General features: G+C 63.6%; 53 protein-coding genes and 2 tRNA genes (1 of these 55 only partly in view). 33 read left to right on the forward strand and 22 right to left on the reverse strand.

Annotated elements, in window-relative coordinates; translation table 11 throughout:
- Window positions 1-110: 110 nt before the first annotated feature.
- Both queG and AC0L3X_RS11370 read right to left on the reverse strand, forming a co-directional pair.
- On the reverse strand, window positions 111-1286 hold the full coding sequence (queG, locus tag AC0L3X_RS11365) for a tRNA epoxyqueuosine(34) reductase QueG (protein WP_063980221.1): 1176 nt from the start codon (window positions 1284-1286) through the stop codon (window positions 111-113).
- Entirely contained in the window at window positions 1235-1927 is a 693-nt protein-coding gene (locus AC0L3X_RS11370) for a glutathione S-transferase family protein (protein WP_063980220.1), read from the reverse strand. Before AC0L3X_RS11370 ends, queG begins: the two co-directional genes overlap by 52 nt.
- 169 nt (window positions 1928-2096) lie before the next feature.
- Between AC0L3X_RS11370 and AC0L3X_RS11375 the strand changes: the two genes are divergently transcribed.
- The 3 genes from AC0L3X_RS11375 (at window position 2097) to AC0L3X_RS11385 (ending at window position 5072) form a co-directional block, all read left to right on the forward strand.
- Window positions 2097-2903, forward strand: a complete 807-nt coding sequence (locus tag AC0L3X_RS11375; protein WP_063980219.1) for an undecaprenyl-diphosphate phosphatase — start codon at window positions 2097-2099, stop codon at window positions 2901-2903.
- A gap of 99 nt (window positions 2904-3002) precedes the next feature.
- On the forward strand, window positions 3003-4328 hold the full coding sequence (locus tag AC0L3X_RS11380; RefSeq protein ID WP_063980218.1) for an FAD-binding oxidoreductase: 1326 nt from the start codon (window positions 3003-3005) through the stop codon (window positions 4326-4328).
- A gap of 3 nt (window positions 4329-4331) precedes the next feature.
- A complete protein-coding gene (locus AC0L3X_RS11385; RefSeq protein WP_063980217.1) occupies window positions 4332-5072 on the forward strand; it encodes an SDR family oxidoreductase in 741 nt (246 codons plus the stop codon).
- A 126-nt stretch (window positions 5073-5198) separates the two neighbouring features.
- On the opposite strand, the gene AC0L3X_RS11390 is transcribed toward AC0L3X_RS11385, so the two are convergent.
- On the reverse strand, window positions 5199-6164 hold the full coding sequence (locus AC0L3X_RS11390; RefSeq protein WP_063985966.1) for a complex I NDUFA9 subunit family protein: 966 nt from the start codon (window positions 6162-6164) through the stop codon (window positions 5199-5201).
- A gap of 163 nt (window positions 6165-6327) precedes the next feature.
- Between AC0L3X_RS11390 and AC0L3X_RS11395 the strand changes: the two genes are divergently transcribed.
- Window positions 6328-6414 (forward strand) — tRNA-Leu (locus tag AC0L3X_RS11395).
- A gap of 130 nt (window positions 6415-6544) precedes the next feature.
- On the opposite strand, the gene AC0L3X_RS11400 is transcribed toward AC0L3X_RS11395, so the two are convergent.
- Complete coding sequence (locus tag AC0L3X_RS11400; RefSeq protein WP_473316404.1) at window positions 6545-7414, reverse strand: PepSY-associated TM helix domain-containing protein; 870 nt, start codon at window positions 7412-7414, stop codon at window positions 6545-6547.
- Window positions 7300-7674 (reverse strand): PepSY domain-containing protein, encoded by a 375-nt coding sequence (locus AC0L3X_RS11405; RefSeq protein ID WP_473316418.1) that lies wholly within the window; start codon window positions 7672-7674, stop codon window positions 7300-7302. The genes AC0L3X_RS11400 and AC0L3X_RS11405 overlap by 115 nt, the downstream gene beginning before the upstream one ends.
- Before the next feature lie 631 nt (window positions 7675-8305).
- On the opposite strand from AC0L3X_RS11405, the gene AC0L3X_RS11410 reads away from it, so the two are divergent.
- The 4 genes from AC0L3X_RS11410 (at window position 8306) to AC0L3X_RS11425 (ending at window position 15764) form a co-directional block, all read left to right on the forward strand.
- Window positions 8306-10345, forward strand: a complete 2040-nt coding sequence (locus AC0L3X_RS11410; RefSeq protein ID WP_199877119.1) for a TonB-dependent receptor — start codon at window positions 8306-8308, stop codon at window positions 10343-10345.
- Between the two features lie 800 nt (window positions 10346-11145).
- Window positions 11146-14100 carry a formate dehydrogenase subunit alpha gene (locus tag AC0L3X_RS11415; RefSeq protein ID WP_354131697.1) on the forward strand — a complete coding sequence of 985 codons (2955 nt, stop codon included), beginning with the start codon at window positions 11146-11148 and terminating at the stop codon, window positions 14098-14100.
- Window positions 14101-14112: 12 nt separating this feature from the next.
- A complete protein-coding gene (gene fdh3B, locus AC0L3X_RS11420) occupies window positions 14113-14715 on the forward strand; it encodes a formate dehydrogenase FDH3 subunit beta (RefSeq protein ID WP_063980201.1) in 603 nt (200 codons plus the stop codon).
- Window positions 14716-14765: 50 nt separating this feature from the next.
- Window positions 14766-15764: a formate dehydrogenase subunit gamma gene (locus tag AC0L3X_RS11425; protein ID WP_063980200.1), complete on the forward strand. Its 999-nt coding sequence runs from the start codon at window positions 14766-14768 to the stop codon at window positions 15762-15764.
- Between the two features lie 35 nt (window positions 15765-15799).
- Here AC0L3X_RS11425 and AC0L3X_RS11430 read toward each other — a convergent pair whose 3' ends face one another.
- A complete protein-coding gene (locus AC0L3X_RS11430; RefSeq protein WP_063980199.1) occupies window positions 15800-17785 on the reverse strand; it encodes a 4Fe-4S binding protein in 1986 nt (661 codons plus the stop codon).
- Between the two features lie 247 nt (window positions 17786-18032).
- Here AC0L3X_RS11430 and AC0L3X_RS11435 point away from each other — a divergent pair, with 247 nt between their 5' ends.
- The 5 genes from AC0L3X_RS11435 (at window position 18033) to AC0L3X_RS11455 (ending at window position 20264) form a co-directional block, all read left to right on the forward strand.
- Entirely contained in the window at window positions 18033-18494 is a 462-nt protein-coding gene (locus tag AC0L3X_RS11435; RefSeq protein ID WP_063980198.1) for a DUF3305 domain-containing protein, read from the forward strand.
- Between the two features lie 20 nt (window positions 18495-18514).
- A complete protein-coding gene (locus tag AC0L3X_RS11440) occupies window positions 18515-19150 on the forward strand; it encodes a DUF3306 domain-containing protein (protein ID WP_063980197.1) in 636 nt (211 codons plus the stop codon).
- 36 nt (window positions 19151-19186) lie between these two features.
- Entirely contained in the window at window positions 19187-19798 is a 612-nt protein-coding gene (locus AC0L3X_RS11445; RefSeq protein ID WP_245328513.1) for a TorD/DmsD family molecular chaperone, read from the forward strand.
- A 74-nt stretch (window positions 19799-19872) separates the two neighbouring features.
- Window positions 19873-19998, forward strand: a complete 126-nt coding sequence (locus tag AC0L3X_RS11450; RefSeq protein WP_256376444.1) for a hypothetical protein — start codon at window positions 19873-19875, stop codon at window positions 19996-19998.
- A gap of 56 nt (window positions 19999-20054) precedes the next feature.
- On the forward strand, window positions 20055-20264 hold the full coding sequence (locus AC0L3X_RS11455) for a hypothetical protein (protein WP_063980195.1): 210 nt from the start codon (window positions 20055-20057) through the stop codon (window positions 20262-20264).
- A gap of 32 nt (window positions 20265-20296) precedes the next feature.
- Here the strand turns inward: AC0L3X_RS11455 and AC0L3X_RS11460 are convergent, their stop codons facing one another.
- Complete coding sequence (locus AC0L3X_RS11460; protein ID WP_063980194.1) at window positions 20297-21466, reverse strand: GAF domain-containing sensor histidine kinase; 1170 nt, start codon at window positions 21464-21466, stop codon at window positions 20297-20299.
- 130 nt (window positions 21467-21596) lie between these two features.
- Between AC0L3X_RS11460 and AC0L3X_RS11465 the strand changes: the two genes are divergently transcribed.
- Window positions 21597-21953, forward strand: a complete 357-nt coding sequence (locus AC0L3X_RS11465; RefSeq protein ID WP_231143738.1) for a response regulator — start codon at window positions 21597-21599, stop codon at window positions 21951-21953.
- A gap of 22 nt (window positions 21954-21975) precedes the next feature.
- On the opposite strand, the gene AC0L3X_RS11470 is transcribed toward AC0L3X_RS11465, so the two are convergent.
- A complete protein-coding gene (locus AC0L3X_RS11470) occupies window positions 21976-23247 on the reverse strand; it encodes an MFS transporter (protein ID WP_283017896.1) in 1272 nt (423 codons plus the stop codon).
- A gap of 300 nt (window positions 23248-23547) precedes the next feature.
- Here AC0L3X_RS11470 and AC0L3X_RS11475 point away from each other — a divergent pair, with 300 nt between their 5' ends.
- From AC0L3X_RS11475 to AC0L3X_RS11520, 10 genes are all read left to right on the forward strand, one after another.
- A complete protein-coding gene (locus AC0L3X_RS11475) occupies window positions 23548-24873 on the forward strand; it encodes a UbiA family prenyltransferase (RefSeq protein WP_084794909.1) in 1326 nt (441 codons plus the stop codon).
- A gap of 117 nt (window positions 24874-24990) precedes the next feature.
- Window positions 24991-25605, forward strand: a complete 615-nt coding sequence (locus AC0L3X_RS11480) for a ribonuclease D (RefSeq protein WP_018323452.1) — start codon at window positions 24991-24993, stop codon at window positions 25603-25605.
- A 146-nt stretch (window positions 25606-25751) separates the two neighbouring features.
- Window positions 25752-26483, forward strand: coding sequence for an LPS export ABC transporter periplasmic protein LptC (gene lptC / locus AC0L3X_RS11485; RefSeq protein ID WP_063985962.1), 732 nt, complete (start codon window positions 25752-25754; stop codon window positions 26481-26483).
- A 5-nt stretch (window positions 26484-26488) separates the two neighbouring features.
- Window positions 26489-27199: an LptA/OstA family protein gene (locus AC0L3X_RS11490; protein ID WP_063980192.1), complete on the forward strand. Its 711-nt coding sequence runs from the start codon at window positions 26489-26491 to the stop codon at window positions 27197-27199.
- A 246-nt stretch (window positions 27200-27445) separates the two neighbouring features.
- Window positions 27446-28453, forward strand: coding sequence for an LPS export ABC transporter ATP-binding protein (gene lptB / locus AC0L3X_RS11495; RefSeq protein WP_063980191.1), 1008 nt, complete (start codon window positions 27446-27448; stop codon window positions 28451-28453).
- Window positions 28454-28543: 90 nt separating this feature from the next.
- Window positions 28544-30157: an RNA polymerase factor sigma-54 gene (rpoN, locus tag AC0L3X_RS11500; RefSeq protein ID WP_063980190.1), complete on the forward strand. Its 1614-nt coding sequence runs from the start codon at window positions 28544-28546 to the stop codon at window positions 30155-30157.
- 84 nt (window positions 30158-30241) lie between these two features.
- Complete coding sequence (gene hpf, locus AC0L3X_RS11505) at window positions 30242-30841, forward strand: ribosome hibernation-promoting factor, HPF/YfiA family (RefSeq protein ID WP_063980189.1); 600 nt, start codon at window positions 30242-30244, stop codon at window positions 30839-30841.
- 221 nt (window positions 30842-31062) lie between these two features.
- Window positions 31063-31524 (forward strand): PTS IIA-like nitrogen regulatory protein PtsN, encoded by a 462-nt coding sequence (ptsN, locus tag AC0L3X_RS11510; RefSeq protein WP_008141251.1) that lies wholly within the window; start codon window positions 31063-31065, stop codon window positions 31522-31524.
- A gap of 214 nt (window positions 31525-31738) precedes the next feature.
- A complete protein-coding gene (locus AC0L3X_RS11515) occupies window positions 31739-35080 on the forward strand; it encodes an autotransporter outer membrane beta-barrel domain-containing protein (RefSeq protein WP_063980188.1) in 3342 nt (1113 codons plus the stop codon).
- A 150-nt stretch (window positions 35081-35230) separates the two neighbouring features.
- The gene (locus AC0L3X_RS11520; RefSeq protein WP_063980187.1) at window positions 35231-36343 is read left to right on the forward strand and encodes a tetratricopeptide repeat protein; all 1113 of its coding nucleotides are present in this window, start codon (window positions 35231-35233) and stop codon (window positions 36341-36343) included.
- Window positions 36344-36468: 125 nt separating this feature from the next.
- Here the strand turns inward: AC0L3X_RS11520 and AC0L3X_RS11525 are convergent, their stop codons facing one another.
- A complete protein-coding gene (locus AC0L3X_RS11525) occupies window positions 36469-37107 on the reverse strand; it encodes a TetR/AcrR family transcriptional regulator (protein ID WP_063980186.1) in 639 nt (212 codons plus the stop codon).
- Window positions 37108-37385: 278 nt separating this feature from the next.
- Between AC0L3X_RS11525 and AC0L3X_RS11530 the strand changes: the two genes are divergently transcribed.
- The 4 genes from AC0L3X_RS11530 to AC0L3X_RS11545 all read left to right on the forward strand — a co-directional run bounded on the left by AC0L3X_RS11530 (window position 37386) and on the right by AC0L3X_RS11545 (window position 41977).
- Window positions 37386-38189: an SDR family NAD(P)-dependent oxidoreductase gene (locus tag AC0L3X_RS11530; RefSeq protein WP_354131698.1), complete on the forward strand. Its 804-nt coding sequence runs from the start codon at window positions 37386-37388 to the stop codon at window positions 38187-38189.
- Window positions 38190-38225: 36 nt separating this feature from the next.
- On the forward strand, window positions 38226-39356 hold the full coding sequence (locus AC0L3X_RS11535; protein ID WP_063980184.1) for a DUF5938 domain-containing protein: 1131 nt from the start codon (window positions 38226-38228) through the stop codon (window positions 39354-39356).
- 57 nt (window positions 39357-39413) lie between these two features.
- Window positions 39414-40952: an AMP-binding protein gene (locus AC0L3X_RS11540; protein WP_063985961.1), complete on the forward strand. Its 1539-nt coding sequence runs from the start codon at window positions 39414-39416 to the stop codon at window positions 40950-40952.
- A 173-nt stretch (window positions 40953-41125) separates the two neighbouring features.
- Window positions 41126-41977 (forward strand): DUF1194 domain-containing protein, encoded by an 852-nt coding sequence (locus AC0L3X_RS11545; RefSeq protein WP_063980183.1) that lies wholly within the window; start codon window positions 41126-41128, stop codon window positions 41975-41977.
- On the opposite strand, the gene AC0L3X_RS11550 is transcribed toward AC0L3X_RS11545, so the two are convergent.
- From AC0L3X_RS11550 to AC0L3X_RS11595, 10 genes are all read right to left on the reverse strand, one after another.
- Window positions 41974-42222, reverse strand: a complete 249-nt coding sequence (locus tag AC0L3X_RS11550) for a hypothetical protein (protein WP_473316407.1) — start codon at window positions 42220-42222, stop codon at window positions 41974-41976. The two genes, AC0L3X_RS11545 and AC0L3X_RS11550, sit on opposite strands and share 4 nt — an antisense overlap.
- On the reverse strand, window positions 42171-43337 hold the full coding sequence (locus AC0L3X_RS11555; protein ID WP_473316408.1) for a tetratricopeptide repeat protein: 1167 nt from the start codon (window positions 43335-43337) through the stop codon (window positions 42171-42173). The genes AC0L3X_RS11550 and AC0L3X_RS11555 overlap by 52 nt, the downstream gene beginning before the upstream one ends.
- A gap of 153 nt (window positions 43338-43490) precedes the next feature.
- Window positions 43491-43763, reverse strand: a complete 273-nt coding sequence (locus AC0L3X_RS11560; RefSeq protein WP_011083553.1) for a BQ00720 family protein — start codon at window positions 43761-43763, stop codon at window positions 43491-43493.
- A gap of 51 nt (window positions 43764-43814) precedes the next feature.
- Complete coding sequence (locus AC0L3X_RS11565) at window positions 43815-44240, reverse strand: Hsp20 family protein (RefSeq protein WP_018645065.1); 426 nt, start codon at window positions 44238-44240, stop codon at window positions 43815-43817.
- A gap of 308 nt (window positions 44241-44548) precedes the next feature.
- Entirely contained in the window at window positions 44549-45634 is a 1086-nt protein-coding gene (locus AC0L3X_RS11570; RefSeq protein WP_063980181.1) for a sn-glycerol-3-phosphate import ATP-binding protein UgpC, read from the reverse strand.
- Window positions 45635-45654: 20 nt separating this feature from the next.
- Window positions 45655-46503, reverse strand: a complete 849-nt coding sequence (ugpE, locus tag AC0L3X_RS11575) for a sn-glycerol-3-phosphate ABC transporter permease UgpE (RefSeq protein WP_063980180.1) — start codon at window positions 46501-46503, stop codon at window positions 45655-45657.
- On the reverse strand, window positions 46503-47387 hold the full coding sequence (gene ugpA / locus AC0L3X_RS11580; RefSeq protein WP_473316419.1) for a sn-glycerol-3-phosphate ABC transporter permease UgpA: 885 nt from the start codon (window positions 47385-47387) through the stop codon (window positions 46503-46505). The genes ugpE and ugpA overlap by 1 nt, the downstream gene beginning before the upstream one ends.
- A gap of 44 nt (window positions 47388-47431) precedes the next feature.
- A complete protein-coding gene (ugpB, locus tag AC0L3X_RS11585; protein ID WP_063980178.1) occupies window positions 47432-48748 on the reverse strand; it encodes a sn-glycerol-3-phosphate ABC transporter substrate-binding protein UgpB in 1317 nt (438 codons plus the stop codon).
- A gap of 220 nt (window positions 48749-48968) precedes the next feature.
- Window positions 48969-50171, reverse strand: a complete 1203-nt coding sequence (locus AC0L3X_RS11590; protein ID WP_063980177.1) for a CaiB/BaiF CoA transferase family protein — start codon at window positions 50169-50171, stop codon at window positions 48969-48971.
- Between the two features lie 176 nt (window positions 50172-50347).
- The gene (locus AC0L3X_RS11595; RefSeq protein ID WP_045004850.1) at window positions 50348-50773 is read right to left on the reverse strand and encodes an organic hydroperoxide resistance protein; all 426 of its coding nucleotides are present in this window, start codon (window positions 50771-50773) and stop codon (window positions 50348-50350) included.
- A 154-nt stretch (window positions 50774-50927) separates the two neighbouring features.
- Here AC0L3X_RS11595 and AC0L3X_RS11600 point away from each other — a divergent pair, with 154 nt between their 5' ends.
- A complete protein-coding gene (locus AC0L3X_RS11600) occupies window positions 50928-51386 on the forward strand; it encodes a MarR family winged helix-turn-helix transcriptional regulator (RefSeq protein ID WP_028149792.1) in 459 nt (152 codons plus the stop codon).
- A gap of 49 nt (window positions 51387-51435) precedes the next feature.
- On the opposite strand, the gene AC0L3X_RS11605 is transcribed toward AC0L3X_RS11600, so the two are convergent.
- The 3 genes from AC0L3X_RS11605 to AC0L3X_RS11615 all read right to left on the reverse strand — a co-directional run bounded on the left by AC0L3X_RS11605 (window position 51436) and on the right by AC0L3X_RS11615 (window position 52397).
- Window positions 51436-51672, reverse strand: coding sequence for a GIY-YIG nuclease family protein (locus AC0L3X_RS11605; protein WP_063980176.1), 237 nt, complete (start codon window positions 51670-51672; stop codon window positions 51436-51438).
- Between the two features lie 145 nt (window positions 51673-51817).
- Window positions 51818-51893: transfer RNA gene (locus tag AC0L3X_RS11610), tRNA-Ala, on the reverse strand.
- A gap of 96 nt (window positions 51894-51989) precedes the next feature.
- Window positions 51990-52397, reverse strand: a complete 408-nt coding sequence (locus AC0L3X_RS11615; RefSeq protein WP_063980175.1) for a TIGR02300 family protein — start codon at window positions 52395-52397, stop codon at window positions 51990-51992.
- 170 nt (window positions 52398-52567) lie between these two features.
- Here AC0L3X_RS11615 and aroA point away from each other — a divergent pair, with 170 nt between their 5' ends.
- From aroA to sppA, 4 genes are all read left to right on the forward strand, one after another.
- Complete coding sequence (gene aroA / locus AC0L3X_RS11620) at window positions 52568-53905, forward strand: 3-phosphoshikimate 1-carboxyvinyltransferase (protein WP_063980174.1); 1338 nt, start codon at window positions 52568-52570, stop codon at window positions 53903-53905.
- Window positions 53902-54540 carry a (d)CMP kinase gene (gene cmk, locus AC0L3X_RS11625; RefSeq protein ID WP_063980173.1) on the forward strand — a complete coding sequence of 213 codons (639 nt, stop codon included), beginning with the start codon at window positions 53902-53904 and terminating at the stop codon, window positions 54538-54540. Before aroA ends, cmk begins: the two co-directional genes overlap by 4 nt.
- Before the next feature lie 266 nt (window positions 54541-54806).
- Window positions 54807-56510 (forward strand): 30S ribosomal protein S1, encoded by a 1704-nt coding sequence (gene rpsA / locus AC0L3X_RS11630; protein ID WP_063980172.1) that lies wholly within the window; start codon window positions 54807-54809, stop codon window positions 56508-56510.
- 372 nt (window positions 56511-56882) lie between these two features.
- Window positions 56883-57162 carry the 5' end (the start) of a signal peptide peptidase SppA gene (sppA, locus tag AC0L3X_RS11635; protein WP_063980171.1) on the forward strand. Its footprint extends 701 nt past the window's final position, so 280 of the gene's 981 nt are visible here — the first part of the coding sequence; it begins with the start codon at window positions 56883-56885; its stop codon lies beyond the right edge, outside the window.

The raw sequence follows: 57162 nt of genomic DNA on the forward strand, positions 1-57162 counted from the left end.
GTGTTGCGACGACCGTTTGAATCCGCCCAGTACTCCGAGACGATTGTGGTTCAATCGAGAGGCCGCGGCGTACTGGATGCCCCGGTCAAGCCGGGGCATGACACCGAGAATTAGGAAGCGGCCTGCCACTCTTCACGCACGCTGTCGTCGTGCTCGTTGCTCGCCGTGGCAAACCTCATCGCCTCAAACTCTCCGCGCGACACCAGCTGCTCCAGCGCCCACACCGCAGCGCCACGCACCAAAGCGCTCTCATCGCCGAGCAATCGCCGCGCCTCCTCCGCCAGCATCGCCTCACCGGAGTTACCAATCGCGATCAGCACGTTCCGCAAAAACCGGTCGCGGCCGATGCGCTTCACCGGCGACTTCGTGAACAGCGCGCGAAACGATGCATCGTCGAGCCGTGCGAGTTCGGCGAGCGACGGCGCGCGCAATTCGTCGCGCGCGGCGAGCTTTGCCTCGCGTCCCTCCTGCGCGAACTTGTTCCAGGGACACGCTGCAAGGCAATCGTCGCAGCCATAGATGCGGTTGCCGATGGCCTTGCGAAACTCGCGCGGGATCGGTCCCTTGTTCTCGATGGTCAGATACGAGATGCAGCGCCGCGCATCGAGCTTGTAGGGCGCCGGAAACGCCGACGTCGGGCAGATGTCGAGGCACGCCTGGCATGAGCCGCAATGATCGATCTCGGCGTCGTCGCGCGGCAGCTCGAGCGTCGTGTAGATCGCGCCGAGGAATAGCCAGGAGCCGAACTCGCGCGAGACGAGATTGGTGTGCTTGCCCTGCCAGCCCAGATGCGCGGCTTGCGCCAACGGCTTCTCCATCACCGCCGCGGTGTCGACGAACACCTTTACGTCCGATGGCGCGGTCGCGACCAGCCAGCGCGCCAGCGCCTTCAGGCGCTTCTTGATGAGATCGTGGTAGTCGTCGCCCTGCGCATAGACCGAGATCGCCGCGCGCGTGCGCTGCTGCAGGATCGCGAGCGGATCCTGGTCGGGCCCGTAATTGACGCCGAGCATGATGACGCTGCGCACGTCCTGCCATAGCCCGCGTGGATCGACGCGGCGCTCGGGGTGTGCTGCAAGCCAGTCCATGTCGCCATGGCCGCCCGAGGCGATGAATTCGAGAAAATGCTTTCCGGCGTTTTCGATCGTGCCGGATGCGGTGATGCCGATGCAGTCGAAGCCGAGCGCGCGTGCCTCGTTTGCAAGCGCCGCCTTCAATTCGGTCGGATCCGAGTTCAGAAGTCGAGGTCCACGTAGGTCCGCGATGCCGGCACGCCCGCCAGCCATTCGCTCAGCAGCGGACGGAACGACGGGCGGGATTTCACCCGCGCGTACCACGCCTTTGCTGCGTCGTCCTCGCTCCATGGCACGTCGCCCAGATAGTCGATCGCCGAGAGATGCGCCGCGGCGGCGAGGTCCGCGTAGGTGAGCCGGTCGCCGGCGAGGAAGTTCCGCGTCTGCGCCAGCCAGCCGATATAGGCCAGATGATAGCGCACGTTGGCCTTGGCGGCTCGCATCACGTCGGCCGAGGGTGCGCCGCCGCCGTTCTCCTCGCTCATGAAGCGCTTGTAGATGCGCTCGGTGACCAGAGGATGCGAGACCTCCTCGAAGAATTTTTCGTTGAACCAGGCCATCAGCCGGCGCACCTCGACGCGCTCGGCGACCGTTTCCGGCATCAGGCGCTTCGGTCCCATGTCGGCGCCGTAGGCCTCATCGACATATTCGGCGATGATCGCGGCGCCCGGTATGGGCGATTGTTCCTTGTCCACCAGGACGGGCGTGGTGCCGGCCGCATTGAGCAGCAGAAATGCCTCGCGCCGCTCCCAGCTGCGTTCTTCGACCAGCCGCAATTCGAGCCCGTATTCTCCCGCGATCAGGCGGATGAAACGCGAATGCGGGCAGAACGGATGATGAAACAGCGTAAACATGAAGCCTTTGACTATTTGATGGTGATTAAGAATCCATCAATGTTTGTGCGGCGCCACACTAGTCCTTCAAAACCGCGAGGCAAGGGCGTGACGTCGCATTTTGCGATTGCGAGAGCAGGACGAATAGGCGAGAAGAGCCCCGCTTTTCCAGCGGAAATGGACCGTAAATATGTCAGACGCAATACGGGCAGTGATCCTCGGCATCATCGAGGGTGTGACCGAGTTCCTTCCCGTGTCCTCGACCGGCCACCTTCTGCTCGCGGAGCGCTTCTTCCATCTCGGCGAAGGCGCCTTCTGGGATTCGTTTACCGTTCTGATCCAGCTTGGTGCGATCCTCGCGATCGTCGTGCTGTACTTCAAGAAATTGTGGGACGTCGCGATCGGTATGTTCACCGGCGACGCCTATGCGCGCCGCTTCGTGATCGGCGTGCTGGTGGCGTTCCTGCCCGCGGTCATCGTCGGTCTCGTCGCCGGCAAATACATCAAGAGCCTGCTGTTCAATCCGTGGGTCGTGTGCTTCTCGCTGATCGTCGGCGGCGCCATCCTGCTGTGGGTCGATCGGCTCGATCTCAAGGCGCGCGAGCATGACGCCACCCGCTTTCCGCTGCTGATGTATCTCTATATCGGCATCGCGCAGTGCATCGCGATGATCCCGGGCGTGTCGCGCTCCGGCGCCAGCATCGTCGCCGCGATGTTTCTGGGCGCCGACAAGCGCGCGGCGGCGGAGTTCTCGTTCTTCCTCGCCATCCCCACCATGATCGGCGCGTTCGCCTACGATTTCTACAAGAACCGCTCCGAGATGACGATGGACCACATGGGCATCGTCGCGATCGGTTTCGTGGTGTCGTTCATCACCGCGATCATCGTCGTGAAGACTTTCTTGAGCTACGTCACCCGCCACGGCTTCGCGGTGTTTGCCTGGTGGCGCGTGATCGTCGGCACGCTCGGCCTGATCGCGCTGGCGCTCGGCCGTTAACCCCTCGAAAACTCACTGACGCGCCTCAACGCAATATAAGCTTTTGATCGGTAGGCAGTTTCCAGAGCAGGGCGGCGCGCCCGGCACAGGAGCTGAACTATGACCCTCGTCAGCGGCTGGGGGCGTTTCCCGGTCGTCGATAGCGAGCTGCTGCGGCCGCGGTCGTTCGAGGCCGTGGGCGAAGCCGTGGTGACGGGCTCCGTGGCCAGGGGCAACGGCCGCGCCTATGGCGATGCCGCGATCGGCGCCGCAAGGACCATCGCGATGACGGGGTTCGACCGGGTCCGGTCGTTCGATCCCGTGACCGGACGCATCCGGCTCGAAGCCGGCGTGCTGCTGTCGGACCTGATCGACACTTTTGGCCCGCGCGGCTTCCTGCCCTTCGTCGTGCCGGGTACGCGCTTCGTCTCGGTTGGCGGCGCCATTGCCGCCGATGTCCACGGCAAGAACCATCATTGTGAGGGTGGTTTCGGCCGCTATGTCGACAGCATCCTGCTGCGCACCGGGCAGGGCGAGACCATCGAGGCCTCGCGCGAACAGAATTCCGATGCCTTCTTCGCGACCGTCGGCGGAATGGGCCTCACCGGGGTGATCCTCGAGGCGACGATGCGGCTACGACCGGTCGAAACGGGGTGGATCCGCGAGCGGGTGATCTCCGCATCCGATCTCGATGCCGCGATGCGCGCGCTCGATGCGGGCGATTCCGCGACCTATTCGGTGGCCTGGATCGATTGTGCCGCACGCGGCAGCGATCTCGGCCGCTCGCTGATCTATCTCGGCGAGCACGCAAGGACGGGCGAGATTGCCGACGGCGCCGGTGCATTTCCCGCCGGCAAAAATCCCGGCCTCGCGGTGCCCGTCGACCTGCCGTCGATGACGCTGAACCGCTACAGCATCCGCGCCTTCAACGAGCTCTACTACCGCATGGGCGCGCGGCGCGCCGGCGCCAGCCATGTGGTCTCGCTCTATCCGTATTTCTTCCCGCTCGACAGCATCAGTGACTGGAACCGCATCTACGGCCGGCGCGGTTTTCTCCAGCATCAATGCGTGATCCCGGAGCTGGGCGCCCGCGCCGTGCTCGGCGAGATCCTCGATCGCGTCGCCCGGCGCGGCGATGCCTCCTTCCTCGCGGTGCTCAAGAAACTCGGCCAGGGCGACGGCATCCTGTCGTTCCCACTGCCCGGCTACACGCTGGCGCTGGATTTCCCGGTGAAGGGCGACATCCTGAATTTCCTCGACGAGATCGACCGCCTGGTCGTCGCCGCCGGCGGCCGGCTTTATCTGGCCAAGGATGCACGCCAGTCGCGCGCCACGTTCGAAGCTGGCTATCCGGCCTTGCGGCGCTTCAACGCAATCCGCAAATCGCTCGATCCCGCCGGGACCATCCGCTCAAAACTTTCACAACGCCTGTTCGATGAGGTTTAAGCCGTGACGTCACGCAAGTCCGCAATTGTGCTCGGTGGCTCCTCCGATATCGGCCGCGCCGCCGCGCGCGCCTTTGCCAAGGCCGGATACGATGTCGCCCTCGCGGGCCGTGACGTCGCCGCACTCGAGCCTGACGCCGCCGATCTGCGCGCGCGCTACAATGTCGAGGTTGGCCTCCACACATTCGATGTGCTCGATACCGCTTCGTTCGAGGGTTTTGTGAGCGGCCTTCCTGCGTTGCCTGATGTCGTTGTCTCGATCGTCGGCCTACTGGGCGTGCAGCAAAATGCCGAGAGCGATCTCGCGCACGCCACCACGATCATGCGCTCGAACTACGAGGGCCCGTCGCTGATCCTCGGCCTGTTCGCAGAGAAATTTTTGGCGCGCGGCAGTGGTACGCTCGTCGGCGTCTCGTCCGTCGCCGGCGATCGCGGCCGTGCCTCCAATTATGTCTACGGATCGGCCAAGGCAGGCTTCTCCGCCTTCCTGTCGGGCCTGCGCGCCCGCGCCAGCCGCGACGGCGTCCATGTCGTCACCGTAAAACCCGGCTTCGTCCGCACGAAAATGACGGAAGGCATGAAGCTGATCGGCCCGCTCACCGTCGAGGCGCCGGTCGTCGGCGATGCGATCCTCAACGCCGTCGAGAAGAAGACCGACGTCGTCTATGTCAGCGGCAAATGGCGTCTCGTGATGCTGATCATCAAGACGCTGCCGGAAGCGGTGTTCAAGAAGCTGAAGTTTTGAGGCGGTTGCGACCCACACCACAGTCTCGTCACGCCCGGCCTTGTGCCGGGCATCCACGTTCTTGGTGGCCGCGGTGAGAAAGACGTGGATGGCCGGGTCAAGCCCGGCCATGACGCTGCGGAAACCTCAAACGCTCATTCGCTGGAACTGCCCGGCCGCGCGAAAACGCCAGAGATATTGCGGGGCGATGGCCTCCAGCGAATCCGCGGCAATGCCGAGGCCTTCCAGCGTCAGCCCCGCCGCCTTGGCCGCCTCCGACACGACATTGTCGTGCTCGAGCAGCGTAACCTGGTCCGGCGTAAGCTTCAGCGCACCCGGCGCGAATTGCAGGAAGTTGGCCTGGAAGCGAGCAAGGCCGAACGACAGCGGGACCAGCGCCCGCTTGCGGTCGGTGATGGCCAAAATGGCCTCGATGATCTCGCGCATGGTCAGCACTTCCGGCCCGCCGAGCTCGTAGGTCGCGCCCGCCTTGGCCTTGCCGTCGACGGCATCCGCGATCGCGGTGGCGACGTCGCCGACATAGACCGGCTGCATCCTGGTCTCGGCGCCGATCAGCGGCAGCACCGGCGACATCCGCGCCAGCGCGGCAAAACGGTTGGTGAACTGGTCCTCGGGGCCGAACATCACGGAGGGACGGAAGATGGTGGCCGAGGGCACCGCGGCCAGCACAGCCGCTTCGCCGGCCGCCTTGGCCTTGGCATAGCGCGAGGGCGATTCCGCATCGGCGCCGATCGCGGAGACATGCACCAGGCGTGCCCCGGCGGCGGCCGCCGCCTTGGCGACGGTCTCGGCGCCCCTGGCCTGGACGGCGTCGAAGCTCTGCGCGCCGCCCTCGGTGAGGATGCCGACCAGATTGATCACGACATGCGAATCACGCAGCGCCGCCTCGACCGAGGCCGGATAGCGCAGATTCGCCTGCACGGTGTGGACCTGCCCGACCTTGCCGGACGGCTGGAGGTACCCGGCCAGTTCCGGCCGCCGCACCGCGACGCGGACCCGGTAGTCCCGCCGGCACAGCGCGCGGACGACATTCCGGCCCAAAAACCCCGATCCGCCGAAAACCGTGACGAGAGTTTCCAGATTCGATGCCATGGGATCCATTCCTGGGGTCCATTCCTGCGGAAAGAGTGCGTGTTATCAGGCTTGTATCGGGCCGGTTTGCGATGCGCAATCCGCATCCCCGCGCAGGTGCCAAGCAGCATTTGACAACCGCGTCACCGAACCGTAGTAACCGCCTCCGTGCCCCAAACGGCATGCCCAGGTGGTGGAATTGGTAGACGCGCTGGCTTCAGGTGCCAGTGGCTTAACGGCCGTGAAGGTTCGAGTCCTTTCCTGGGCACCATACAATTCTGGAAAATGAGCAATTCCAGTTAGTTGAGCCCCATCTGCGTGCTTGGACGGCTCCCTTGGCCACGGGTGGTTTGGCTCCTTGGCTTGCAAGAATGCGCTCGCCGTGTCGGCACCGGCGCTTCCTATTTCGCAGAGCGTTTGCGCTGGATGCGACCGCCCGGTTTGCTGGCCCACAAATACAAACCGCTCACCAGCACCATGATCGTCACGATGTCGAAAAACGCCCAGACGAGCTTGGGCGCCAGGCCGGGAAACGTCGTCGGAAAATGCAACGGCTCGGCGATCAGCAGCGCCTTCGTGACACCCGTCGGCTCGAATACATCAGACACGCCACCGGTATGGGCGTCGATGAGCACCGCGTAGAAGAGCTCCTGTGTCATCATTTGTCCGTCCTTCATCAGAACCACGTAGTGGTTGGACGGACTGATCTCAGCGTTCGGGAACAACAACGACATCACTCGCGCTGCTGGCACCTTGCCGCGGGCAGCAGCGATCGCAGCTTCGATTGACCCAGGCCGATCGACTTCTTCCATACGCCCTGCCTGTGTCATGACGACCCGCCGCCGAATCTCGTCGGACATGGCTGTCCTTACCGAAGTGGAAACGGGGCCATGCAGGGTGTTGATTGCTCCGGTCGTGGCAACGAGGAGCAGCCATGCCATCGTAATGATGCCCGTCAGATTGTGCAGGTCGAGCCACAATAGTTTTCGGCTCTTGTTCGTGCGAACCGTGCCAAATCCAAATCGGCGGACGAATGGCGGATAGAGTATCAAGCCCGAGACGACAGAGGCGATGACGACGAGTGCCGTGCCGGCAAGGAACAAGCCGCCGGGCAGCCCCAGATACAAATCCGCGTGCAGCGTGTGCAGGAATTGCATCACGGGACTACGCCGTTGCGGCATCGTTGTGAGCTGACCGGTGCGAAGGTCGATCGCCTCGCGGTGTATCCGAGTGGGTCCGGCATCCGGGGTTGGCGCCGAGCGCGTATCCACGATCGGCCACGCTTTGCAAATTCGAGTGAGATCATCGTATCGCCGGGGTGTCGCGCCAGCGCTGCCGAGACGATGGAATCAAGCGTTGGCGCGCCCTTGCTTTCCGGGACTTCGGCCAACATTCCCGATGAACCAAACGCCTCGTCGATCTCCTTTTGGAATATCAGCGGCAAGCCCGTCAGGGAGAGGATCAGCAGGAACAGCGTCGAGATGATGCTCGTCCAGCGGTGGATGCCGGCCCACGTCCGCAGCGATCGCATGTTGGGTCGCTTCCGCGCGGCGGTACGCGACGCATTTACCAGTAGCGATGTCATGTCGGGTCTTGAGTCCCCAGCAATTGCGCGTCTGTGACAATTGACCGCGGTGGTTTCGCGCGGTCTGCCTCATGGCTCGTCGCGATCACATCCGGCGCGTTGCGGTCTTACGAATTTTTTCGAATCGTGCGTTCGGGCGGCAGCAAAAGGCTTTCGCGCTTACCAACAATCGATGCGATGTGAAATCGAAACGTAGAGCGGCGCGCCAGGATCACCTGGAAGCTTAGACGCCTTCTAGTTGGCATGGATTTTCCCGAATGCTTAGTCGCTCTCGTCCCAAGCGATTCGTGTCTGGGACGGGGCATCAAGAAGAAAAGACTCCGGGGACTGCATGCTTAACGACGTGACCTTCTCGCGCGCATTCGGGCTTGCGTGCGTGTCAGTGTTTTTGACCACGACCTCATCCGTCGCACAGCAATCGGGCCGCCAACAATCGGCGACGTCCGGACAGTCACTCCCTCCCGTGACCGTCGTCGCGCCTGAGCAGCGAGCCTCTCCCGCGCGGCGACAGCGGTCATCCAATACATCGCGCGCTGCGACGACGCGGCGGGCAGAGCGACGTGAGAACGCGCCAGTGATGAGCGCGCCTGCCACGCTTGGAGCAAAACAGGCAGCGTTGCCGGTGCCGTATGTTGGAGGGCAAGTCGCAAGGGGCGGACAGGTCGGCCTCCTCGGCAACAGGGATTATATGGAAACGCCATATAGCCTCACGAGCTACACTGAAAAGACCATCCGCGATCAGCAGGCGACCAGTGTCGCCGAGGTCCTGACCAATTCCGATTCGTCGGTACGGGCGGCGATCGGTAGCAGCAATCGCTATGACGCGCTGACCATTCGCGGCTTCCGGGTCGAGAACAGCGAGATCGCGCTGAATGGGCTGTACGGCCTCGTGCCGGCTTACCGGATCAACCCTGCGCCGATCGAGCGCATCGAGCTGCTCAAGGGACCCGGGGCGTTCCTCAATGGCATGGCTCCGTCCGGCAGCATCGGCGGCAGCGTCAATGTCGTGACCAAACGGGCAAACGAGGACCTGACGCGTCTGACTGCCGGCTACATCTCGAATGCGCGGTTTGGCACGGAGATCGACGTGGCGCGCCGTTACGGCGAGCAGCGGGAATGGGGCGTTCGTTTCAACGGCGGGATCGATGGCGGCAATACGACGATCGACCGTCAGTCGGTACGCGACGGAGTCGGTTCGCTTGGCGTTGACTATCGGGGCGAGCGCTTCAGGTGGTCCGCCGATGTCATCTATCAGGACGACTGGATGAAAGCGGCAGCTCGCGGCTACACGCCCGTCACTGGCATCGCGGTGCCGAACGCTCCGGACCCCCGCATCAACCTCGCCCAGCCGTTCGACTATGCCCGCGCGAAGAGCCTCACCGGGCTTACGCGCGCCGAATATGATGTGTCGAATAATGTCACCGTGTTCGGCGCAATCGGCGCCAACCAATTCACCTTCGACAAGCAGGAAGCCCCCGGCGCCACCATTCTAAACACGGCAGGCGATGCCCTCTCGACCTCTCGCTTCCAGACCGGCAAAAACGACGGCGTATCGGGCGAAGCCGGCGTGCGGGCGCGTTTCGACACAGGTCCGGTCGGTCATGAGGTCGTTGTCAGCGGCAGTGCCTTGAACCGCACTGACTGGCTCGGTCAGACCAATTACGGAAACTATCTTACCAACATCTACACGCCGAACCTGCTGGCGAGTCCGGGCACCCCGCTGTCTTCATTCCCTGAGGGGAAGTCGGCCTTCCTTGGTCTGAGAAGTGTCGGCGTCGCCGATACGCTCTCGATGATGAACGGGATGCTTCAGGTGATCGTCGGAGCGCGACAGCAGCAGGTTATCGCGAACAGCTATGCCCCCGTGAGCGGCCTGGAAGCGACCCACTACGATCAGAGCGCCACGTCGCCTTCCGTGGCGCTGGTGGTTCGGCCGATCAAGGAGCTGTCCTTCTACGCCAACTACATCGAAGGCCTCACGCCTGGACCAACGCCGCCGTCCGGCGCCGCCAACACCAATGCGGTGTTCGCGCCCTTCAAGACAAAGCAGTATGAAGTCGGAACCAAGCTTGATCTCGGAGGCTTCGGCGCGAGCCTCGCGGCATTCCAGATCAGCCTGCCGAGCGGCGCGACCGATCCGGTTACCAGGATCTTCAGTCTCGATGGTGAGCAAAGGAACCGGGGCATCGAGTTCAATACGTTCGGTGAAGTCGGGCCCGGGATCCGCGTCCTGGGAGGGGTGACTTACCTCGACGCGCGGCTGACAAAGACTGAAGGGCACCTCCATGATGGCAACCGTGCCATCGGCGCTCCGGAATGGCAGAGCAATCTCGGTGTCGAGTGGGACACTCCGTTCCTGCCCGGGCTGACTACGACGGCGCGTACCATCTACACCAGCCAGGCCTATGTCAGTGCTGACAACATCCAAAGTGTTCCGGCCTGGATGACGTTCGACATTGGTGCACGTTACGCAACCCAACTGGCGGGACGACCCACCACGTTCCGTGCTTCTCTCACCAACCTCTTCGACAAACGCTATTGGATCGGCAATCCGACCGGTTATGTGATCAGCGGCATGCCGCGTACGTTGTGGTTATCAATGACGGTTGACTTCTGACGCTGCCAGAGAGGCGCATCGTCCTGCGCCAAGCGCGTCACCGAACCATGGTAACCGCCTCCGTGCCCCAAACGGCGCGCAGGTGGGTGGAATTGGTAGACGCTCTGGCTTCAGGTGCCTTCGCGGCCGTGAAGGTTCGAGTCCTTTCCGGGGCGCCAGCTTTTTCTGGATACCCAGCATTTCCAGATAGATAAATCGCATCCTTGTGTTGCGTGATCTCAAACGCGCAACGAAGGGGCGCGGCCCCGCCGACCCGACGCGGATTTCCGCGATCGCTCACGATGTCGACGTATCATTCGTATCGATCGCGAGTCCGTCACTCGCGACGCGTGTGACGTCACCCGTCCGGCAATCATCTGCTCGATGTTTCGGCGTTTCCAATTCGCACGACAATCTGCGGAGCCGAACGGCTGATAACAATGATGTTGACGGCGATTGACCGCTTGTTGCGGTAACACGAGCAGCAAAGCTGCGTGCACGGCTGCTCCTGCAGATTATGCAACGCAGGTCTGTGATTGATGTCCGGCGCAAAACTCGGATAGCCTTCGGGAAGGCCTGACCCCGACAGGGAGTGTGCTTCGTTGAAGAATGATCAAGCGCCAAAGCTTCTTCGACGTGACTTGCTTCGGCTGACGATTGTCGGTGCCGGTGCGTTGGGTGCCGGCCAATTGTTGCCGGCAGCGGCTTCCGCAAAGCCCGTTGATCTCGATCAGAAGCGGAAGGCTCGCTATCGACCTGACTCCCGGGAAGTCAGGAATTTCTACCGCGTCAACAGCTATCCCGCTCGATAGGAGACTTCCGTGCTGATCAGGAAGTCCGAACGTCGTCCGGAGCGTGCCAGGCTTTTCGATGCGGCGGCCGACGAAGCATCGGCGAAACTGGACCGGCGGACGTTCCTGAAGCGCTCGGGAGTCACGGCTGGCGCGTTGGCCGCGGTGGGTGAGATCGCGCTGCACAGCGTGCGCAAGGCCGAAGCCGGTCCGCCGCCACCCGTCGGCGCAACGGTCACGACCCGCAAGAACGTCTGCACGCACTGCTCGGTCGGTTGCTCGGTGATCGCCAAGGTCGCCAACGGCGTATGGATCGGGCAGGAGCCCGACTACGACAGTCCGATTAATCGCGGCTCGCATTGCTGCAAGGGTGCGGCAGTTCGCGACGACGTGTTGAACGAACGACGCCTGCGTTACCCCGTAAAGCTCGTCAACGGACAGTGGACGCGCATCTCCTGGGAGACGGCGATCGACGAGATCGGCGACAAGCTGCTGGATATCCGCCAGAAGGCGGGGCCCGACTCGGTCTATTGGCTTGGCTCCGCCAAGTTCACCAACGAGGCCGCTTATCTCAATCGCAAGCTTGCGGCGTTTTGGGGCACCAATAATTCCGATCATCAGGCGCGGATCTGCCACTCCACGACGGTCACCGGTGTAGCCAATACCTGGGGCTACGGCGCGATGACCAACAGCTACAACGACATCCGCAACGCCAAGACCATCCTGCTGATGGGTGGCAATCCGGCCGAGGCCCATCCGGTTTCGCTGCAGCACATTCTTGAAGGCAAGGAGCTCAACCGCGCCAACATGATCGTGGTCGATCCCCGGATGACGCGGACCGCTGCGCACGCGACCGAATATGTCCGGGTTCGCCCCGGCACGCATATCGCCACGATCTACGGCATGCTGTGGCACATTTTCGAGAATGGCTGGGAGGACAAGGAATTCCTCGCTCAGCGCGTCTATGGCCTGGATGAGGTCCGGAAGCAGGTTGCGAAGTGGCCGCCCAAGGAGGTCGAGCGCGTGACCGGCCTGCCGGAGGCGCAGGTCAAGCACGTCGCCGAACTGTTCGCCAAACAGAAGCCGTCCACCCTGATCTGGGCGATGGGGCAGACCCAGTTCACCACCGGCACCGCCAATGTCCGCGCCAGCTGCCTGTTGCTGCTCGCCACCGGCAACATGGGGCTGCCCGGCGCAGGCGCCAACATTTTCCGCGGCCACACCAACGTGCAGGGTGCAACCGATCTCGGTCTCGATGTCACCTCGCTGCCGCTGTACTACGGTCTTGCCGAGGAGGCCTGGCGGCATTGGTGCCGGGTATGGGAGGTCGACTACGACTGGATGAAGTCGCGCTTCCCCGACAAGAAGCTGATGGAAACGCCTGGCATTCCCAGCACGCGCTGGTTCGACGCAACCCTGCTCCCGAAGAATCAGATCAGCCAGCCCAATCCGGTGCAGGCCATGTTCATCATGGGCCATGGCGTCAACACCATCACGCGGATGCCGGAAGCGGTGAAGGGCATCGAGAAGCTGGAGTTGCTGGTGGTCTGCGATCCCTATCCGACCGCATGGTCGGTGCTGTCGGAGCGCAAGAACGGCACTTACCTCCTGCCGGCCTGCACGAGCTTCGAGATGGAAGGTTCGCGCACCAACTCCAACCGCTCCCTGCAATGGGGCGAAAAGATCGTCGATCCGGTCTTCGAATCGAAGAACGACTACGACACCATGTACCTGTTCGCCCGCAAATTCGGATTTGCCGACCTGATGTTCAAGAACATCAAGGTCGAGAACGGCGCGGTCTCGGCGGAGGACATCCTGCGCGAGATCAACCGCGGCGGCTGGTCGACGGGCTATTGCGGCCAGTCGCCGGAGCGGCTCAAGGCCCACATGAGAAACCAGCATAAGTTCGACCTGGTGACGCTGCGGGCGCCGAAGGATGATCCGGAGGTTGGTGGAGATTATTACGGCCTGCCATGGCCGTGCTGGGGCACGCCCGAGTACAGGCATCCGGGCACGCCGATCCTCTACAATACCAACCTTCCGGTGAAGGAGGGCGGCGGTACCTTCCGCGCGCGGTTCGGAGTCGAGCGCGTCGTGAAGCGCAAGGTGATGGAGAACGGGCAGGAGGTGGAGCGGGAAGATCACGATAATCTTCTTGCCGAAGGCTCGTACTCCGTTGGTTCGGAGATCAAGGACGGTTATCCCGAGTTCACCCTTGGCGTGCTGAAGAAACTCGGCTGGGACAAGGACCTCACGACGCAAGAACGCGACGTGATCGAGCGCATCAATCCGGCCGATCCCGACAAGGTGTCATGGTCGACCGATCTTTCCGGCGGCATCCAGCGGGTCGCGATCGAACACGGGTGTTCGCCTTACGGAAACGCCAAGGCACGCATGATTGCGTGGAATCTTCCCGATCCGGTTCCGGTGCATCGCGAGCCGATCTACACGCCGCGTCCCGACCTCGTCGCCGACTATCCGACCTTGCCGGACGCGAAGCAATTCCGCGTGCCCAATATCGGCTTCTCCGTGCAGAAGGCGGCCGTCGATCGCGCGATCTCGAAGCAGTTCCCGCTGATCCTGAGCTCGGGCCGTCTGGTTGAATACGAAGGCGGTGGCGAGGAAACGCGGTCCAACAGATGGCTCGCCGAACTGAAGCAGCACATGTACGTCGAGATCAACCCGGCGGACGCAGCCGAGCGCGGCATCGTCGATGGCGGCTGGGTTTGGGTGACCGGTGCAGAGAACAGCTCGCGGGCCCGGATGAAGGCGCAGGTGACTGAACGCGTCGGCAAGGGCGTTGCCTGGATGCCGTTCCATTTCGCCGGCTGGTACGAGGGAACCGACCTTCGGGCGAAATATCCAACGGGGGCCGATCCCATCGTGCTCGGCGAGAGCAACAACACGCTGACGACCTATGGCTATGATCCTGCCACCGGCATGCAGGAGCCGAAAGCCACGCTGTGTCAGATCAGGGCCGCATGAGAGGTTAGACCAATGGCACGCATGAAATTCCTGTGCGATGCGGACCGTTGCATCGACTGCAATGCCTGTGTGACCGCCTGCAAGAACGAGAACGAAGTGCCTTGGGGCATCAATCGGCGGCGCGTCGTCACGATCAATGACGGCAAGCCCGGCGAGCGGTCGGTGTCGATGGCCTGCATGCACTGTACCGATGCGCCTTGCGCGTCGGTGTGTCCGGTCAAGTGCATCTATCCGACCGAAGACGGTATCGTCCTGCACGACAAGGATCTGTGCATCGGCTGCGGCTATTGCTTCTACGCCTGCCCGTTCGGAGCGCCGCAATATCCCCAGGTCGGGAATTTCGGCTCGCGCGGCAAGATGGACAAGTGCACCTATTGCGCGGGCGGCGGCGGTCCGGAGGCACCGGGCAGCGCTGAAGAATATGCGAAATACGGCTCGAACCGGTTCGGCGAAGGCAAGCTGCCGTTGTGCGCCGAGATGTGCTCGACCAAATCACTGCTCGCAGGCGATGGCGACATCATCGCCCAGATCTACGAGGAGCGCGTCGAGAAGCGCGGCTATGGTTCCGGAGCCTGGGGCTGGACAACCGCCTATCACGAGGACGTCAAGTCGTAAGGGGACCTGCGTTTACCGCGACGATTAGGGACGAAGATTGGGTATCCGTCATGACGGCTTTCGCACGCATTCGCTTCGTAGCGCTGTTGTTGATGCTGTTCGGTCTCACGACAGCCCCGGTGCTCGCCCAGAAGCTCGGTCCCGACGGGGCGCCCAATCCGACCGCCAGTGTGGCCAATCAGAAGACGCTTCTCGAGCAGGCGCCGCGCATCCAGGGCCGGATCGACATTCCAGATGTCAAAGCCAGCGTGCTGATGCAGCCGGCGGGACGGACCTGGGATTATTTCCACGAGGTCCTGCTGCACTGGGGTGGGGCGGTGGTGATCGTCGGCATGCTTGCCGTGCTCGCGCTTGCCTATCTGATCATGGGCCGGCTTCGCATCGAAGCGGGGCGCTCCGGCCAGAAGATTGTCCGCTTCAAGGCTTTCGAGCGGTTCGCGCATTGGCTGACAGCGGTTTCGTTCGTGCTGCTCGGATTGACCGGCCTGAACATCACCTTCGGCAAGGTCCTGCTGCGGCCGCTGGTCGGCCCGGATCTGTTCTCCGACATCTCCCAGGTCGCCAAGTACGTGCACAATTTCACGAGCTTCGCCTTCGTGGCGGGCCTCGTTCTGATCACGGTGCTTTTCTTCAGGGACAATCTGTTCAAGCGAGTCGATATTGACTGGGTCAAGCAGGGTGGCGGCTTCATCAAGTCGAAGCATGCGCCTGCAGGCCGCTTCAATCTCGGTGAGAAAATGGTCTATTGGCTGTCGGTCGCGGCCGGCCTCCTGGTCTCCGCATCGGGATTCGTGCTGCTGTTTCCCTTCTACGGCACTAACATTGCCGACATGCAGATCGCCCAGGTCGCCCACGCCGTCATCGCGATCCTTTTCATCGCGCTGATCCTGGGACACATCTATATCGGCACGCTCGGCATGGAAGGCGCATTCGAAGCCATGGGTACCGGCGAGGTCGATATCAATTGGGCGAGAGAGCATCACGACCGCTGGCTCGCCGAAAAGCTCGAAGCGGAAGGCCGGCAACCCTCGGCCACGCCGGCTGAATAGCGCGATGGCGCTCGGACCAACCTGAACCGGGCAATTCAGTTGGAGCGGCCGTCCGGGTCTCGCTTCCCGTCCCGGTCACGCAGGTAATCGTCGGTGGTGCGGACGGTCGGGCTCTGCGCGCCATAAGATTCAAAACCTTGTTCGGCGACGAAGCCGACGCGGCAGTCGCCGCACATCTTGACGGCGTCGAGCCGCTGCGCCGAGCCCGAATACATCCAGTGCTGGCCTTCGAGCTTCGCGACCACACGCTCGATGCTGCTCTTGACGCCGAACGGCTTGCCGCAGCGGATACAGCAAAACGGCTCCTCTTCCTTGAGAACCCGGGTTGGCGCGCGGCTGGCGCGGAAGTCGATCTGCGGAACCAGGGTGATGACGTTTTCCGGGCACGTCGTCCGGCACAGGCCGCACTGGACGCAGGAGTCTTCGACAAAACGCAATGCCGGGCGCTCGGGGTCGTCGCGCAGGGCACTCGTCGGACAGACCGACACGCAGGACAGGCAAAGCGTGCAGCCGGCAGCATCGATCTCGACGGCCCCGAACGGCGCGCCTTCGGGCAACGGAACGACATCGACGGGTGCAGGCGCCGCGCGGTGCAGTTCGGCCAGCGCAAAACGCAGCACGTCGCGCTTGCCGCCCACGGCGCGGAAGCTCGCAGGGCGCGGAGTGGGGGCGTCGGCCGGCGCGGTACGGAGCGCTTCGATCAGACCGTCCGGATCGTCGGTCGCGATGACGGAAAGCCGGGCCGGGCCGAAGCCGAGTCCGGCAAGGATCGGATCGGCGAGCGCGATCGTCCGCGTCAATCCGGAGACGTCGTGGCGCGGCTTGGCCCGTAGCAGGAAATGCACCGCCGACACGCCATAGGCAAAAGCCGCGATGATGCTCTCCAACCCGATTTGCGTGACCTCGTTGACCGCGAACGGCAGCACGTTCGCGGGCAAGCCGTCGCCGAACCGCGACAGCGCGTCGATCAGCGGCGCGCCGTTGCTTTCGTCATGGACGAGGACAACGGCCCGCTCGCCGCCCGCCTGACGGTATGCGAGCAGCATGGCACGCAGCTTTCTGACCAGCGCGTCTTCCGCCGGCAGCGCATAGGACGCGGCGCCGGTGGGACAGGCCGTCGCGCATTGGCCGCAGCCCGCGCAGATGTTGGCGTCGATCGCCACATGGTTGCCGGCAGGTGTGATCGCGCCGGCCGGACAGGAATCGAGACAGCGGGTGCAGCCGGTCCGCTTCGAGCGCGAATGTGCGCAAAGCCCGGCGTCGAAGGTGATGTAGCGCGGCTTCTCGAAGGTCCCGACGAGGTCGCGCGCTTTCAGCACGGCCTGGAGGATTGCTGCGGGACTGCCGGGATCCGCGCGCAGATAGCCGTCGCGCAAGTCGGCAGGAACCAGCGCAGGCCCGCCGGTCAAGTCGAGGACGATGTCGCAGCTCGAACGGGCGTTGTTGCGTGACGAGCCGAACGTCAGGGCGCGACGTGAGGACGGTGCGGCTTCGGCGAAATCGTCGACCACCACATCGAACGCGCCCAGATGTCCTTTGACACTCGTTATCCGGCCTTTGGCAATCGGATAGTCGGCGCTACGTGGCGGTGCGATCGCGGCTGGTGGCGCAATCAGCACGGTGACGTCGAGATGTTCCTTCAGCAAGTCGCCAGCCTCGATCGCGGCCTCGTCGCGGCCGTAGATCAGGATGACCCCGCTGCTTTCCAACTGGACCATCGGCGCGGGTGCGGCGACTTCGGCCGCGGCGGCCAGCAGCGCGGCCATCTTCGGTCCCGCGCGGTCGGCATCGCCGGACCATCCGGCGGTCTCGCGGATGTTGGCAAACTGTATCGAATTCGCACGATTATTTTCGGAAGCAACCTGCGAAAACAACGCCGCCTGCTGCGTGCAGGCCACCGTGAGCGGACCATCTTCGGCGGCGACAGCCTTGAATCGGCCGAGTTCGGCGCCGCAGAGCTGCGTCGCTGCCGTCACTTCACCGCGGCAGCCGCGGCGAATTGCATCTGCATCGAGCGGCATCGTCCCTTCGCACGAGCAGATCAGGTGGCGCCTGCCGGTATCAGATATGACGGTCACAATATCTCGCGGCTCCCAAAATAGAGCGGCCACCTACTGGCCCGTTCACCCCCGAAGTATATACTCCGCGTATCGGAAAAGACGACGCCCGTATCATGAGCGCACGATTATCGCTCTCGCCGGGCGCGAGCGCAGCTTCGCAGGATTGGCTTCGGAAGCGGGAACCACATCTCGATCTCGAGAGGGCACATTGATATCGACAAGTCTTGCACGCATTGCTGTCGGTGTCGCAATCGAGCGGCGCAAGGCGAAGAGTGCGTGGGCCGATTTTCTGTGGCGGCCCGTCTCGGTATTCGCGGGAGAGCCGACTGCGAAGCCGTGGACTCCGATTGGTGGCGAAGGCGAGGTCACGTTGTTCTACGCCGGTGATGCCGTGATCGAGCTGCACCGGACCGAAACCACCAACTATCGCGAAAATCTCACGTCAGGCTCGCCCACGCTGTGGGTCAATTTGCGTCCGACCGGCTCCGAGCCGCCCTACGAGCTGCTCGCGGTCACGGCCGATCCGGCGGAGGGCGAGGCGTTTACCGATGCAGGCAGCAATCTGGTCGAAGCCGTGCCGATGCCACCAGGCATCTCCGAGATCGTCGGCCGGTTCATCGCCGAGCATCATGTCGAACGACCATTCGTCAAACGGCAGCGCAATCGTTAGCAGCGGCATGAGAGAGATCGATGTCAGAGACTAACGTCTTCGTTCGCTGGGCGCGGCTCAAGCAAGCCTCGAAAAGCCAAAACGCTGAACTTGCCCCGGCCGACAAAGAGCAGGCTGCCGAGCCGTCCGTAGCGAATGACGAGACAGACCGGCCTTTCGATCTCGCCAGTTTGCCGTCGATCGAATCGATCACCGCTCACACCGACATTGCGGCGTTCCTGCAGACGGGCGTTCCGGCCGAACTGACGCGCCTGGCATTGCGCCGTGCCTGGGCGGCCGACCCTGCGATCCGCGACTTCATCGGGATTGCGGAGAACCAGTGGGATTTCAACGATCCCAACGCAATTCCAGGATTTGGCCCGCTCGATCCGGCGGACAACGTCGCCGATCTCGTTGCGCAGATGTCGAAGGGGCTGGAGCAGGTGGGTGACGCGCTTGCGGACGTGCCGCCGCCAACCGAGCTCATTCCGCAAGGGCGGCCCGATGCCGAACAGCCCATTCTCGAACCGACGATAGTGGCAGCTCAATCGCTGCCCGATGATGCCACGGCACGACCGGACCAGGACCGGAATGAGAGCATGCAGTCCGTCAGTCCTGCTGCCGGAGAGCCGCCCTCCCAGCGAGCACGACGTCATGGCAGCGCATTGCCCCGCTAGCAACCGGCAGGATCATATGTCTTGCGCGATCGAACAATGATGGATCCAACTTCAACAATCGCTTCAGTGCGTATCGTCGATGAATTCGACCTCGCCCGGGCGCAGGAATATGCCCTGTTGGCGACGTTGCTGACGCGCAGCCCGGACGCGCAGCTGCTGCGCCGGATCTCTGCATTGCACAGCGATGCGAGTGCGATGGGCAAGGCGCACATGGCGCTGGCGGATGCAGCGCGCCGGACCAATGAGCAGGCCGCATCGAGCGAGTTCTTCGCCCTCTTTGCAGGGTTGGGCAAGGGGGCGCTGCTGCCTTATGCGTCACACTACCTGTCCGATACCCTGTATGGCCGTCCACTCGCGCGGTTGCGGGAAACTCTCGAGGGTCTCGGCCTCGAAGCGGCTCCGGAACGTACGGAGCCCGAAGATCACGCGGGATTTCTCTGTGAGATCATGGCAGGCTTCGCCGGCGGGAGCATTCCAGCGCCAGCGGATGCCGAGCGCATTTTCTTTGATCAGCATGTTTCACGCTGGATGAGGCGCTTTTTCGTTGATCTCGAGCGGGCCAGTTCGGCGGACTTCTATGCGGCGGTCGGCGCGCTCGGACGGACGTTCATCGATATCGAGGCGGAGGCCTTCGCACTTCCAGGTTGAACACAGCGTTTTGTACGGCCGCTGCACAAATCCGTTTGGAAGCGTGCTAGGTTGCAGGGGTAGGGATCAACAGAATGCGCGTTTTCATAATTGCCTGTCTGTTCGCCGCCGTCGTCGCACTTGGTGCCGCCGGCATCCTTGATCATTTCGTGCAGGAGTCCGCCACAACGGCGTTCGCTGAGTCGAGCGCCCGCGTTTAGCGGTCATTATTGTTTGTTAAGCTTTCTGTTCTCCACATAGACGTGGGAGACGCCATATGCGCCGGTCGCTGATCGCTTGTTTCGTCGTTGCAGCTCTGATCGCCGCTTCTGCCCTGATCTTCAGGACGCAACCTCGCTCGATAGAGCTATCCGCAGCGGCCATGCCGCCCTTGGTCGAGCTGCACGCCATGGCGGGCGTCCATCAGCTCCCGGATCAGGAGATCGATGATCAGTCGCTCATTTTCCCGGCCAGCGTAAAGCAATAACCTGGCTCCAGACGATCTTGCTCCCGGCCCGCTTAGATCGGCATCTCGAAAGAGAAGGTCGTTTCGCGTCCGGTCGATATCGCACTCAATTTGCCGCCATGGGCCTGGGCGATTTGCGAAGCGATGTAAAGACCAAGTCCCAGACCCTGCTGACTGGGCCGGTCGCCTCGCGTGTATGGCTTGAAGAGGTTTGCCAGCGCCTTTTCGGAGATTGGCGGGCCTTCGTTGGACACCGTCAGATCGAACGTTCCGTCCAAGGTTCTGGCTACGACGTGGATCGGCCTACTCTGGTCACCGTACGTAATTGCATTCCCGAGCAGGTTCGAGAAAAGTTGGCCCATCTTGCTCCGATCGCAGCTGATGGGCTCTTCGATTTGGACCGATGAACTGATCGTCACGGTCGGCCAAGCCGTCCTGAACTCCGCGATGATTTGCTCCAGCACCGGCGCCAAAGGCAGCGTCGCATCTCGCTTGATCGTAAGGCCTCCGCCAAGTCGGCCTCGCGCGAAGTCCATGACGTTTTCGACGATGCCGGCCATGCGATAGACGGCTTTTTGAACGCCGAGCGCGATTTCGGGCGCCCGCCCGGTGTCGAGGTTCTTCAGCAGCACGCGCATGCCTGCATCGACGGCTGCGAGGGGATTACGAAGATCGTGCCCCAATACGCCGATGAACTGCTCGCGAAGCTCTGCCGTTTTTCGCTCGTCGATGAGATCGGCCTGACTCCGCTCCAGACGTTGATTGAGTTCGAGCTGTGCAGCGATCAGTTCGGCCAACAGCTGAAACGTGTCGAGGATTTCAGGCGTACGAAGTTGTCGAGGCGTGGGGTCGATGGCGCACAATGTTCCCCAGACGGCTCCGTCGATCAGGACGATGGGAGCTGAGATGTAGCTGCGAAATCCATACATGGCCGGTGTCGGATGATTGCAGAAGTCGCTGTCCGTCTGCACATCGTTGATGACGACCGTGTTGCCGTGCTGCCGGATCTCGTTGCAGATGGTCGTCTCGACACGCAGTTCTCCGCCCGGCTCAAGGCCAAAGGCGATGCTGTCCCGAACGGCGCAGCAAATCCATTGATCTGAAGTTACGCGCGCTATGGCGACGAAGCCCATGCCCGTTATGCGTGCGGCCAAATCCAGAACTTTGGGAACTGCCCCAATCTGCTGGACGGCATCCACGTCCGCCTTGATGTCAATTGCCATGGTGAACCCTAACGCCCTGCTCTAACAAACGCGATCCTTTGCAAGACGTTCTGTGGAACAAAGAAGCCGTTCAAACCTTATGCTCGGTTATGCCGGAGCATAAGTGTCCAATCTCAGCCAGCATAGGGACGTGATCCTCATCGTGGAAGATGACTTCCTCATCCGCGTGAACGCGGCTGACATGGTGCGGGATATGGGCTTCGATGTCTTCGAGGCGGCCGACGCGGACGAGGCTGTCAATCTGCTGGAGACGGAACCGGCGATCACCGTCGTCTTTACCGACATCCAGATGCCGGGCTCGATGGATGGCCTTCGGCTGGCGGCGGTGATCAGAGACCGATGGCCGCCCGTGCGGCTCCTCATTACGTCCGGCCAACTCAGCCCGGCAGCGGATGACATCCCACTCGGGGCGAGGTTCATCCCCAAGCCGTATCTTCCTGCGCAGCTTCACGACCAGCTTGAAAGGCTGGCCGGCGGGCGGGCATAGCGGGCTTTTTCAAGTCGAGCCCTCAGACCACCCGTCTCCCGGTCCGCTCTGCCACAGCCTTCTGCACAAAGTACATCGCGACCAGCGAGACGATTGCCGACGCGACCACGACGTAGCCGATCCGGTCGAAATGGAGCAGCGAACCATCCGGTTGTTGCGCGATGATGGCGGCGGCGAGGACCGAACCGAGCCCACCGGAGAGTTGCTGAAGCGACGCGCTGACCGCACTGAACGAGCCGCGCTGGCTGGGGTCGGGGATCGCCGACATCAGCGCCTGCGACGGGATCATGCGCGAGAAGATGCCGACGAACATCAGCACGTTGACGAGGATCGCGGTCGCGAGCGAGACGTGGCCGAGATGGGTGTAGATCAGCACCATGATGACAGACACCACGCTGCCGAAGACGAAGGTCGGGTACTTGCCGAACGCGTCGCTCGCCCTGCCGACCAGCGGTCCCGTGACGATGCTGAACAGGCCGGAGACGAGATAGATCGTCGGCAGATGCAGGATGTCGATGCCGAGATTATGCACGGTGAAGGCGCTGGAGAACGGCATCAGCATGTACCCGCCCGTCGCCAGCAACGTCGTGACGGCGAAGGCCAGCGTATAGCGCGGCTGTCCGATGGTCGCGATCAGATGGCGGAACGGGTTTCTGTCCTGCTTCAGTTTCAGATGCGCGTCGACCGGCTCCATCGCGAAGGCGATGACGGCGATCGCGACGATCGACAAGCCGACGATCGCAACGAAGCAGACATGCCAGTTCCAGTGATTGGCGAGAAACAGCCCCGCGGGAATGCCGAGCACCTGGCTCGCGGCGAACGCCGTCTGGACGAAGCCCATCACGCGGCCGCGCAGGTGCAGCGCGAACAAATCGGTGATGATGGCCAGCACGACCGAGCCGATCACGCCGCCGAACAATCCGGTCACGATCCTGCCGAGCAGCAGCACGTGGTAGGTCTGCGCGGCGGCACAGAGCAGGGTCCCGAGCGTGAAGCCGACATAGAAGAACAGCAGCAGGCGCTTGCGGTCGAAGCGATCGGCAAAGCCCGCGGCCAGGATCCCCGACAGTCCCGCGCTGAACGCGTAGGCCGACACCGCGACGCCGAATTGCCCGGCCGTGATGTCGAGCGCCGGCATCAGGATGGCGCCGAGCGGCGACATGATGATGAAATCGAGAATGATCGTGAACTGCGTGAACGCGAGCAGTGCGATCAGGAGCGCCTGGTAGCGCGTAAAGCCGCGCTGGCGTTCCTGTTGGTCGTCGATAGGCGCAGCGAGCGTCTGTTCGGTCATGACACCTGATTTCATTGTGGGCGGCGGGCGAGCGCGCGAAAACTCGCAGATGGGGTCGGCCGGGAGGATTTTCACGGGGCGCGCGGCAAAAGCCCCGCCGGAACATGAAGCTGGCGCCGGGTTGTGGGATCCATGCAACAGCAGGGTGCATGGCCTGGACCCGGCATCCCCCAGGGGCGCCGGCCCTTCTCCCCCCGGTTAAGTCGCCCTTAGCGAATGCCCCCTAGGCTCTCGGCCGTCCATTTCCCTGCTCCCCGGCCTCAGGGCCGGTCATGTTGCGGCAAGTCAGAGCGTTTTCGGATGGAGCAGCCTGCCTGGCACTACGATTCGGGCGTCCCCACACCGTCGGCGGTTCCCGCCGCGGCGCGGACGCTTGTCATCGATCTCGAAGGCGCCCTGCTCCGTTCCGAGCTGCTGCTGGAAGCGCTGTTCTCCAGCCCCGGCCGGATGCTGGCCCGCTTCGGCGCGGGTGGACGCCCGGGCATGGCGGCGCTCACGGATATCCTGGCGCAGGCCGAGCTCGACTACGCCCATCTGCCCTATGATGCCGACGTGCTGAACCAGGCCCTGGCGGCGCGGGCGCGGGGCGACAAGATTTATCTGGTGGCCGGCCGGTTTGCGCATCACGCGGCGGGCATTGCCGCGCATCTCGGGTTCGATGGCGTCGTTGCGCCGGCCGATCTCGCGGCGCCTGACCGGCTGCCGTTCGACCGCGCCTCCATGGAGCGCATCGAGACGCGCGGCAGCAGCCGTGCCAGCCTCAAAACCTGGGCGCAGGCGCTGCGCGTCTATCAATACGCCAAGAACACGCTGGTGTTCGTGCCGGCGATCACGGCGCATCAGATGAATCTTGCGACGCTCGGCTACGCGTTGCTGGCGTTCCTCGCGTTCTCGGCCTGCGCGTCGGGTGCCTACCTGATGAACGATCTGCTCGATCTCTCAGCCGACCGGCAGCATCCGACCAAGCGCCATCGCGCGCTGGCGGCAGGTCGACTGCCGATGTCCTCGGCGCTGCTTGCGATTCCCGCGCTGTGGCTGCTCGCGGTTGCCGCCAGCCTCTGCATCTCGCCTCTGTTCCTCGGCGTGCTCGGTGGCTATCTCGCCACCACGATCGCCTATTCGCTCGTGCTCAAGCGCAAGATGCTGGTCGACGTCGTGACACTCGCCGGCCTCTACACGCTACGCATCATCGCCGGCGCGGTCGGCGTCGGCGTGGTGCTGTCGGAATGGCTCTTGATCTTCTCGCTGTTCGTGTTCACCTCGCTGGCGCTGATCAAGCGCTTCAGCGAGCTCAGCATGCGCGAGAGCGCCGGCCTCGCCGATCCCTCCAACCGCGATTACAGGATCACCGACCTGCACATCATCGGCGCGATGGCGGCGGCGAGCGCCATGAACGCGGTGACCGTGTTCTCGCTCTACGTCTCCTCCTCCGCGGTGACGCCGCTCTACAGCCGTCCCTGGATGTTATGGCTGCTCAATCCGCTGCTGCTCTACTGGTTCGGCCGCGCCCTGATGATGGCGCATCGCCGCGAGATGCCCGACGACCCGATTCTCTACACTTTTCGCGATGGTGCCAGCCGCACGACGGTGGCGGCGATGATCTGCATCATGCTGGCGGCGATCTGACCGCGCCCCGGCGGGCACAGCTGCCGCTTGCGCGGCCCGCCGCCAGTGGCTACATCGCGGGCAACCCGATTAGCTTATGATGCCGACCGACCAATTCGATTGAGGTTTTGAAACGCCATGACCGTACGCCTGCATCGCGGCGACCTGCCCGACCTGTCCCGCTACACCGGAGCGGTGGCGATCGACACCGAGACCATGGGGCTGAACCCGCACCGCGACCGGCTCTGCGTGGTGCAGCTCTCGCCCGGCGACGGCAGCGCCGACGTGGTGCAGATCCCCAAGGGCCACACCGACGCGCCGAACCTGAAGGCCCTGCTGGCCAATCCTGCGATCACGAAGATCTTCCACTTCGCGCGGTTCGACGTCGCGGTGCTGTACCAGACGTTTGGCGTCATGACCGGCCCGATTTATTGCACCAAGATTGCCTCCCGCCTGACCCGCACCTACACCGACCGGCATGGCCTCAAGGACCTCGTGCGCGAGGTGCTCAATGTCGACCTCTCCAAGCAGCAGCAATCCAGCGACTGGGGTTCCGACAGCCTGACCGAGCCGCAGCTCGCCTACGCCGCCTCCGACGTGCTGCACCTTCATGCCCTGCGCGAGCGGCTCGACGCCATGCTGGTGCGGGAAGGCCGCACCGCGCTGGCAAAAGCCTGTTTCGACTTCCTGCCGACCCGCGCTCTGCTCGATCTCCAGGGCTGGGCGGAAGAGGACATTTTCGCGCATTCCTGAGGCCTCGGGCCGCTGTTAGCTTAGGGCTGCCGCCCCGTTTCGGACACTTTCGTGCGGCCTGTCGCAGGCTGCATATTCAGGCGGCGCCGGATACAATGGCGTGCGCCCGTCAACCGGACGAGACGAGCGACACCTCGGGAGCTCAGGTGAATTCGGCCCAGAATCCAACCTACGACGCCGCGCTTGCGGCGAAGTTTGCCAGCGCGGCGCGCCACAGCCGCCTGGTGCGGATTCTGCGCATCGCGGTGCCGGTGACGGTGGCTGCGTCCATGGCCGCGATCGTCGCCGTCTCGACTTTCCTCAATCCCTTCCAGATCCCCGTGAAGCTCGACTCCGGAAATCTCGTGGTGACGGGCACCAAGATCACGATGGAAACGCCGCATATGTCCGGCTTCACCCCGGACCAGCGGCCCTACGAGCTCTGGGCCAAGACCGCGACGCAGGACATCACCGACCCCGATCATGTCGATCTCAATGATTTGCGCGCAAAGGTGCTGATGGAAGACAAATCCACTTTGCTGCTCGATGCGCGCACCGGCCGCTTCGACAACAAGCAGCAGCAGCTCGACCTGCACAAGGATATCTTCCTGCGCACCTCGTCCGGCTATGAGGCGCGGCTGAACTCGGCCTTCGTCGACATGGGCAAGGGAACGGTCTCCTCGGATGAGCATGTCGACGTCAAGCTGACCAACGGAACGCTGACCGCCGACCGGCTGCGGATCACGGAAGGCGGCGACGTCATCCGCTTCGAGGGCAATGTGGTGATGCATCTGGACAAGCTGGACGATCCCGCTGCCGCCCAGCCTGCGCCGGCCGAGCAGCCCGCGCCGCCGGTGAAGACACGCACGCCTCAGAACAAGTCGGCCAATTCAAAGTGATTTTCATGATGAGATTCTTTTCGCGCAACGAAGACAAGCGGTGCGCCATTCTCGGTGTGGCCGCGCTCACCGTCGCGCTGGTCGCAACCGGTGCGGCCGTCGCGCAGAGCACGATGCAAGGCGTGCCCAACGCAATGCAGGGCTTTTCGCAAAACCGCGACCAGCCGATCCAGATCGAAGCCGCCTCGCTCGAGATGCGCGACAAGAAGAAGGAGGCGACCTTCTCCGGCAATGTGAAGGTCATCCAGGGCGACACCACCATGACCTCGAAGACGCTCGTGGTGTTTTACGACTCCGGCGGCGGCGACAAGCCGGCCGCGCCGCAGCCCGCGGCGAAGGGGACCAAGGGTGCGCCGATGCAGTCGGCGCAGCCGGGGCCGGGCGGCAGTTCCTCGATCAAGCGGCTGGAAGCGCGCGGCAACGTCGTCGTCACCCAGAAGGACCAGGTGGTAACAGGCGAGACCGCCGTGTTCGACACCAAAACCAACCTCATCACCATGCTCGGCGGCGTCGTTCTCACGCAGTGCAGGAACGTGCTGCGCGGCGACCGTCTGGCGGTCGACATGACCACGGGCGTCTCGCGGGTGGAATCCGACAGCGGCAGGGTGCAGGCATTGCTGCCGCAGGGCGGCAGCAATGATTGCGGATCGGGGAGCCCGGGCAAGCCCGCTCCGGCGCCGCCTCTGCAATTGCCCGGCGCAGGCAAACAAAAGTAAATTCCTGAAGTAACTTCAATCGCTTGGGCCAGATTCTCCCGATCCGAGGTTGAAGCTTGCCCGGCGAGGCTGTATCTAGCGCGAAGGGCTTTCCAAGCGGGGTTCGCCGCTTTTCGGGCGTGTTTCACTGGGCATGAGACATCCCTTCACTCATGCTGTGCCGGCGAATCGCAAGGCCGGTGCGGCAGATCGCGGGATCACGCGCGGATCATCGCGCAGGATTGTCGTGAAAGGCTAGAAGGCGGGATGGTCGATCTCTTCAGCATGTTCCGTCGGCGCCCCGCCAAGCGCGGCCGGCCAGGATTTGCGCGCCAGGACATCACTGCCCTCGGTGACAGCGTCGGCGGTCTCGTGCCCAGCCCGGTGCGGGATGCATCGCCGATCGCGCGCGACCAGATGCGCGCGCCCGACCATTTCCAGGCCGACTACCAAGCCGACTACCAGACCGAACCGCCGCGTGCCCAGGCGGTGCATCCCGTGAGGGCCGCCAGCAGGCCCAACGGCGCCGGCGGACCGCAGCTTCTGAAGCGGCCGGGTTTCCTGGCTGTGCATAGCGTGGAAAAGAGTTTCGGCAGCCGCCAGGTGGTGCGCGGCGTCAGCATCTATGTGCGCCGCGGCGAAGCGGTCGGCCTGCTCGGCCCGAACGGCGCCGGCAAGACCACCGTGTTCTACATGATCACCGGCCTGATCAAGCCCGATCGCGGCGCGATCGAGCTCGACGGCCACGACGTCACCAAGCTGCCGATGTATCAGCGCGCGCGGCTCGGCATCGGCTATCTGCCGCAGGAAGCCTCGATCTTTCGCGGCCTCACCGTCGAGCAGAATATCCGCGCCGTGCTCGAAGTGGTCGAGCCCTCGCGCAAGAAGCGCGAGCAGCAGCTCGACTCGCTGCTCGACGAATTCAACATCACGCGCTTGCGGAAATCGCCGTCGATCGCGCTGTCAGGCGGCGAGCGCCGCCGCGTCGAGATTGCGCGCGCGCTGGCGACGCGTCCGAACTACATGCTGCTCGACGAGCCCTTCGCGGGCATCGATCCGATCGCGGTCGGCGACATTCAGGACCTCGTCCGCCATCTCACCAACCGCGGCATCGGCGTGCTGATCACCGACCACAATGTGCGCGAGACGCTCGGCCTGACCGATCGTGCCTATATCGTCTATGCCGGTGAAATCTTGACCGAGGGTAGCCCGGATGAGATCGTCGCCGATCCCGACGTTCGCCGGCTTTACCTTGGCGAGGAATTCCGCCTCTAGCCCTTTTTTCCCGTTCGTCAAGCCGTGTACATCGCGCCAAGACTAGGATAAGCAAAAATCGGACCAACTTTTGGGATCGGTTCTTGCTTCATGGCGCTCACGCAGAGATTAGAGTTCCGGCAATCGCAGTCGCTGGTCATGACGCCGCAGCTGATGCAGGCGATCAAGCTGCTGCAATTGTCCAACCTCGATCTCACGACCTTCGTGGAAGAGGAACTCGAGCGGAACCCCCTGCTGGAGCGGGCCAACGACGAGCCGCCCGCGGGTGAAGCCCCGGCCGAGACCGGCCAGTTCAGCGACTCCGACGGTGGCCACAACGACGAGCCGGGTGGCGGTCCGGGCGAGGCGTTCGAGCCGGGCCAGGAAGAATGGATGAGCAAGGATCTCGGCACCCGCGCCGAGATCGAGCAGACCCTGGATACGGGCCTGGACAACGTCTTCTCCGAGGAACCGGCCGAGGCCGCCGCGCGCAACGCCCAGGATGCGGCGCCGACCACCTATACCGAATGGGGCGGCGGGGCCTCCGGCGACGAGGACTACAATCTCGAAGCCTTCGTCGCCGCGGAGATCACGCTCGGCGACCATCTTGCCGAGCAGCTCTCGGTCGCCTTCACCGGCCCGGCGCAGCGCATGATCGGCCAGTACCTGATCGACCTCGTCGACGAGGCCGGCTATCTGCCGCCGGATCTCGGCCAGGCCGCCGAGCGCCTTGGCGCATCGCAAGCCGACGTCGAGGACGTCCTTGCCGTGCTGCAAAAATTCGATCCGCCCGGCGTCTGCGCGCGCAATTTGAGCGAATGCCTGGCGATCCAGCTCCGCGAGCTCGACCGCTACGACCCGGCGATGCAGGCCCTCGTCGAGCACCTCGATCTGCTCGCGAAGCGCGACATCGCTTCGCTGCGCAAGCTCTGCGGCGTCGACGACGAGGACATCGCCGACATGATCGGCGAGATCCGCCGCCTCAATCCCAAGCCCGGCATGAAGTTCGGCTCGGCGCGGCTCCAGACCATGGTGCCCGACGTCTATGTCCGCCCGGGCCCGGATGGCGGCTGGCATGTCGAGCTCAACAGCGACACCTTGCCGCGCGTGCTGGTCAACCAGACCTACTATTCGCAACTCTCGAAGAAGGTCGGCAAGGACGGCGACAAGTCCTATTTCACCGACGCGCTCCAGAACGCGACCTGGCTGGTGCGCGCGCTCGATCAGCGCGCCCGCACCATCCTGAAAGTTGCGACGGAGATCGTGCGCCAGCAGGACGGCTTCTTCACCCATGGCGTGGCGCACCTGCGGCCGCTGAATCTGAAGGCCGTTGCCGACGCCATCCAGATGCATGAATCGACCGTGTCGCGCGTCACCGCCAACAAGTACATGGCGACAAATCGCGGCACATTCGAATTGAAATATTTCTTCACGGCCTCGATCGCCTCCGCCGACGGCGGCGAGGCGCATTCCGCCGAGGCCGTGCGCCACCACATCAAGCAGCTGATCGATTCGGAAGCTCCGTCGGCGATCCTGTCGGACGACACCATCGTGGAACGCTTACGCGCCTCGGGAATTGATATTGCCCGCCGCACGGTCGCGAAGTACCGCGAAGCCATGCGCATTCCCTCTTCGGTGCAACGCCGCCGTGACAAGCAGAGCGCTCTTGGTAACGTCCTCTCCACCGCAATGCCCGATCGCTCCCGCAACACCGAGCCGGCCTGATTGCGCTGGCGCGAAATCGCGCTACTCTCGATCCCCCATCGAGACCGATCCAAGCTGGGCACTTAAAACCAAGCGAGGCATCACATGACCCTCAGAATCTCGGGAAAGAGCGTCAGCGTCGGCGACGCCCTGCGCGGCCGGGTGACCGATCGGACCGACGAGGTCCTGCGTAAATATTTCGACGGGAACTATTCCGGCCACATCACCCTGAGCAAGGATGGCTTCGGCTTCCGCACCGACTGTGCCCTGCATCTTGATACGGGAATTACGCTGGAGGCCGATTCGAACGCGCCGGATGCCTATGCCAGCGCCGACCAGGCGCTCCTGATGATCGAGAAGCGGCTCAAGCGCTACAAGAGCCGGCTCAAGGACCGCTCGGCCCGCAAGGCCCATGTCGCCTCCGCGGCGCTGGCCGCCATGGACGCCACGAGCTACGTGCTGGAGGCGCCGGGCGAGGGTGAGGACGAGGACGAGGTCACCGGCTACAGTCCCGTCATCATCGCCGAGGCCACCACCTCGCTGAAACAGCTATCGGTGAGCGAGGCGGTGATGGAGCTCGACCTCAGCGGAGCGCCCTGCCTGGTATTCCAGCACGGCTCCAGCGGCCGGGTGAACATCATTTACCGCCGGGCCGACGGCAATGTCGGCTGGATCGACCCGCCGGGGCCCAAACCGGACGGTTAAGGGCTGGAACCGGCCCCCGTACCAACCGCAGCCCTTAACAATGAGCGGGGCAAAGCCGCACGCAGCAGTTGGCACCGGGATTGCGTTGGAGTAGAAGCGCCCCACATCAGGATCGGGGCTAAGTCCCCCTCCTGCTTCACCTTCTTGATGCCGGCCAGGCATGGTTTGACCAAGCTGGCCAATTCGGAACCTGACGGTTTAATTCACCTCGGAAACCTTCCATGCCGATTACCGATCTGGTCGCACCCGAGGCGATTCTCCCGGCATTGAAGGTCAACAGCAAGAAGCAGGCGCTTCAGGAGCTCGCGGCCAAGGCCGCCGAGTTGACCGGGCAGAACGAACGCTCCGTGTTCGAGGTGCTGCTGCAGCGTGAGAAGCTCGGCACCACCGCGGTCGGCTACGGCGTCGCCATTCCGCACGGCAAGCTGCCCAAGCTGGAAAAGATCTTCGGCCTATTCGCGCGCCTCGATCGTCCGATCGATTTCGAGGCGATGGATGGCCAGCCGGTCGATCTCGTCTTCCTGCTGCTCGCCCCCGAAGGCGCCGGCGCCGATCACCTCAAGGCGCTCGCCCGCATCGCCCGCCTTCTGCGCGACCAGGACATCGCCAAGAAGCTCCGCGCCTCGCGCGACGCCCAGGCGATCTATTCGGTGCTGGCGCTGCCGCCGGCGACCGCGGCGTAACGTCGCCTGTCCTCGTCGTCCGCTGAGAAGCGGAATCGATCCACGCAATTGCCAATGCACGCCGGCCATCCTCGTGGCATGCGCGCGCGGGATGTGGTGATCCTGCAAGAACCGACAACGCGAAAACTTTTCCGCTTGAGACGCCCGGCACATTGTACCGCGCCCGAGTCCCTTAAGGTCGCCCCAGGACGCAAGGGGCACGCGGGTGGACGTGATGGGGAAGAAAAAGGTGCCGTTGCGCTTCGGCGCAACCGCGGGACGGCGGCAAGACGATCGGGCGCGATTCGCCCGACTTGCCGAATCGGATCTTACCAACGACCGCGCTCCTGCCGGCGAAGGGGCGAGCACGTTCCAGGCGCTGAGCGCGAGCCGTGGCTGGCGCGTGGCGCTGCTTGGGACAGCGGCCAGCGGCGCGCTGTGGCTGATGGAACCGCGGCCGGCGCAAGCCGGACCAAATGGCTGCACGACGGCCGGGACGACCGCGAGCTGCACCGGCGATCAATCGGCCGGGATCGGTGCCGCTGATTTCAACCAGGCCCTCGTCGACACGCTCAACGCCAATTCGCTGACGACCAATATCGCGCCGGCCGCCGGCACGTCCGGTATAGAATTCGTGCGCTCGAGCGGCGCGGTCACCATCAACAACGACATGGCGCCCCATTCCATCATCGTGACCGGAGCCGCCGATGGCATTCGTGCCTCGTCCGCCGCGACGGGGTCGTGGGAAACCGGGGTGGTGACGATCAACCACACCGGCGACATCAGCTCGGCTGGCGGTTTCGGCATCCACGCATCCACAGTTGGCCTTTTCGGCATCGTCGACATCAACATCACCAGCCGCGGCACAATCACTGCATATCTTGATGGCATTTACGCTAACGCCCATTCCGGCTATGGCGACGCCATCACCATCACGAACAGCGGCGACATCACCTCCAGCAATGGTAGCGGCATTTATGCCAAGACGTACACCTACGGCATCTCTGTCACCAATGTCGGAAATATCAACGCGGCCAGTCTCGGTATTTACGCGTTCGCTGACTTTGGTGCCACGATCGACAGCATCGGAAACATTGCCGCGACCGCCGGCATCCTCGCCTCCGCAGATCTTGGCGATGCAGTGATCCGGCACAGCGGAAACATCTCTGCCCTTTTCGGCATTCAAGGGAACTCGGGGCGAGGATCCGTAAGGATCACGCATGATGGAGGTAACATCACGTCCGACCGCATGGCTATCTATGCGGATGCTCTGAACGACGTCTACATTACCAACCGCGGCAATCTCGTCGGCAACGACTACGGCATCCTCGCGGGCGCCCAGATCGGCACCAACGTGGACAGCATCGGCGACATTACCTCGCGCAACGGCACCGGCATGTATCTCGTGGGGACGAATGCCGTCGTGGTGACGAGCCGGGGAAACATCGGCGCGCGCGATTACGGCATTTACGCGTTTGCGGGTGGGATGCTCGGGTACTACGTCACGGTGGACAGTACCGGCGACATCACCTCGTCCGGCGCTGAAGGAATTCATGCCGTTGGCTATGCCGGCTACACGTCGGTCATCAGCCGGGGAAATGTCAGTGCGTATGGCGACGGCATCCACGCCGAGAGCGTGGGCACCACCACGCTGAACAGCACCGGCAACGTCACCTCGACAACCGGCAACGCGATCTATGCGAGTGCGGGCGGCAATATCGGCGTCACGGTCAATGGCGGTGTCTTATCCGGCGCTGCTGCGGGCGTTAATATGGCCGGCGGCGTAACCAATACCTTGACCATCGGTGCGACAGCGACGGTCGCGGGAGGCCTTTACGCCATCGTTGCCAGCACCGGCAACGACACGGTGAACAATGCCGGCACGGTCACCGGCAATGTCGGTCTCGGCAGCGGCACGAACGCCTTCAACAATCTTTCGGGCAGCGTGCTCAACAGCGGCGCGACGGTCGATCTCGGCGCCGGCAACATGCTGGGCAATAGCGGCATCCTGGCTCCATCAGGTCTCGGCACTGTCGGCACCACGACGCTCACCGGCAATTTCGTTCAGAGCGGGGGCGGCAAATTCATCGTGGACGTTGACCCCCACAGTGCCGACCGGCTCAACGTCAGCGGTACGGCTGGCCTCGCCGGCAAGGTGATGGTGGATCCGCTGGCGCGCGTCGCGGCGACCACGACCTATACGATCGCGACGGCGGGCACGGTGAACGGCACCTTCTCCGGTGTCGACTTCCTCACCGCCACCAGCTTCGCCCGCAACGCGCGGCTGAGCTATGTCGGCAACGACGTGCTGCTGACGCTCGATGCCGGCCTGCTGTCGCCGTCGCTGCCGGGCAACGCCAACGTCAATCAGAGGAACGTCGCGGCGGGCATCGATAGTGCGCTGATCGGCGGCGCTCCCCTGCCGGCCGGCTTCAACCCGCTGTTCGCGCTCTCGGGCAATGCTCTGCTCAATCCGCTGACGCAGGTTTCGGGCGAGACGGCGGCCGGCACGCAGCAGACCACGTTCAACGCGATGAACCAGTTCATGGGCGTGCTGACCGATCCGTTCGCCGCCGGGCGCGGCGATCCGCGTTCGTCGTCCGGTGCGACGGGCTACGCAACTGACGACAGCGATGCGCTCGCCTATGCCGGCGGCCGCAAGCGCACGAGCGCCGAGCGCGACGCCTATGCCGCGATGTCGCGCAAGGCGCCGGCGCAGACCTTCGCGCAGCGTTGGAATGTCTGGGCCGCTGGCTTCGGCGGCTCGCAGACCACGGACGGCGATGCGACGCTCGGTTCGAACAGCACCACCAGCCGCATCGCAGGCACTGCGGCGGGAGCCGACTACTGGTTCTCGCCCAACACCGTCGCGGGCTTTGCCCTTGCCGGCGGCGGCACCAGCTTCTCGGTGGCGAATGGCGGCACTGGCCGCTCCGACCTGTTCCAGGCCGGCGCGTTCGTGCGGCACAATGCCGGGGCGGCCTATGTCACGGGCGCGCTGGCCTATGGCTGGCAGGACGTCACCACCGATCGCACTGTGACCATCGCCGGGGCCGATCACCTCCAGGCCCGCTTCAATGCCAACGCCTGGTCCGGCCGGCTCGAAGGCGGCTATCGCTTCGTGGCGCCCGTGATCGGCGGCGTTGGCCTCACGCCCTATGCCGCAGTCCAGTTCACCACGTTCGACCTGCCGTCCTATACGGAGCAGGCAATCACGGGGACCAGCACCTTTGCCCTGAGCTACGCTGCGAAGAGCGTCACCGACACCCGCAGCGAATTCGGCCTGCGTGCCGACAAATCCTTTGCCGCGGCGGACGGCGTCACCACGCTGCGCGGCCGCCTCGCCTGGGTCCATGACTTCAACCCCGATCGCGCGATCGGAGCGACCTTCCAGACGCTGCCCGGCGCGAGTTTCGTCGTCAACGGCGCAGCGCAAGCCACTGAGGCCGCGCTCGTCACGGCCTCAGTGGAAAGGCAATGGCTGAACGGCTGGTCTACGGCAGCGACGTTTGAAGGTGAGTTCTCGAACCTCACGCGCAGCTACGCCGGCAAGGGCGTCCTGCGCTACGCCTGGTGAGACCGCAGAGGCGGCACTTACTCGTTCGAACCGAAGCCCCGCCGTCTGCGACTTATTTTCGCAGCCGGGCGCTGCGATGTTTCTCCGCCGGATACGACCGTCACCCGCTTGCGCGACCCGGCGCGGGTTCGATGCAGGGTTTTTTGAGCCATGAATTGCGGTTCGATCGGCCGGATTTTCGGTCTGTTTTGCGCGGTCACCATTGCCGTGACGGTTGCCGTTCATGCCGATGATACGTCCAACGACCGCGTCATCGCCGAAAAGACCGAGATCATTGCGGCTGATCCGACAAACGCGGTTGCTTACGAGCTGCGTGGCGAAGCCTGGTACCTCAAGCGGGACAGGGATCGCGCCTTCGAGGATTGCAGCGCCGCGATACGGATCGATCCGAATTTCGGGCGGGCTTATAACTGCCGCGGCCGCGCCTATTCGGCGAAGGGCGAACGGGATCGCGCTTTGGCCGATTACAACGAGGCCATTCGCCTCGATCCCGGCTACGGTCCGTCCTACACCTCCCGTGCCCTCGAATATTTCAACCAGCGCGACTTCGATCTGGCGATCGGCGCGTTTACCGAGGCCATCGAACGCAATCCCAAGCAAGCCTACTTTGCTCTTATCAAGAGAGGGGAAGCGTATGCGGCGAAGCGCGACTCCGATCATGCCGTCGCCGATTACAACGAGGCGATGCGGCGCAATCCCGCCGCCGCATGGCCCTACGAGCTGCGAAGCACCGTCCATTTCAACAAGGGCGAGATCGACGAGGCTCTCGACGACTGCAACACCGCCGTCCGTCTGGAGCCCGGGAGCGCTGGCGGCCATTATTGCCGGGCCATCGTTCTCCTGAAAAAGGACGACACCGACAATGCCATCCGCGAGCTTGATGACGTCACCAGGATCATGCCTTCCTTCGAGAAGGCCTACTTCGTTCGTGCAACCGCCTGGCGCAAGAAGGGTGATGATCGTCGCGCCATTGCCGATTTCGACGAGGGCATCCGGCTGCAGCCGGGAAATTCGATGGCCTACAGCAATCGCGCCAGTGCGTTTCGCGACATGGGCGAGAACGACCGCGCGCTCGCCGACTACAACGAGGCGATCCGGCTCGATCCCGGCAATCAGATCGCGCTCGTCAATCGCGGCATCCTCTACATGAAGCTGTCCGACTCCGCCAAGGCGCGCGCGGATTTCAAAAGCGTGCTCGCGCTGCCGCCGGGCGACCAATGGGCCGTGGACACGGCGCGCGAAGGACTTGGCTTTTTGAAGTGATGCGTCTCGAAAGAGCGTGCATCTCCGCTCTAGTCCCCCGGACGCAGCGCAGCGCTTCCCTCGCGATGCGAAGCATCGTCGAGAGCGGTGCGCTGCAGAGCCTTCGCCGGCGCCGCTCGTGCGCTTCAGCAGACCGTCGGCAACAGGCGCCGGACTTCGTCGAGCAGTTCGGGAATCGCCGTCTTGTCACCCGCGAGGTGCTTAAGCAGCGCACTTTGGAATAGACCGTCGAACAGCGCATAGAGCGCGGCGGACGACGACGCCGGCCGCTTGCCGCCGAGCTCGGCATAGCGGGAGGCGATGCGCCAGATCATCGCTTCCAGGCTCTTGTCGATCTCGAGTACATCCTTGCGAAACGCCGCCTCGAACATCGCCTGCGAGCGCAGGTCGTACCAAAGGCGGTGCATACGGGCTTCGTTCTGCAGCGTTGCTGCGAGCTTGGCGAGGAAACCCTCCGTCAATTCGTCGCGGCTCGTTGCTGTCGCGACGACATCGTCATATCGCGTCACGCACTTCGCCTTGTAGTGGCGGACGCAGCAGCAGATCAGGTCGAGCTTGTCGCTGAAATAATAGTGGAACACGCCGTGCGTGAACGCCGAGTTCTGCGCGATTTCGCGCAGGCTGGTGCGTGCGAAGCCGAGCTCTCCAAGCGTTTCGAGCGCGGCCTCGGCAAGCTCGACGCGCCGCGCGTTGAACTTCTCGTCGCGCAGCACCTCGGCCGCATCAGCCACACGCCGGGCCGCTCCCGTCACCTGCCGCGCCATCTCGTTCCTTCCTCAGTCCCGTTCTTTCAAGGACTTATACCGCGTCGACCGCGGAATGCTCCATCCCTCACAACCACTTCCTTTGACAACTGTCAAATTCGTTCTTGACAAGTGTCAAGATTTTGGCGGAGGTTCGCACCAAGAATTTGGACAGTCGTCAAGACGTCCGACCATGGAGGAACGCTTCGCTGGGTGCCGCCGAAAGGCCTGCGCCCATCGACCTGGTGCGCGCCGATTGGCGCAGCACGAATCGATCACCAGCAACGGAGGAGTGCGTCATGAGTGGGAAGAGCCTTGCAGGCAGGAACGCCCTGGTCACCGGCGGTGCTAGAGGAATCGGCGCGGCCATCGCGCAAGCGTTGGCGCGAGCCGGCGCCTCGATCATGATCGCCGACATCCTGGAAGAGACCGGCCGCGCCAGCGCAGCCGCTATCGCGAAGGAAGACGTCGCCACGGGCTTCGTCCAGCTCGACGTCACCGACGACGCTCAATGGGAGCAGGCGGTTGCCAAGACCGTCGCAACCCTCGGCGGCTACGACATTCTGATCAACAATGCCGGCATCGAGATCACGTCGCTGATCTCCGAGATCAAGGCCGAGGACGCGCGGCGGATGTGCGACGTCAATATCGTTGGCACCGTGCTCGGCATGAAGCACGCCTTCCGTGCCATGCGCCCGGGCGGGCCGGCCGGCAAGGGCGGCGCCGTCGTCAACATCGCCTCGGTTGCGGCAACGATCGCCTTCCCGAGCATCGCGGTCTATTCGGGCACCAAATCCGCGGTTGACCGCATGACGCGGGTCGGAGCGATGGAAGCCGGCAAGCTCGGTTTCGGCGTGCGCGTAAACTGCATCTATCCGGGCCTGATCCCGACCGACATGGGCATGCAGCTCGCCAACGACATCGTCAAGGTCGGGCTCGCGGCCGACGTCAACGCCGCAGTCGGCTCGGTGGTGGAGCAAACCCCGCTCGGCCGTCTCGCCGAGGTCACGGACATCGGCGATGCCGCGGTGTTCCTGTGCTCGAACGAGGCGCGCTTCATCACCGGCATCGGACTGCCGGTCGATGGCGGCATGGGCATGTAACGACAAAGCCGACAACAAGCATTTCGGAGGAACGCAATGAGCGAGAAGAAGCCCGTCATCGTCTATGGCGCTTCCGGCTATACCGGCCGGCTGGTCTGTGAATACTTACGCGAATACAACATCCCCTTCATCGCCGCCGGCCGCAGCAATGAGAAGCTCAACGCCGCGATGAAGTCGAATGTAGCGGGCATCGAGACCGCCGACTACGAGGTGGTCAAGGTGCCGCACACCGTGGCTGCGCTGACTGAATTGTTCAAGGGCGCCTCGGTGGTGCTCAACACCGTGGGTCCCTTCGCCAAGTTCGGCGGCGAAGTGGTGCAGGCTTGCCTCGCTTCCAAGTGTCATTACACCGACACCACCGGTGAGCAGGACTGGCTGATCACGCTCGAGCAGGAGTGGGGCACGAAGTTCGCCAATGCCGGGCTGCTGTTGGCGCCAGGCATCGCGCAGATGTACACCACCGGCGAGATCGCCGCGCAGCTGTGCCTGGAGACGCCCGGCCTCGACACGCTGGACATTGCCGTGTTCTGGGGTGGCAGCCCGACCATCGCATCGACGCAGACCATCCTGGTCAACGCCGCGATGGCCAAGGCCTACTACCTGGAGCAGAACAAGTACGTCGAGCATCAGCCCGATGCCGGCCTCTACAACCTCGCCATCCCTGGTCAGCACGAGCTGGCGCTGGCGTTGCCCTGGGGAGGCACCTCGCACCCGGTGTGGTTCAAGCGCGATCCGCGCGTGGCCAACGTGAAGGTGCTGGGCGGCGTGTTCAATCGCGCGCTGATGCTGGGCGTGCCGCAGATCGTCGCGGCCGCGCTGGAGGCGACCAAGGATATGAATCCCGACGACCGCTACGCCGCATTGGCGCAGACCGCCGCCGGTGTGATGAACACCATGCCGCCGCGCGAGAACCCGCGCGTCAACAAGTCGATGGATTCGGTACATGCCTCCGGCCCGTTGGGGCGCGCGCACTGCGTCATCAACGGCAACAGCAACTACAAGCAGACCGGCATGTTGCAGGCCTATGCTGCGGCCCATCTGTTGCAGCAGCCGCCCAAGCGCGTAGGCTTCGCCTCCGGCTGCCAGGCGTTCGGCCATCACGAGCTGCTCGGGCAATTGCGCAGCTTCGGGCTCGTCAGCAAGCCTGTTCTGACCGTGCACGATTAAGTCAATCGCGGGTGGCGCGGACCTCCGCGTCACCCGCTACCGCTTCGGGTGTTGATCATGCGCTTCATCGATTACCTGGACAAAGGTGCCTCGCTCGGCGCCGACGCGCCGTGCCTCACCATGGATGGACGCGACCTCAGCTATGGCGAGGTGCAGGGGCTGAGCTACCGCGTCGCGCGCGGGCTCGCGCGATCGGGCATTGCTGCCGGCGAGAAGGTCGCAATCCTCTCCGGCAACGATCCGGTCGCGTTTGCCTGCGTGTTCGGCATTTCCCGCGCAGGCGCGGTCTGGTGCCCGATCAATCCGCGCAACGAGGCGGTCGAAAATCGGCTCATCCTCGAGCAATTCGACTGCAGCCTGCTGTTGTTTCATTCAAGCTTCGCGCCGATGGTCGAGGCGGTGCGTGCAGAGCTGCCAAAGCTGCGCGCCGTCGTCTGCCTCGATGCTGAGTTGCCCTTCGCGCCTTCGTTCGACAGCTGGCTCGCCGGCCTCGCCGACGACCATTATCAACGCGAGGCGGTCGACGATCTCGCGATGATCCCGGGCACCGGCGGCACCACAGGCAAGCCGAAGGGGGTCATGCTGTCGGGCCGCAACATCGAGGCGATGACGGCCCTGACGCTGATGGGCTATCCCTTCAAGGGCCGCCCGATCTACCTCGCGCTTGCGCCGCTGACCCACGCGGCCGGCGTGCTGTGTTTCCCGATCATGGCGCTCGGCGGCCGCATCGTGATCATGCATCACCCCGACATCGCAGAATTTCTCGATCTGATCGAGCGCTACCGTATCACGCACACCTTCCTGCCGCCGACCGTGATCTACATGCTGCTCGATCATCCGAAGCTCGACTCCGCGAGGCTCGGGTCTCTGCAATGTTTCTGGTACGGCGCGGCGCCGATCTCGGCCGCGCGGCTTGCGGAAGCGCTCCAGCGTATCGGGCCGATGGCGCAGTTGTTCGGTCAGACCGAAGCGCCGATGATGATCTCGATGATGGCACCTAGCGAGCATTACAATGCCGACGGCACGATCGCGATGGAGCGTCTCGCCTCGGCCGGGCGGATCAGCCCGCTGGTGCAGGCCGGCATCATGGATAGCGACGGCAATTTGCTGCCGACCGGCGCCCGCGGCGAGATCGTGGTCCGCGGTTCGCTGGTGATGGAGGGCTATTACAAAAATCCCGAGGCTACGGCGGAGGCCTCCGCGCATGGCTGGCACCACACCGGCGACATCGGCTACATCGACGACGACGGCTACCTCTATATCGTCGATCGCGCCAAGGACATGATCATCACCGGCGGGTTCAACGTCTACTCGATCGAGGTCGAGAACGCGCTGCGGGCGCATGAGGCGGTGCAGGATTGCGCCGTGATCGGGCTGGCGGACGAGAAATGGGGTGAGCGGATCGTCGCCGTGGTGCAGCCCCGCGCCGGCCAAAGCGTCGATGCGACGGCGCTGGCTGCCTTCGTCAAGGCGCGGATCGGCAGCGTCAAGACACCGAAGCAGATCGAAGTCTGGGACGACCTGCCGCGTTCCAAGGTCGGCAAGGTCTTGAAGCCGGACATCCGCGCGCGGCTGGCGGAGCGTTCAGGCGGCTGAGGCGCATCTTATTGCAGCGCCCATCGCTTCGAAGATATCCGCGAGACGCGCTGACGCGGACATTCGCGCGGGCCTGGAACTCTCATCCGTGTCCGGGCAGGCAAAGGCATGTTTCCGCTTTTCGATGCGCGTTTTGGGTGTCACCATGCTTTTGAACGGACGGGAGGGCCGCCATGCGCTGGTGTGTCTCGGTCGGGGCGGTGCTTGTTGCGGGGGCGATCGTCGGAGGTGACGTTGCCAGCATTGCCGCGCCGAGCCCGAAATCAGGGATAGCCGACGCCAGGCACAGCGCACTGTCCGTCAATGTCGAGCTCGTTATCGCCGTCGACGTCTCCTATTCGATGGATCTGGACGAACTCGCCATTCAGCGCGAGGGCTATGCACAGGCCATCGTCTCGAAAGACTTTCTTCAGGCGCTAAGGGCCCGTCCGGCCAGCAAGGTGGCTCTGACCTATTTCGAGTGGTCGATGTCGGGCGACGACAGGATCATCATTCCGTGGCGCGTGATCGACGGCCCGGAATCGGCGGACGCCGTGGCCGCCGAGATCATGAAAACGCCGATTCGCCGAGGTTCGAGCACCTCGATTTCCGGCGCGATCAATTTCGCAGTGCAGCTGTTCGAAGAAAATCCCTATCGCGGGTCGCGGCGCGTCATCGACATTTCCGGCGATGGGCCGAACAACGACGGAGCCCCCGTCACCGGCGCGCGCGACGCTGCCGTTGAGAAAGGCATCATCATCAACGGCCTGCCGATCATGGTGAAGGAGCCGTCCTATTTGACGACCGATATCGAGAATCTCGATCTGTATTACGAGGACTGCGTGATCGGAGGGCCGGGTGCCTTCATCATGACAATCAAGGATCGCGAAAAATTCCAGGAAGCGATCCGGACCAAGCTTGTTCTCGAAGTTGCGGGCCTCGCGCCGGAGGGGAGGATCGTCCCAACTGCCGAGAATGAGCCCCGGGTGTCCTGTCTGGTCGGCGAAGAAAAATGGCGGGAGCGCGGGCGACGGATCATGCGCTAGTTGCCCGTCAGCAAAGCGAACCGACGTCGGTCGATCGCCTCACGCGCCACCAGCCCTGCCGCCTTGCAAAGATCTGGCGCATAGAGTTGGCAGCGCCGTTCCTGCTTCTCGATAGCCTTGTCGATCAACTCCAGCAGTCGTGCGGGGGCCATTCCCGCGGGAGCGGCAATTCGCCCCGTGACGACGTGCTTTTCTATTGCCTCGTGACGGTCGTGATCGAGATGGGGGGCCAGCAATTCGCGCATATCATCACGAAGCTCTCGGAATGCGAATAGACGACGGCGTCCTCATCCAGCTCTGCGGTCAAGTCCGCCAGTTGCCGTGCCGAATCCTGTGTGCCGGCGAAGTCGAATAGCTGATAGTTCCGCCGCTCCAGCGTCGCCAAATGTGGAAAAACCGGGACCTGCACCTCACCATACGTGTGATGTGTAATCGGCGCGCCGTCGATCAGGATGACGTCGCCATAGTCCACGCCGAGCTTCTGGTAGAGCACACTGCGGACGATGCCGTGGCACGGGCTCAACCGTTCGATCCAGATGGTTTCCTCCGCGCCCGGATCGTCCTGATCGGCCGTGCGCTCCGCCAGGGGCCGCTCCGCCAGCTTGACCTTGCATTGAGACAATGAGCATTCCGGCAAGCCAAAGCGCCCGATCTCGATCGCAAGCCCCATGCGCCTCCAGACATCCAGTGCCAGAGAGGCATTCTTTGCGCCGGTGGCGCAGATACCAAGATTCCACTCGTAACTCTCGGTGACTTCGTCCGCGAGGCTGGCTGCGATCTGGTTTGCGGTCGCGCCATCTGCGAATCTGCCGCGTGTCTTGTAGAAAAGACCCAGATTGTAATGGTGGGTGCTGTTTTGCGGATTGAGTTCGGTGAGTTTCCGATAGCTGCTCTCGGCAATCGCATCTTGCTGGCGCGACAGCATTCGCGCCGCAGTGGCCAGACCTTCGAGAATCGGTTCCTGTTCGGGTTGCCCCTCGTGGACCTTGGCCAACCCGCTCAGTTTTTCGACGACCAAACGGAACAATGCAATATCGGGCGGCGGTGCATTGAGATCGTCAATGTCGCGCGCTGCTTCAAGGCAGAGCCCTACAGTCGAGAGAATCCAGAAGTCCTGATCGTGAGATTGTGCGACCTCTGACAGAACGTCTATCGCGGCTTCTCTTTGCAAGCATCGATCATGGACGACCCGCAGCAATGCCATGGCGGCTTCGGGCTGCCGGGGCTGCGCTTTTCGCAGCGGCATCAGCTTGTGCAACGCGGCCTGTGTTCTTCCCGCCTGAGCTTCCGCAATGGCATCGCGCGCAATCGCCTCGATCTCTTCGGATGAGAGCACCGCACTTGGACCGTCCGACGTCATTCTCGATTCTCTTCTCAGAGCACCCCGCTTCGGCGTTGAGCCCGATGCTAGGCCGGAACGTCGACGCTTCGCCAGATGGCCCATAAAAAATGCGCGGGCCGCCTTGAGGCATGCCCGCGCATTTGAATTCGCAGATGTCGCGCTAAGCGTGCGTCAGTGCACGCTCACGGCTTGCAGCTCGTTGCTCCAGGCGTTGGCGACCGCGGCTTCGCGGCTGTCGGTCAGCATGATCGGCGTGCCGTCGGCGGCGTGGAGCGCGAAGAGCTTGAGGCCCGGCGCGATTTTCGGCGCCTCGGGAAACAGGCCCGGCACATCCTCGGAGCGGATCTGCTTCACATAGGCGATATGACCTTCGCCGAGGGTTGCCAGCGTCTCGGGCGAGACGTTCTTGGCTTCGTATTCGAACGCAACGTGACCTTCACTCATGGTCTCGACTCCTTCACAGAAACTAAGCGGTCGAGTCCGCTACTCGTTCCATTATTCGTGCTCATTGATAGCGATTGTCTTAACGATCCTCTCCGGTTCAGGCCGGGCAAGATCGACCGACAGCAGCCCGTTCTTCAGATCCGCACCCAGCACCAGCATCCCCTCCGCCAGCACGAAGGTGCGCTGGAAGTGGCGCGCGGCGATGCCGCGATGGATGTATTGCCGGGACTTGTCGTCCTGCTGACGCCCGCGAATCACGAGCTGGTTTTCCTCAATGGTTACATCGAGTTGGTCGCGGGTGAATCCGGCGACCGCCAGCGTGATCCGCAGCCGCTCGGGCTGGCCGTCCGATCGGTCGCACCTCTCGATATTGTAGGGAGGGTAGCCGTCGGCGCCTTTGACGACGCGGTCGAGCACGCGCTCGATCTCGTCGAAGCCCAGAAGGAACGGACTGGAAAGCGTGGGAACACGAGACATAGTTTACAAAGTCCTCTCGAAGCGACTTTGGCATTTCGGGGCCCGGAAGCGGCGCCCCTTGGTCAGCAATATGGTCATAACCCCGTGTCGGTTCAAGGACGTAGCGGGAGCCTGTGGATTGCCCATTTTCGCGCCTGACCCCGCCCGCGGTCGCGCGGAAGCGCCCAATTCGTCACCGGGAACGCAAATGCTCGGACAAGCCCGGGCATGACGAGTCGGCCGCCGATTTATCTCAATGAAATCAAACCCCCGGCTACTGTGCATGGGGTTGTTTTTCGCGTTTTTGATCGGCCGGCCCTCGGAACCGGTCAGGCCTCGATCCGCGTCCGCCCGTCGCCGCTGAAAAGGTGCAGCTTCGGCCGTACCGCGGCGACGCGGATCCTCTCACCGATGGCTGGGGCCTCGGTTCCGGGAATGCGGACGATGACCTCGCCGGGCGGCAGCTCGCCGGGGGTGGCGGCGACGCGCTGCTCGTCCTGGGCCCGCGTGCCGTAGACGAAAGTTTCGGCGCCGACGCGCTCGATCGCTTCCACGGTCAGCGGCAGTGCGACACCGCCGGCCGGGGTCTGGTCGGTGATGACGAAATCTTCCGGGCGGATGCCGAGGATGCCGGCCTCGGTCGCGCTGCCGTCGAGCTGCGATTTGATCTCATCGGCGCGCGTCGACATCAGGTTCATCGGCGGTGCCCCGATGAAGGAGGCGACGAAGGTCGTCGCCGGCTTCTCGTAGATCGCCAGCGGATTGCCGACCTGCTCGACCTGGCCGCCATTCATGACCACGAGAATATCGGCGAGCGTCATCGCCTCGAGCTGGTCGTGGGTGACGTAGATCGAGGTCGTGTTGAGCCGGCGCTGCAATTTGCGGATCTCGACCCGCATCGCGATGCGCAGCTTTGCATCGAGGTTCGACAGCGGCTCGTCGAACAGAAAGACTTTCGGCTGGCGCACGATGGCGCGGCCCATGGCGACGCGCTGGCGCTGGCCGCCGGAGAGCTGGCGCGGCTTGCGCTCCAGCATCGGCGTGAGCTCGAGCACGCGTGCGGCCTCGTCGACGCGGGTCTTGACCTCGGCCTCCTTCATGCCGCGGTTGCGCAGGCCGTAGGCCATGTTGTTGAAGACGCTCATATGCGGATAGAGCGCGTAGTTCTGGAACACCATCGCGATGTCGCGATCGGCGGGCTCGATCTGGTTAACGATTCGGCCGCCGATGTCGATCTCGCCGCCGGTGACGGTCTCGAGACCTGCGACCATGCGCAGCAGCGTGGACTTGCCGCAGCCGGAGGGACCGACCAGCACGCAGAACTGGCCGTCGCCGACATCGACGTTGACGCCCTTGATGGCCTCGAAGCCGCCGGGATAGGTCTTGCGGACGTTGCGCAGGGTGACGTTAGCCATGAAAACTCATTCCCAAAAACCTACTTCTCGGTCTCGACCAGGCCGCGCACGAACAATTTCTGCATGGCGACGACGACGAACACCGGCGGCAGCATGGCGAGCACGGCGGTGGCCATCACGATCGGCCATTCGGTCAGCGCATCGGTAGTGGTGATCATCTTGCGGATGCCGACCTGGATGGTCTGCATGTCGTCGCGCGTTGTGATCAGCAGCGGCCAGAGATATTGATTCCAGCCGAGGATGAAGAGGATCACGAACAGCGCCGCCATGTTGGTGCGCGACAGCGGCAGCAGCGTATCCCAGAAGAAACGCAAGGGGCCGGCACCGTCGATGCGCGAGGCCTCCAGCAACTCGTCCGGCACGGTCATGAAGAACTGGCGGAACAGCAGCGTCGCGGTGGCCGACGCGATCAGCGGCAGCGCGAGGCCAGCATAGCTGTCGAGCATGTGCAGATCGGCGACGATCTTGTAGGTCGGATAGATGCGCACCTCGACCGGCAGCATCAACGTGATGAAGATGATCCAGAAGATCGCCATCCGGAACGGAAAGCGGAAATACACGATCGCATAGGCCGAGATGATCGAGATCGCGATCTTGCCGATCGCGATTGCCAGCGCCATCACCAGCGAGTTCAGCATCATGTTGCCGACGGGCTCGCGGGTCGAGCCGCTCGTGCCGACGAAGATGGTCTTGTAGTAGACCTCGAAGAAATGGCCGCCCGGCAGCAGCGACATCTGCCCGTTCGCGATCAGGGCGTTGTCCTGGGTCGAGGCGACGATCGCGATGTAGACCGGGAATGCGACGATCGCGATCCCGATCCAGAGAATCGCGTGGGCGACGTAGCGCCGAAAGCCCTCTTCTTCGACCATCAGTAGGTCACCTTGCGTTCGACGAAGCGGAACTGGATTCCCGTCAGCACGATGACCATGACCATCAGGATCACCGACTGCGCCGCCGAGCTGCCGAGATTGCCGCCGAGCAGGCCGTCAGAATAGACCTTGTAGACCAGCGTGACCGTCGATGTGCCGGGACCGCCGCGGGTCATGGTGTCGATGATGCCGAAGGTGTCGAAGAAGGCGTAAACGATGTTGACGACCAGCAGGAAGAAGATCGTGGGCGACAGCAGCGGGAAGGTCACTGTCCAGAACCGCCGCATCGGACGGGCGCCGTCGATCGCGGCGGCCTCGAACACGCTTCGGGGGATGGCTTGCAGGCCGGCGAGGAAGAACAGGAAATTATAGGAGATCTGCTTCCACGCCGCGGCGAGGATGATCAGCCCAGCCGCCTGGTTGCCGTCAAGCAGCGGATTCCAGTCGACGCCCAGGTTGCGCAGATAGCGCGACAGCACGCCGAGCGAAGGATGCAGCATGAAGATCCAGAGCACGCCGACGACGGGCGGCGCCACCGCATAGGGCCAGATCAGCAGCGTGCGGTAGAGCATTGAGCCGCGCAGCGGCTTGTCCGCCATCACGGCGAGCAAGAGCGCGAAGGACAGCGACGAGACGGCGATGGCGAACGAAAAGACGAACGTACGGACAACCGCCTCGAAATAGGCCGGGTCCTTGAACAGGTCCTGATAATTCTCGAACCAGACGAAGCTTGTCGACAGACCGAAGGCGTCCTGGAGCAGGAAGGATTGGATCACCGCCTGCGCGGCCGGCCAGTAGAAAAAAATCAGGACGATCGCGAGCTGCGGCGCAACCAGCGCGTAGGGCAATATTTTTGCTTGTAAAATGGTTTGATTTTGCTTTATGTCCGGTCCGGGGCAGCCCGGCTGGCGGCCTGCCGCTCATCGCCTCACTTGACGGCAGTCTTTTCGAACTGGCGCAGCATCGTGTTGCCGCGCTCGACGGCAGCATCCAGCGCCTGCTTGGCGGTCTTCTTGCCGGCCAGCGCCTGCTCGATCTCTTCCGACCAGACGTCACGGAGCTGAACCATGTTGCCGAGGCGCAGACCGCGCGAATTGTCGGTCGGCTCCTTGTTGGTCAGCTCGATCAGCGGGGTCTCGAGATAGGGCTGATCCTTGTAGAAGCCTTCTTCCTTCGCCTTGGCGTAGGCCGCCTTGGTGATCGGCAGATAGCCCGAGGCCTTGTGGATGTAGACTTGGCGGTCGGTGTCCGAGAGGAAGGTCAGGAACTTCGCGACACCCTTGTATTCGTCGGCCGACTTGCCGCCCATCACCCAGAGCGAAGCGCCGCCGATGATCGAGTTCTGCGGCGCGCCCTTGACGTCCGGATAGTATGGCATCGGCACGGCGGTGAAGTTGAACTTGGCCTGCGCCTTGACGTTGCCGAAGAACGCCGACGAGGTCAGGTAGATCGGGCATTCGCCGGAGGTGAAGCGGCCTTCGCCGGTGTTGGTGCGGCCGGCATAGTCGTAGGTCTTGGTCTTCTGCAGCTCGACCAGGGTTTCGAGATGCTTGACCTGGAGCGGGCCGTTGAACTCCAGCACGGTGTCGAAGCCGTCGAGGCCGTTGGCCTTGCTGGCGAGCGGCACGTTGTGCCAGGCGGAGAGCTGCTCGAGATTGACCCAGGTGACCCAGGAGCCGGAGAAGCCGCAGGTGTCATGACCCGCAGCCTTCAGCTTCTTGGCGGCCTCGAACGTTTCGGGCCAGGTCTTGGGGATCTCGACGTTCGCCTTCTTGAGCTCGTCGAGGTTGACCCACATGACGGTCGACGACGAGTTGAACGGGAAGGACAGCATCTCGCCCTTCGAGGTCGAATAGTAGCCGGTGATGGCGGGCAGGTAGATCTTGGGGTCGAACTTCTCGCCGGCCTCGGCCATCAGCTTGTAGACGGGTTTTACGGCGCCGGTCGCGGCCATCATGGTCGCGGTGCCGACTTCGAACACCTGCATGATGTGCGGGGCGTTGCCGGCGCGGAACGCCGCGATGCCGGCGTTCATCGTATCGGGATAGTTGCCCTTGTAGGTCGGGATCACCTTGTAGTCGGTCTGAGAGGCGTTGAAGTCGGTGGCGAGCTTGACGATGACGTCGTTGTTGGCGCCGGTCATCGCGTGCCACCACTGGATTTCGGTCACTGCCCACGCCGGCGAAGCGCCAAAACCAACGGTGACTGCAAGCGCGGCAGCCGCGCCAAAGTGTCGAAGAGCCATCAAGAAACCTCCCTTGGGCCGTCAAAAAGAAGCGCTTGCGCTAGCAGCGCCATATGACGTTCACATGACTGTGTAAGCGGGAGAAACGAAAGCAGCAAGCGCGGCCAAATGGGAAGCCGTCAAATAGGCGAATGCCGAGCGCGCAGCCTCCTCCGTTCGCGGCGCACATGCGTGCCCGCGCCGCAGTGCGGCATTTGCTCGGGTGAGGCGGCGAGGGCGTTTAGCGCTTGCGCTCGGGGCCGCAGACGGTGCCCTTTTCGACCATCGCGTCGATCTCCGATTTGGAGTAGCCGAACTCGCCCAGCACCTCCTGGGAGTGCTGGCTGAATTTCGGCGGCAGGCGGCGCAGGCTCGGCTTGCTGCGATCGAGCCGGATCGGCGAGGCCACGCCCTTGTACCAGTCCTTCTCGATGACATCGCCGCGGGCGATCGTGTGCGGGTTGGTCAAGGCCTGGTCGATCTTCTGCACGGGACCTGCGGGCAGGCCGGCGGCGAGCAGACGATTGCACAGCGGCTCGGCCTCGTGCTGGCTGAACACGGCGGCAAGCTCGGCCCGCAGCGCCTCGCGATTGGCGATGCGGTCCTTGTTGCGGGCAAAGCGCGGATCGGTGCCGAGCTCGGGCTTGCCGATCTCCTTGGCGAGCTTGCGGAAGGTGCCGTCATTGCCGACGCCGATGAAGATGTTGTCGGTCCTGGTCGGGAAGATCGCGTAGGGCACGAGGTTGGGATGCTCGTTGCCGGTGAGCGACGGCGGCTTGCCGTGCATGAAATAATTCGCGGTGTGCGGATGCATGATGGCGAGGCCGGTCTCGTACAGCGTCGTCTCCAGGAACTGGCCCTGGCCCGAGCGCTGCCGTTCCGACAGCGCCATCAGGATGCCGATCGCCGCATAGAGGCCGGTGGTGATGTCGACCAGCGGCACGCCGATCCGCATCGGTCCGCTCTCCGGCGAGCCGGTCGCCGCGATCATGCCGGTCATGGCCTGGATGATGGCGTCATAGCCGGGATTGCCGCCGCGCGGACCGTCGGCGCCGAAGCCGCAGATCCGGCAATGCACCAGGCGCGGGAATTTCTTGCTGAGCACATCGTTGCCGATGCCCCATTTCTCCAGCGTGCCCGGCTTGAAATTCTCGATCAGGACGTCGGCGGTCTCGAGCATCTTGAGCAGCACGAGGCGGCCGCCTTCGGAGGCGAGGTCGAGGCCGATCGAGCGCTTGTTGCGGTTGATGCCGATGAAATAGGCCGCGTCTTCCTCGTGGAAAGGAGGGCCCCAGTCGCGCACCTCGTCGCCGGCGGGCGGCTCGACCTTGATCACGTCGGCGCCGTGGTCGGCGAGGATCTGGGTGCAGTAGGGACCGCCAAGCACGCGCGTGAGATCGATGACGCGCAGTCCGCTCATTGCGCCCAAAACGGCTTCAGTCATGCCTTCGCTTCCCCTGTGTCGATCATTGATCACAGGCCTAGCGAGGTTTTTTTGCGCCAGCAATGGCTTGCTGCGTAGGGCCGCATGCGCCGCCGCTGCGCTATCCCGCAACGTGGCAAATCAAGCGGAAGCGGCCGGCCCGAGGGGGATCTCGGGCCAGCCAATCCGCCGTTTGATCAGACGACCGTCAGGCGAACGTCGACATTGCCGCGCGTGGCATTGGAGTAGGGGCACACCTGGTGGGCCTTCTCGACCAGCGCCTCGGCTTCCGCGCGGGCAAGGCCCGGCAGCGAGACGGCCAGATCGATGTCGAGACCGAAGCCGCCGGCCGCGCGCGGGCCGATGCCGACGGTGGAGGTGACCGAGGCGTCAGCCGGAACCTTCGGGCCGCCCTGCGAGGCCACGAACTTCATCGCGCCGATGAAGCAGGCGGCATAGCCGGCCGCAAACAGCTGCTCGGGATTGTTGCCGGCGCCGCCTCCGCCGCCGAGTTCCTTCGGCGTGGTGAGCTTGACGTCGAGCGCGCCGTCGAGGGTCGCCGCATGGCCGTCACGGCCGCCGGTGGCTTTGGCGCTGGTCTTATACAGGACGTTTACTGACATTTTCGTCTCCTTAGGTCTTCGGGTTGGGGTGGAACCTACATCGCAAACAATTAGATTGCGCGCAATTGAAATTTGCATGCCTCACATTTAATTGTTCGCAATTGAATGTACGGCCGCCCGGTCCCAGAATGGAGGAAACCGCGTGAGATTCTCGATGCCCCGGAAATTATCGGCGCTGGACCCGCAGCGCCTCGACAATCAGATCTGCTTCGCGGTCTATTCGGCCGCGCATGCCTTCAACCGGGTCTACAAGCCGCTGCTGGACCGGCTCGGCCTGACCTACCCGCAATATCTGGTGATGCTTGTGCTGTGGGAGCGCGACGACGTGCCGGTCAAGGACATCGGCGAAAAGCTGTTCCTGGATTCGGGCACGCTGACGCCGCTGCTCAAGCGCCTCGAGGCCGCCCACCTCGTCAGGCGCACGCGCTCGCGCGAGGACGAACGTCAGGTGCTGATCGCGCTGACCCCGCAGGGCCATGCCTTGAAGGAAAAAGCGCGCGCCGTGCCGCAATCGATCCTGGCGGCGTCGGATTGCTCGGTCTCGGAACTGGTCGCGATGAAGGACGAGATCGTGGCGCTGCGGGATCGGTTGAATGCGGTGATCGGGGAGTAGGGGGGGCGGCGAGCTCAATCCTCTCGTACCTCGCCGCGAGTTTCTCTCCTCAAAGCCGCTTCTTTGCAAATGCGCGGCCCGAAGCCGATTTCAGATATTTCTCGAACGCAACAGCCTTAGCCTCATCGCTGAAAGCGATGCAGGTCTTGATGCGCCATGGGCCATACTTTGATGTATGTGGCACTTCGCCGGCGTTGTGCTTTGCGAGCCGGGCTCGCAGATCATCAGTGATGCCGATGTAGAAATGGCCGGAATCGAGGCTTTCGAGAATGTAGACGTACTTCATCCTATCCCCCGCCTTGCGCAGTGGATGGACAGTATCTCTCAGGATCAGCTTTTGCCGAGGCCCGGCTTCGCCCTTCGGGCTACGCCGCGGCAGCCTTCGCTACGATAGGGCTTGCCGAGCCGAAGCTGGCGAAGCCAGCGAAGGCTGGTGGAGCCAGGCGGGATCGAACCGCCGACCTCTTGCATGCCATGCAAGCGCTCTCCCAGCTGAGCTATGGCCCCTTAGTCTTCCAGTTGGGAGGATCCTGGTGGATCACTCCCGACCGCCGAGCCTGGTGACTCGCGCGGTGCACCCTTTTTCACAGATCAGGGCTGATCTCAAGTCTCTTCATCACCTCCGACATCACCAATGATGTCCGTGACGTCCTCATCGCCCTCTTCGTCGTCGGCGATAAAGGTCGAATCATCGTCGTCATCGTCCTCGATGGTCTCGTCGACCTCGATGTCGTCCTCGGATTCGGGCACCGCGGCCTTGACCTTGCCGGTGTTTTCCTCGGCGTCGGCCTCCTCGAGCGAGACCTCTTCGACTTCTGCCGGCTCCGGCGTGGTGTCGGCAGCCGGCGTGTGGCGAGGTTCGGCGCCGCGAGTCGCGCGGGCCGGCGCCACAGGCGCGATCGGGACGACTTCGCCGGTATAGGGCGAGATCACCGGATTCTTGTTGAGGTCATAGAACTTCTTGCCCGTGGTCGGGCAAATACGTTTGGTTCCGAGTTCGGACTTGGCCACGGCAGGAATCCTGGGAATGTCTGAAAAGCGGTGTTTCACTTGGCTAGTTGGCGGCCCGCTGTCAATAGCGCATTACGGGAGAAAGACATGCCCGTGACGGCGGGCAGACCTTGTGGTACCTGCCCCGCGAGCCCCGCAGGGACGTTTCGGGCCTATCCAAGGACACAAACTTGACTGATTCCGACAAGCCGACGCCGCTTCAGTCGCGCGCAAGCGGTCCCCTGACCGGGAAAGTACGGGTCCCCGGGGACAAGTCGATCTCCCACCGCGCCCTCATCCTGGGCGCGCTCGCGGTCGGCGAGACCCGGATTTCGGGCTTGCTCGAGGGCGAGGACGTCCTCAACACCGCCAAATCCATGCAGGCGCTGGGCGCCAGGGTCGAGCGCACCGGCGATTTCGCCTGGAGGGTGAACGGCGTGGGCGTCGCCGGCTTCGCCGAGCCCAGGGCGCCGCTTGATTTCGGCAACTCCGGCACCGGCTGCCGGCTCGTCATGGGCGCCGTCGCCGGCTGCCCGATTTCGGCGGTTTTCGACGGTGATGCCTCGCTGCGCAGCCGGCCCATGCGCCGGATCCTCGACCCGCTCGAGAAGATGGGCGCCAAAGTGGTGTCCGGCGGCGAGGGCGGCCGTCTGCCGCTGACCGTCCAGGGCGCGCGCGATCCGCTGCCGATCACCTACAAGACCCCGGTCGCCTCGGCCCAGATCAAATCCGCCGTGCTGCTGGCGGGCCTGGCCGCGCCCGGCACCACGACGGTGATCGAGACCGAGGCCAGCCGCGACCATACCGAGCTGATGCTGAAGCACTTTGGCGCCGACATCACCTCCGCGCAGGAGGGTCAGCACGGCCGCCGCATCACGCTCGTTGGCCAGCCCGAGCTGCACGGCGCCACCGTCGTTGTGCCCGCCGATCCCTCTTCGGCGGCCTTCCCGGTCGTCGCGGCGCTGATTGTCGAAGGCTCGGATGTCGTCCTGTCCGACGTGATGACCAATCCGCTGCGCACGGGCCTGTTCACCACGCTGCGTGAAATGGGTGCCTCGATCGAGGAAAGCGAAGTCCGGGGCGATGCCGGCGAGCCCATGGCGCAGCTGCGCGTGCGCGCGTCGAAACTGCGCGGCGTCGAGGTGCCGCCGGAGCGCGCGCCCTCGATGATCGACGAATATCTCGTGCTGGCGGTGGCGGCTTCCTTCGCCGAGGGCACGACCATCATGCGCGGCCTCCAGGAGCTGCGCGTCAAGGAATCCGATCGGCTTGAGGCCACCGCCGACATGCTCCGCGTCAACGGCGTCAAGGTCGAGGTCTCCGGCGACGACCTGATCGTCGAAGGCCGCGGCCATGTCCCCGGCGGCGGCACAGTCGCCACGCACATGGATCATCGCATCGCGATGTCCGCGCTGGTGATGGGCTGCGCCTCCGACCAGCCCGTGACCGTCGACGACACCGCCTTCATCGCCACCAGTTTCCCGGACTTCATCCCGATGATGCGTTCGCTTGGGGCCGAGTTTTCATGATCATCGCCATCGACGGGCCCGCGGCCTCGGGCAAGGGGACGCTCGGCAAGCGCCTCGCCCACCATTACGGCTATCGTCATCTCGATACCGGCGTCATTTATCGCGCGGTGGCCTACGCCGTGGTGGAATCCGGTCATGATCTCCGGGACGAGGCGGCTGCGGTGCAGGCTGCGCTGGAGCTTGATCCCGAAAAGTTCGGCAATCCCGCCCTGAAGACCCAGGAGGCCGGCGAGGGCGCCTCGATCGTCTCGGCGATCCCCAGGGTTCGCGAGGTCCTGCTCAATTTCCAGCGGCAATTCGCCGCCGATCCGCCCGGCGCCGTGCTCGACGGCCGGGACATTGGAACCGTGATCTGCCCCCATGCCGACGTGAAGATCTTCGTCGTGGCCGACCCCAGGGTCCGCGCCCACCGCAGGACCATGGAGGCCAAGGCGAGGGGCGAGGAGGCGGACGAGGCGGCGGTGCTCGCTGACATCATCCGGCGCGACGAGCGCGACAAGAACCGGCCGATTGCGCCCTTGAAACCGGCCCCGGATGCTTACTTGCTAGATAACTCCCAACTGGATATAGAAGGCGGCGTCCGGGCCGCCATCGACATTATCGAGGCCGTCCGAGCGGGCCGGTCGCGGGGTTAAGCCGCCGCCGTCATTGGAGGAAGCGCCCGCTCCCGCTCTTTGAGGTCGATAACCCCGGTCCCCTGTTTGGGCCCGGCGCGATCCAGGCTCCGGACCAAGATTTCCACGTATCGAACGCGCGGGCCTCAGCCGGCCCGCCTCCGCTGTTCCGCCTCCATGCCGGAGCAACGAGCGGTCGCTCGAAGGTCTTGCGGACCTTCCGACACTGCGTGTGCGATGCGCCCATGAACCCAACGGCCGGCACGACATCCGCAACTGGAGAACAAATGGCTTCGATTTCTGCTGATACCTATAGCCCGTCGCGCGACGATTTCGCCGCGATGCTCGACGAGTCCTTCGCAGGTGGCAACCTGCAGGAGAGCTCCGTCGTCAAGGGCAAGGTGGTTGCAATTGAAAAAGACATGGCCGTCATCGACGTCGGCCTGAAGACCGAGGGCCGCGTTGCCCTGCGCGAATTTTCCGGCCCCGGCCGTGAGAGCGAGATCAAGGTCGGCGACGAGGTCGAAGTGTTCCTCGATCGCATCGAGAACGCCCTCGGCGAAGCCGTGCTGTCGCGCGACAAGGCGCGCCGCGAAGAGAGCTGGGGCAAGCTCGAGAAGGCCTTCCAGAACAACGAGAAGGTCAACGGCGTCATCTTCAACCAGGTCAAGGGCGGCTTCACCGTCGACCTCGACGGTGCCGTGGCCTTCCTGCCGCGCTCGCAGGTCGACATCCGTCCGATCCGCGACGTTGCGCCGCTGATGAACAACTCGCAGCCGTTCCAGATCCTCAAGATGGATCGCCGCCGCGGCAACATCGTCGTCTCCCGCCGCACGGTGCTGGAAGAGACCCGCGCCGAGCAGCGTCAGGAGCTGGTGCAGAACCTCGAAGAGGGGCAGGTCATCGACGGCGTGGTCAAGAACATCACCGATTACGGTGCGTTCGTTGATCTCGGCGGTATCGACGGTCTGCTGCACGTCACCGACATCGCGTGGCGCCGCGTCAACCACCCGACCGAGGTGCTCTCGATCGGCCAGACCGTGAAGGTCAAGATCATCAAGATCAACCACGAGACGCACCGCATCTCGCTGGGCATGAAGCAGCTGCTGGACGATCCGTGGCAGGGCATCGAAGCCAAGTACCCGCTGGGTGCCCGCTTCACCGGCCGCGTCACCAACATCACCGACTACGGTGCGTTCGTCGAGCTCGAGCCGGGCATCGAAGGCCTGATCCACGTCTCCGAGATGTCGTGGACCAAGAAGAACATGCACCCCGGCAAGATCGTTTCGACCTCGCAGGAAGTCGAAGTGCAGGTGCTGGAAGTCGATTCCGTCAAGCGCCGCATCTCGCTCGGCCTCAAGCAGACCATGCGCAACCCGTGGGAGGTCTTCGTCGAAGGTCACCCGACCGGTTCGGTGGTCGAAGGCGAGGTCAAGAACAAGACCGAGTTCGGTCTGTTCCTGGGCCTCGAGGGCGACGTCGACGGCATGGTCCATCTCTCCGACCTCGACTGGAAGCTTCCGGGCGAGCAGGTGATCGACAACTACAAGAAGGGCGACGTGGTGAAAGCCGTGGTGCTCGATGTGGACGTCGAGAAGGAGCGTATCTCGCTCGGCATCAAGCAGCTCGAAGGCGACCCCTTCGCCGAGCCGGGCGATGTCAAGAAGGGCGCGGTCGTGACCTGCGAAGTGCTCGAAGTGAAGGAAAGCGGCATCGAGGTGAAGATCACCGGTACCGACTTCTCGACCTTCATCAAGCGTTCGGAGCTCGCCCGTGACCGCAACGACCAGCGCGCCGAGCGCTTCGCCGTCGGCGAGAAGGTCGATGCCCGCGTGATCCAGTTCGACAAGAAGGCCCGCAAGGTCCAGGTGTCGATCAAGGCGCTCGAAGTCGCCGAAGAGAAGGAAGCCATCGCGCAGTACGGCTCCTCCGATTCGGGGGCGACGCTCGGTGACATTCTCGGCACCGCGCTCAAGAACCGCGACAAGTAAGCGAAACGCCTGTTTCGCAACCATCAAAGCCCCGGCGCGAGCCGGGGCTTTTTTGTTGCGGCGGCATACCATTGTCGTCCCGGACAAGCGCAGCGAAGCGGAGCGCCGATCCGGGGACGCATACCCACGGGGAGTGGTTTGACGAAGACTCGGAGTGGGCGCCTCGCGTCACACTCCTTCTTGTGGTTATGGGTCCCCGCGCCCCGTGCGCAATTGCGCACTAGGCGGGGATGACATCTGAGTGCTTGGCTACCATCCGGGCTACGCCAGCCTTGTTTTCTTCAAATTACGCCGCAATTGATGTATCCAGATAAGCCAATGGTCACGCTGTGACGGCACAACGCGCCCAGCCTTTCATTTGGAGATATTCCGATGTCGCTCGATTCGGACATCATCGTCGATCGTCGCAGGATACGTCGCAAGCTGACGTTCTGGCGCGTGATGGCTGCGCTGATCGCGATCGCGGCGATTGCGGGCTTTGCGCTGATCGCAACACCCGGTGCGCGCGGCACGTTCGCATCCGCCGGCTCGATCGCGCGGGTCCAGATCGATGGCCTGATCCGCAGCGACTCCGATCGCACCCAGGCGCTGGAGCGACTGGAGAACTCGCAGGCCGCCGCCGTCATCATTCACATCAACTCGCCGGGTGGCA

It is taken from the genome of Bradyrhizobium sp. MI1.7 (assembly GCF_055811795.1).

Coding starts and splice junctions, on each gene's coding strand:
- cmk (WP_063980173.1), top strand. CDS start 53,902: ATGATCATCGCCATCGACGGGCCCGCGGCCTCGGGCAAGGGGACGCTC.
- AC0L3X_RS11375 (WP_063980219.1), top strand. CDS start 2,097: ATGTCAGACGCAATACGGGCAGTGATCCTCGGCATCATCGAGGGTGTG.
- rpoN (WP_063980190.1), top strand. CDS start 28,544: ATGGCGCTCACGCAGAGATTAGAGTTCCGGCAATCGCAGTCGCTGGTC.
- AC0L3X_RS11545 (WP_063980183.1), top strand. CDS start 41,126: ATGCGCTGGTGTGTCTCGGTCGGGGCGGTGCTTGTTGCGGGGGCGATC.
- AC0L3X_RS11570 (WP_063980181.1), bottom strand. CDS start 45,634: ATGGCTAACGTCACCCTGCGCAACGTCCGCAAGACCTATCCCGGCGGC.
- AC0L3X_RS11550 (WP_473316407.1), bottom strand. CDS start 42,222: ATGCGCGAATTGCTGGCCCCCCATCTCGATCACGACCGTCACGAGGCA.
- rpsA (WP_063980172.1), top strand. CDS start 54,807: ATGGCTTCGATTTCTGCTGATACCTATAGCCCGTCGCGCGACGATTTC.
- AC0L3X_RS11370 (WP_063980220.1), bottom strand. CDS start 1,927: ATGTTTACGCTGTTTCATCATCCGTTCTGCCCGCATTCGCGTTTCATC.
- AC0L3X_RS11490 (WP_063980192.1), top strand. CDS start 26,489: ATGATGAGATTCTTTTCGCGCAACGAAGACAAGCGGTGCGCCATTCTC.
- AC0L3X_RS11390 (WP_063985966.1), bottom strand. CDS start 6,164: ATGGCATCGAATCTGGAAACTCTCGTCACGGTTTTCGGCGGATCGGGG.
- AC0L3X_RS11530 (WP_354131698.1), top strand. CDS start 37,386: ATGAGTGGGAAGAGCCTTGCAGGCAGGAACGCCCTGGTCACCGGCGGT.
- AC0L3X_RS11555 (WP_473316408.1), bottom strand. CDS start 43,337: ATGACGTCGGACGGTCCAAGTGCGGTGCTCTCATCCGAAGAGATCGAG.
- ptsN (WP_008141251.1), top strand. CDS start 31,063: ATGCCGATTACCGATCTGGTCGCACCCGAGGCGATTCTCCCGGCATTG.
- AC0L3X_RS11590 (WP_063980177.1), bottom strand. CDS start 50,171: ATGACTGAAGCCGTTTTGGGCGCAATGAGCGGACTGCGCGTCATCGAT.
- AC0L3X_RS11605 (WP_063980176.1), bottom strand. CDS start 51,672: ATGAAGTACGTCTACATTCTCGAAAGCCTCGATTCCGGCCATTTCTAC.
- AC0L3X_RS11445 (WP_245328513.1), top strand. CDS start 19,187: ATGATGGATCCAACTTCAACAATCGCTTCAGTGCGTATCGTCGATGAA.
- AC0L3X_RS11560 (WP_011083553.1), bottom strand. CDS start 43,763: ATGAGTGAAGGTCACGTTGCGTTCGAATACGAAGCCAAGAACGTCTCG.
- AC0L3X_RS11525 (WP_063980186.1), bottom strand. CDS start 37,107: ATGGCGCGGCAGGTGACGGGAGCGGCCCGGCGTGTGGCTGATGCGGCC.
- AC0L3X_RS11380 (WP_063980218.1), top strand. CDS start 3,003: ATGACCCTCGTCAGCGGCTGGGGGCGTTTCCCGGTCGTCGATAGCGAG.
- queG (WP_063980221.1), bottom strand. CDS start 1,286: ATGGCTGGCGGGCGTGCCGGCATCGCGGACCTACGTGGACCTCGACTT.
- AC0L3X_RS11460 (WP_063980194.1), bottom strand. CDS start 21,466: ATGGCAATTGACATCAAGGCGGACGTGGATGCCGTCCAGCAGATTGGG.
- AC0L3X_RS11475 (WP_084794909.1), top strand. CDS start 23,548: ATGGAGCAGCCTGCCTGGCACTACGATTCGGGCGTCCCCACACCGTCG.
- hpf (WP_063980189.1), top strand. CDS start 30,242: ATGACCCTCAGAATCTCGGGAAAGAGCGTCAGCGTCGGCGACGCCCTG.
- AC0L3X_RS11520 (WP_063980187.1), top strand. CDS start 35,231: ATGAATTGCGGTTCGATCGGCCGGATTTTCGGTCTGTTTTGCGCGGTC.
- AC0L3X_RS11515 (WP_063980188.1), top strand. CDS start 31,739: ATGGGGAAGAAAAAGGTGCCGTTGCGCTTCGGCGCAACCGCGGGACGG.
- AC0L3X_RS11405 (WP_473316418.1), bottom strand. CDS start 7,674: ATGCGATCGCTGCGGACGTGGGCCGGCATCCACCGCTGGACGAGCATC.
- AC0L3X_RS11565 (WP_018645065.1), bottom strand. CDS start 44,240: ATGTCTCGTGTTCCCACGCTTTCCAGTCCGTTCCTTCTGGGCTTCGAC.
- ugpB (WP_063980178.1), bottom strand. CDS start 48,748: ATGGCTCTTCGACACTTTGGCGCGGCTGCCGCGCTTGCAGTCACCGTT.
- AC0L3X_RS11535 (WP_063980184.1), top strand. CDS start 38,226: ATGAGCGAGAAGAAGCCCGTCATCGTCTATGGCGCTTCCGGCTATACC.
- AC0L3X_RS11600 (WP_028149792.1), top strand. CDS start 50,928: ATGCCCCGGAAATTATCGGCGCTGGACCCGCAGCGCCTCGACAATCAG.
- AC0L3X_RS11540 (WP_063985961.1), top strand. CDS start 39,414: ATGCGCTTCATCGATTACCTGGACAAAGGTGCCTCGCTCGGCGCCGAC.
- AC0L3X_RS11455 (WP_063980195.1), top strand. CDS start 20,055: ATGCGCCGGTCGCTGATCGCTTGTTTCGTCGTTGCAGCTCTGATCGCC.
- ugpE (WP_063980180.1), bottom strand. CDS start 46,503: ATGGTCGAAGAAGAGGGCTTTCGGCGCTACGTCGCCCACGCGATTCTC.
- AC0L3X_RS11430 (WP_063980199.1), bottom strand. CDS start 17,785: ATGCCGCTCGATGCAGATGCAATTCGCCGCGGCTGCCGCGGTGAAGTG.
- AC0L3X_RS11440 (WP_063980197.1), top strand. CDS start 18,515: ATGTCAGAGACTAACGTCTTCGTTCGCTGGGCGCGGCTCAAGCAAGCC.
- fdh3B (WP_063980201.1), top strand. CDS start 14,113: ATGGCACGCATGAAATTCCTGTGCGATGCGGACCGTTGCATCGACTGC.
- AC0L3X_RS11410 (WP_199877119.1), top strand. CDS start 8,306: ATGAGCGCGCCTGCCACGCTTGGAGCAAAACAGGCAGCGTTGCCGGTG.
- AC0L3X_RS11480 (WP_018323452.1), top strand. CDS start 24,991: ATGACCGTACGCCTGCATCGCGGCGACCTGCCCGACCTGTCCCGCTAC.
- AC0L3X_RS11425 (WP_063980200.1), top strand. CDS start 14,766: ATGACGGCTTTCGCACGCATTCGCTTCGTAGCGCTGTTGTTGATGCTG.
- AC0L3X_RS11470 (WP_283017896.1), bottom strand. CDS start 23,247: ATGACCGAACAGACGCTCGCTGCGCCTATCGACGACCAACAGGAACGC.
- AC0L3X_RS11595 (WP_045004850.1), bottom strand. CDS start 50,773: ATGTCAGTAAACGTCCTGTATAAGACCAGCGCCAAAGCCACCGGCGGC.
- AC0L3X_RS11450 (WP_256376444.1), top strand. CDS start 19,873: ATGCGCGTTTTCATAATTGCCTGTCTGTTCGCCGCCGTCGTCGCACTT.
- lptB (WP_063980191.1), top strand. CDS start 27,446: ATGGTCGATCTCTTCAGCATGTTCCGTCGGCGCCCCGCCAAGCGCGGC.